The organism is Nonomuraea maheshkhaliensis (assembly GCF_039529435.1).
GTDB lineage: Bacteria > Actinomycetota > Actinomycetes > Streptosporangiales > Streptosporangiaceae > Nonomuraea > Nonomuraea maheshkhaliensis.
In genome coordinates this window covers 1-53,905 of the sequence record NZ_BAAAMU010000015.1, presented here as the reverse complement: position 1 = coordinate 53,905, position 53,905 = coordinate 1, and the positions used below count along the sequence as shown (strand labels likewise).

Sequence of the window (53,905 nt, the reverse complement as noted above, 5' to 3'; positions counted from 1 at the left end):
CGTGGTGCTCATGCACTTCGGCACCAACGACGTATGGAGCAACATCGCCCCGGCGACGATCCTCAGCGCGTTCACCACGATGGTGAACCAGATGCGGGCGAGCAACCCGAACATGAGGATCCTCGTCGCCAAGATCATCCCCATGAACCCCTCCAGCTGCGCCGACTGCGCCCAGCGGACCGTGACCCTCAACAACGCCATCCCCGCCTGGGCCGCCGCCACGACCACCCCGCAGTCGCCGATCACGGTCGTGGACCAGTGGACGGGCTTCAACACCGCCACCGACACCTACGACGGGGTGCACCCGAACGCGGCGGGCGACCAGAAGATGTCCGACAAGTGGTACCCGCCCCTGGTGGACGCCCTCGGCAGCACTGTGACACCACCGCCCCCTTCTGGGGGATGCGCCGCCGCGTACCAGCGCACCGGCCAGTGGCAGGGCGGCTTCCAGGCCGAGGTCACCGTCACGAACACCGGCACCTCGCCGATCAGCACCTGGACGGTGGCGTGGACGTTCGCCGACGGCCAGCGGATCACCCAGCTGTGGGGCGGGACGCTGAGCGCGAACGGCTCCGCGGTGACGGTACGGAACGCCGGCTGGAACGGGCAGATCGCGCCGGGGGCGTCGATCACGTTCGGCTTCCTCGCCTCCTGGACCAGCACCAACACCGCCCCCACGCCCACCTGCGCAGCTTGACCAGGACCGGCACCGACACCGACACCGCACCCAGCCCGATCACGGCCCTCGGCGCGACCGCCTGACGCCGACCGCCGATCAGCTACCAGGGGCCGTAATATCGGCCACCCGCGGCGCCGCCGGCCGAACGTAGTCCTCGGTCACCAGCGCCACAGAACGATCAAGCCGCCCCGCTCTGCTTCTTGCCCCCTTGACCATCACGATCAGGCACTTGGCGGCCTGCGCGACGTCGTGCCCACGCAGGGCGCTGACCAGCTCGGTCCGGCCCTCGGGTGCGGGCTCGATCACCCGGTACCGCGCCCAGCCGCCTGTCCATCCCGCCTGGCGGGGAAGGCACTGGCGTGGGCCTCAAGCGGAGGGAGCCGGGACCGGAGCCCCTTCACTGGCCTGCACCAACACGAACCCCTGCCCCCTGAACGCCAACTGCATGGCCTCCCCACTCCCCCGCCCGATCAACGCTCCCACCTTCATCGTCCGGTTGATCCCGACTTCCAGCCCCGTGCTCCAGCACACGGCCGACTGCCCATCCGCGAACGTCGGCATCCGCGCGGCGTCGAGCAACACCGGCGTGCCATGCGTCGTCACCGCCACCCACCCGGTCCCGGTAACCGTCGTGTTGAACAACCCACCGGCCGCCACGCCGGCCCCCTGGACCCGCTTGATGTCCCAGCTGAGCTGCGGCTGGAACGCCAGCAGGTTACGCCCGTTGACCGTGAGCCCCTCGTTCTCAAGAAAGAACAGATGAATGTCATCGGCGTTGTCCGCCAGATAGAGCTGCCCCTCGCCCCGTACCCGCATCAACGAGGCGCCCTCCCCCGTCATGGCCTTCTTGAACAACTTCCCGAGCCCGCCCGACCCCTCGTAGTCGAAGTCCATCTGCCCCTGAAAAGCCACCATGGACCCCTGCTTGGCAAGCACCTCGTGAGGGAGCTGGACTCGCAACATCTTGTGGTTCTCAAGGGCGAAGCCCGGAGGGAGCTGCTGGGAGTCGAGGTTGTTGAAGATGGAACTACGCACGTGGTCCAGCCTTTCGCGGGGAGGAGGTCCTGCGGCCAGCGTACGAACAATCCACCAAGAACGCGGCACCCAAGCCCGCACCCCTCGCCGACAGCCGAAATCACCCGATCAGTTAGCGGGCCCCAGAAGGCAGGGATCAGCTACGCCCCCGACCCCTCACGGCCAGATCACGCACGACCTCGATCAACTCAGCCGGATCGAACGGCTTGGTCAGGTAGGCGTCCACCCCGATCCCCAGTCCCCGGGTCCGGTCATCATCCTGAGCCCTGGCCGTGATGAGCACGACCTTGATGTGACTGGTGGCCTCCTCGGTACGCAACCGATGCGCCGTCGTCCACCCGTCCAGGAACGGCATCATCACATCGAGCGTGATGACATCCGGCATCACGTCGAGCACCCGATCCAGACAATCCTGCCCATCCGTGGCGGTGGACACCTCGAACCCCTCCAGGTTCAGGTTGACCGCGATGAGCTGCCGGATGACCTCATCGTCATCCACGACCAGTACTTTCCCAAGAACCTCGCCCACGGGCGCAAAGCTAACCTGTAGTGGCCCCGTCACGCCGGGTTTCGCGGGAAGTGTTCAAGGACCTTTATCTGGTGCCGAGCAGTGCCGGGATACTGATAGCCTTTCACTCGACGCGCCCCCTTAGCTCAGGGGATAGAGCACCGGCCTCCGGAGCCGGGTGCGTAGGTTCGAATCCTACAGGGGGCACCATTTCGACGGCCAGGTCAGACATCGTCTGACCTGGCCTTTTGCTTGTTTCCATGATCATTCCGGCGTGACACCTTGCGGCACCGCTCGGCACGTTGAGACGGAATCTGCGTACCATACGCGTTCCCTTGATCATCTACTGTTGAGCATCCGGCCGCCCGCGGCACCGTTGAAGATCGCCCATTCGTTCCAGGCGTGGTTGGCCTCGCTGGTCGCGAACGTCGCTCTGAAGGTGATCGTCGAGTTGGTGGTGCCGCCTGTGCCGTCCGTGTGCTGCGGGAAGCCCGCGTCCATGGCCTTGCGCAGCTTGTTGGTCGCGGCCTGGAGGTCGGTCTGCGTCTTGGCTTCAGCGGTGGTGGAGTCTCCGACGCCGAGGTGCGCGTTGGCCTCGTTGTAGTAGGTGAGCGGCTGACTGGCCGCCGCGGTGCCGTTGCCGATCAGCATCTGCCAGATCGCGGAGGCTCCGCCGTGCATGAGGGCGTTGCCCTCGCGCTCGATCACGTCGTAGGGCAGGGCGTCGGGGCCGATGTCGTCGCCCCAGTACTTCTCCAGCCGCCACGCGACCTTCCACTTGAGCGGGTCTTGGGTGAGCAGACTCTCAGCAGACATAGAAACTCCCTGGTCAGGGTCGGGTCATCACAGGTCCAGCAGTGCGGCTCCGGCCCCGCGCTGCCCCTCAACAGTGGGGGCCGGGGCCGCACTTGGTGCTCGACGCGCGTACGGGGAAGCCGCGCGGAGCGACGCACCTCCGGGCCAGGCCGCCGCAACAGGGCCCAGGGCGCGCGTTGAGAAATTCAGGGTTCTGACCTGCAAGCCAGCGACAGCAAGGACATGGACTCGCAAACTTCTTACATGGGGCAATCCTGGGCATTGATCATCGCCCCAATCGGTGCGGTGATTGCCGCACTCGTGGGGGTGCTCGTTGGCGGAATGGTGACCCGCCGAGCTCACCGGCAGGAGAGGTCACAACAGGAGCAGTCGGATGCATGCGATCAGTTCGACAGCGCATCGGCCAAGATCGTGGTGGAATTGGCGGCCCTAAGCGGCCATCACTCAGCGCCAGGTTCGCAAGGAGTGGAGCCTGCCATCGATTGGAGCGCGTGGCAGGCTGCACTCGCCAAGGTGAACAAGGGCGTCGCTAAGACGATCGTGGCCCAGGCCCATACGGTCGACGAGCAGATTTGGCGCGCCCACTGTGAGATCCAGGCCGGACTTACGTCGTGGGATGACTGGTTCGTCTTGCGAGAGAGGATCGAACTTCGGCGGCTGGAGTTCATCAACGCAGTCCGGCAGACCGTAGGTTTGGAGGCTTTGGACAGCCTGAGCGGTCGGCCTCCCATGCACGATCCAATCTGGAACCTTGGACGCAACGAAGCTGCCGACACAGGACCCCAACAGCTCTCGCCAGCCCCTAGAGAAGAGGCACCGGCTCAAGAAGCCTCAACCAAGCCGCCTGCGTTGTGTGAAGGGCATAACGAAGAGCGTCAACCGAGTGGTCGTCAACCTTGACCGGCACGTCATCGCCGCGCTCTGCCTTGCGCTCGTCCCACGCGTAGCCGGCCATCTCGTCGAGCAAGCTGCGGCAGCTCGCGTGCACGCGCAGGTGGTCAGCGGAGATGAGGTTCGACACGGTCCGGATGCCGTCCAAGACCGCGTTGTCGGCCTGCATGGGCCGGTAGTGGTCCCGGTAGAGCTGCTGGATGAACGAGGCCGCGCTTGAGTCAACCACGAGCCACTCAGGCCTGACGCCGCGCGTCCCCGGCCCGTAGGTGTCCGGGATGCGGTCCAGCCAGTCGGTCAGCCGCGTGCTGTACTCCGAGTCCGTCAACTGCCGCCGCTCGGCGTGGGAGTCGTAGCGCATCTCGGATGCGACGTAGATCCGGCGCTGCCCTTCACGATCGGGCACGCTGACGCCCAGCAGCACCGCGGCGAACGGATTCGTTGTGCCATAGTCCACGCCGACCGACAGCCACTTCTCCATCAGCGGCAGCGAGGTCACAACGTGCTTGTCCTCGTCGAACTGGTCGTAGATCGCGCCCTCAGCCATGACCCACAAGCCCTGGATGAAGCGTTTGTACCAGAGCCCGGAGTACTCGCTCTTGAGGGCCTTAACGTAGGCCGGGTCAAGACTGTGATTGTCGTCCAAGGTGAAGTGCCACGACCTCAAATCGAGCTCGTGGGCCCGGTCGAGGAAGTCCTTCTTCAACCAGTGCGACGGCGCGTCCGGGTTCGTGCTCCCGAACAACTTGGCGCCCGTTACCGACAAGCGGCTGAGCAGCATGTCCCAGAACGCCCGATCGATCAGCGTGATCTCATCAACGTACGCGCCCACCGCCGTCATCCCACGCAGACGGTTCTCCGCTCGGGCGTCATTGGAGGTGACGATCTCGACAGTGCGGCCCAGAATTTTCGCGGTGGGCGCACCTCTGGTGTAGGTGATTCTCTTGGCGATCGGGCCGGTGATCGCGGGGTCCATGAGCGGCTCGAAGACGTTTCTGCCGACCGTGTCGCTCGTCTTGCCAACCACGACCAGAGAGCCGCCCCTTGGCGCGTTCGCCACAAAGATCACCCAGCGGATCAGAGAAGCGATGGTCTTCCCACTTCGGATTGCGCCCTGCCAGATATTCAGACGTGCCGTTGACTCAGCGATGCTCTTCTCTTGCTTCGGCGACAGCTTGACCGCCAGGCGCAGGCTCACGCTTCGCCCCCGGCGTCGTCGTACTCGATCGCGCCCTGGATAACCTCGGCTTCGAGGATCACGTCAGTCTCCGGGTCAGGCACGTTGTGGCGCTGCTGGAGCTGGAGCAGCATGTTGCCGAGCAGGCTGGCCATGTCGTTGTCGGCCGCACCGTTCCTGTTGATGAGGTCCAAGCCCAGGAGACTGGCTCGCTTGTTCACGATCTTCAGGGCTGCCTCGACGGCGTTGACCTCGCCCTTGAGCACTCTCGGCCAGACGGACGCCATCATGCGGTCCAGCCGGTTGATCTCCAAGGTCAGCAGTTCCTCGGCCGCCATCGCCTCCTGCTTGGCCGCCTTCTTCAGCGCCGTCGTGATGTCCTTGGAGACGAGCTGCGGCGAGGAGTAGCCGAGCCGCTGCGCGATCACCGCGTTGCTGACCCCAGCGATACGCATCTGCAACGCCTGGTAGCGCCGCTCGTGCCGCGCAAGCTTCACCTGGGCGTCTTCAGCCATCAGGGCGCAGCCCTCCTTGCTCGCGTTATGCCGTCTAATCGTCGTAGGGGGGTGACCTGCACAGATAGCGCATTGAGGTCGGCCGGATGACGAATTCGCTCAACATGATCGACACTTGCCCATACTCTGTCCGGTATGAGTCAGGACACGGCCGAGCCGATCCCCTCGAAGCCAAGCGGCAACTCTCTCCGCGAGTTGTTTCCGGGGTACTTCCCTCCTGATAAGGACGCCATAGGGAACGTGATGACCAGCGGCTTGGTCGTTTTCGATACCAACCCGCTACTGGATGCCTACAAGCTGACCGGGACAGCCCGAATCGAGTTCCTCGCCTCGATGCGTGCCCTCGACGATCGGCTATGGATCCCCCACCAGGTCGGCCTCGAGTTCCTCCGTAACCGTTCCTCCGTTATCGACTACAGCAGCGGCTTCCCTGCCCGGTTCCGGAAAGCGGCTGGCGACCTACACAAGGAGGTGCAACAGCTCAAAGATCATCGCGGCCTAAAGGATGAAGACGTAAAAAGAATAAAGCAGGATATCGACGCTGCTATAACAGCGATTCTTGATGCCCATACTGAACTTTATGCCTTCGGAGTGAATAAGAGCGTAGCGATCGACAAGGACCCGGTCTTTAAGGAGATAGAGCAAATAATCGCGCGGAAGGTTGGGCCGCCTCTGCCCAATATAGACATGGCCATGAAGATCGGCAAACAGCGACTCAAAGAAAAGATCCCGCCCGGCTACAGCGACGCCCCGGAGAAAGGAGAGGAAGGCGCCCTTGGCGACTACTTCGTGTGGGCACAGACACTCATCGAGGCCAAGCAGCGCGGACTTCCCGTGCTGCTCGTTACCAACGAGACCAAAGCTGACTGGATCCGTACAGAGGGCAGCTTCAAGCGGGGGCCGCGGCCCGAACTGGTGGATGAGATGCTCCGCGAAGCTGGGCAACCTTTCCAACTGATGAACGTCCGATCATTCTTGTTTCACGCTGGACAGCACTTGTCAGCGACGGTCAGTGAATCAACCATCAAACAGGCCGAGTCAGTACAGAGGCATGAACGTCAAGCAGACTTTAGCGGCCTTGAAGATGCACTCACCGAAGCAGTCAAGGGAGCATTGGAAGACGATCAGCTGTACGAAGGAAACTCTTCTCTCGATCGGAGCGTGATCCGCAATTGGCTTATCGAGAGTTTGTTTGCGACGCAAACAAAACGGGACTCATACAAGCACGCTCTGCGAATAATAGACGTACTCAAAACCGGAGGAGAGGTCGAGCTACTGACGAGAGATGGGCATCGTTGGCACCTTCACTTCGATGGCACCAAAGTGCTTGCACAACGACCTCCCGAAAAGGCGGAACCCGAATAATGATGCTTATGGTGATTCAGGTCGAGCAACCAGGTCACCGTGACCTCTTGATGCGCGACAAGCTCCACCACCGGTGCCTCACGGTCTCGGGGTTGCCGCGAGACAGAGCCCCAGATTCAGGCTGGCAGTGCCACCGTCATTAGTCTGCTTAGCTTCTCAACGCCGCCATCACCACCTCCGCGAGCGGGACATCACCGTCTCGGCTGCGGATGTCCGCGACCAGACCGGTCACTTCGTCGTGCTGTGCGGCGGTCAGCGGCATGATCAGCTCGACCATTGCGCCGGCCTTCGGGCGCGGCGGCGGCGCGGCCGAGCTGGCCGACCCGTCGTGCGCGTCTCGGTTGTGCTCGTCCGTAGGTTCGTCGTCCTCGATGTCGGACGGGTTGTCCTCGTCGTCGGGGTCGTTCCCGAGAGACGCGGGTGCGGAAGGCGCCGGTGTCTGCGCTGGCCTGCTGGTGGCGAGTTCGTCGTGCACGATCTCGATGTCGCCGAGGTCGTCGAGCAGGTCGGAGAGGTCTTCGTCCCTCCAACCGGTGCCGTCCAGGTCCGGAAGCGACTGCAGCAGCTCGGCGAGCTTGGCGTCGTCGTACTGGCCGTACTCGGCGAGCCGGTTGTCCGCGAGCATGATCCGCTGTGCGGTCTCGTCGTCTACGTCGATGATGACCGTGGGCACGTGCTTGAGTCCGGCCTTGGCCGCTCCGCGCCAGCGGTGCTCTCCCGCGACGATCCGCATCCTAGACTTCTGCGCGACGACGGACCCGTAGAAGCCGTGCTTCTTGATCGACGCGACGATCACATTCACGTCGCCCTGGTGTGAGTTGTCGGGGTGTGGTTCCAGGTCGCCGATCGCGACCATCCGGTACTCCTGCTTTGCAACATGCGCCATCCGACTGTCTACACTCCTGTTGGTCAGTGATGTATTGCTGGGCGCACCCTATTCTCCTTAAACGGAGGCGCTTACTGTAGGGTCATGGCAGATTTCGCATCTTCAGAGGGCCATGAGGGACCGTTAGCCGAGTTCGCCGCCCTGCGGCAGGAGATAGAAGGACGGGAAACGCAGCGCCAAAACCTGTTCAATCTTCACATCACGGCATCGGGAGCAGTGTTCGGTTTCGTGCTCTCAGGCAGCAGAAACCCCCTTCTCCTGCTAATCATCCCTATCACTACCTATTTATTTTACGCTCGGTTCATCATGCACTCTCACGCCATCTTCAAGATCGGCAGATACATTCGAGACGATCTCACACATCGGGTGCCCGGCGGTCTTCGATGGGAAAGCTGGCACGTCAAGCAACCAATCCCTCTCCGAATTCCACGCTTCGCATACCCCAGCCTGATCGCTTTTCCTGGACCTTCGTTCGCAGCACTAATCTGGACCGCTGCTACAGTCTTTATGGGATGGCAGCAAGCTACTATGCTTGCCCGAATCTCCGCCATTCTCGCTTGGCTAGTTGGTTTAGCCGCAGCAGGCTTCACCGTCGCCTTAGTCAACTCAACGGCTCGACAATGGTACGAAGAAAACGTCTCATAGCGCTTTCCAACTGATCAGCAACACTGGGACTCGCGCTGCCTACTCAACAGGCGTCGCCATATATCGGCGCGCGAAGACTGACTTCGAGACGGACCAGAACTCGCCTGCCCTGTCGTGCAGGACGTAGTCGCCGAGGCCGGCGCGCTGCATGCCCTCGGGCGTCTGGATGTCCACATACTCACCGGCGCGGCCACGGATCGCAGTCTGCCCGACCATGCCCCGCAGGTTCGAGTACCTGTTGATCCATGCCACGATGTCCTCGACCTGGCCGCCGACAACCTCCACGGCCTCGACCAGCTCGGGCGCGTGCTGGTACTCCTTGATTTCCATGGTCAGCGTCTCCCTTTTCGGCGCGCGATCTGGCGGCGCCGGTAGTCGGTGCGGATACCGCGCATGTGCGCGCGCATGATGACGATCAGCGGGAGTAGCGCGCGGTGGATGCCTGGACAGCCGCACCGATCTCCCGCATCCGCTCGGTGACCGCGCGGCCGTCGACGGTGAACTGCGGCACGTCGAACGGCGACCGCCGAGCCACCTCGTTGACGTCATAGAGCCGCTTGCGGCTCTGCCCGTCAAGGTTGAACTGGTAGACGTGGGCCTTGACCGCAAGATCATCCGTCAGGATCAGCTCGACCTGGTACGTGTCCCGGGTGTCAATGCTGTGCTCCCGGATCCAGACCAGGAGGCGCTCACGGCCGGGGTCGATGTTGCCCGGCGTCATCGTGTGCATGATGTGCTCGGTCACGATCATCCGCTCTTCCGGTCCTGGTAGCCGTACCGCGTCCGCTCCTGGGCGATGCGCTCGGCGACCGCCTCGCACCCGCGGATGTCCCACATGCCGCCGGACTCCGTGGCCTCGGACACCTCGACGCTCGCGGAGTACGTCCCCCAGCCCTCCTCGGTCGGGATGCCCTCCTTAGCGAAGCCTCGCTACGATTAGAAGAGACCGGCGAAGGCGGCACCTGTGTCCGATGCACTACTGAACATCGTGATTGGGCTTGTTACCAGCGTCATTAGTGGTGGGTCTGTATGGCTGTGGCAGCACGGCCACAATGCGCGTGCTCTGCGTCGCAAGGCGGCTTTCTTCGGGCTTCAGCAGGGAAAACAATGTCTGATCTTTACTGGCAACAAATACGACTCGCCTGGAAGCGCTGACTACCAGGAGGTGCATGCACTGATCGACGTAGCGACCCTCGCACACGAGATCGGCGCGAAGATCACCCTAGAATCCTGCGATCTCTTTCGTGGCAGCAACGGAGATCGAACGGAGTTCTGCATCGGTGGCCCATTGGGCCCAAATCCACGTACAGCAGGCCACCTTGCGGCACATCTACCGGGAGTCGAAATCAAACCCTGGGATCGGGACCGAGCTGACACGCTCACCATCGTTGTGGGAGGCCAAGCGTTTCCGTGGAATCGCAGACAGGAAGAGTATGCACTCATTGCCAAGTTCACTCCACCGGAAGCGAGTCGTCCCGTCTTCGTGATCTTCGGCCAGACTGCCACAGGCACCCGCGCCGCTATCCACTTTATTAAGCGTGAGCATCACAACCTCTCGCAGACCCTTACATCCGACGATCGGTTCTGCATCATTGTACGAGTGAAGGGCATATTGACCTACGGCCACCAAGCGACCGAATTGGCAAGTAACGTATCAGAGGCCGCGTTTGCCTCTCCTCCACAAACCTCAACAGCACCAGAGGGAAGGCAGCCCCGTGCTTAGCGCGCTTCGACTGAGCCCTTACCGATTGATCCACACCGACTCGACGGCATGCCTCCGCTCGTCGCTGGAGCTGGCGCGTACGCGGTAGTCGATGCGTCGCCAGTCAGAGAGCAGTTCGTCGTACAACTGCGACCGGTAGCCGGACAGCACGATCGCAGACTTGCAGGCGACGAGCACTTCCAGGAGGCGGCGGTGCTCGGGCTCGCGATCCATCTCCTTCACGTAGTGGCCGCTGCCGAACACGTTCCTCGTGCTGCGCAGGTATGGCGGGTCCACGTACATGGCGGTCTGCGGCGAGTCCATGCGCTCGATCAGCTCGAACGCGTCCACCTGCTCGATGAACGCCTCACGCAGCCGGACCGCATGCCAGCGCAGCGCCGCAGCGGCCCGCTTGGAGCCGGCCGGGTTGTTGACCCTCGTTCTCGAAGTCGGCCGCCGCCAAGAGGCGCCCGCCTCGCCGCTGCGGGACTGGGTGCACTGGATCCACCAGCGGCGGGCCCGTTCCAGATCGGACGCCGCGGTGTCGCCCAGCTTGGCGGCCTGGTGCTCCGCGCGAGCGTACGGCGTGAACTCGATCGCACGGATCAGAGCACGGGGCCGGTCGCGCAGCGCCTTCATGAAGCATACAAGGTCGCCGTTGATGTCGTTTATCGTCTCGATGGGGACGGGGTTCTTGGCGAAGAAGACGGCGGCCGAGCCCGCGAAGGGTTCGACGTACACCTCGTGCTGGGGGAGCAGGCTGGCCAGGAAGGGGCCGAGCCTGCCCTTGGCGCCGTAGTACTGGAACGGAGGGCGCAGTGCCACGAGAACCCCTCAGGATGACGGCGGCGAAGTAGACGCGGGAGTGTGCCGTATACATACGCACCTCGGGTATATCGCGCATGTTGCGGCAACTTCCAACGGCTTACACAGGGCCTCTAACGCATATCAGGACCATCACCGATATCTTGTGACTTAAGACCCCTATCCTCCTTGCAGTCCCAGATCTGCAATGAAACCAACCATCGGACTACTAGAGGAACGAATCATGGGGTTCTTCAGAAACCTTGCTCAGCAGTACACAGACTTGATGCTAGGTGCAATATGGGCTAGCACTTTTGCCGTAATGTCCGTCGTCCTCGTTGTTACTGTCAGCCTCTCTTACGCTAGCACCGGAAAGGACTCAGGGCACGTCATCGCGATCTCGATGCTCATCTCAGCAGCGGCGTTCGTGGTGGGAGGGCTGGCAGGCTTCCTGTTCGCCCTCCCGCGAAGCCTCACTGCCATATCGGAAAGGTCATCTGCGGGCCCTAGCACCCAGCAGCAGACTTTGACAGTTCGCGCCAACACTAATCTAGAGGACGTATCGGACTGGCTTACAAAAATCATCGTTGGCCTCACTCTTACCCAATTGGGGGAAATCCCCGATGGAGCAAGCACCCTGTTTCACACCCTCGGCGCCGCTTTAGGCGATGATGAAGAGAATGCCGTTTTTGCTGGCCTGCTGACGGTCTTCTGCTTCACAGTCGGTTTCATAGAAGGGTGGCTGAGTACGCGAACGTATATCGCCCGATGGATGGCAGCAGCAGACAGACCCCTACGCAGCACGTTGCGGCTAGGGCGCACCAACCAGAACCGGGATTGAGCCAACCCGAGAGGGTGTCGCACAACCGCAACATAGCGCCGCACTTCGGTGATCTTATGTCGTCTGTATCGCTCGTACATACGCGACCTGCGGAAACACGTCATAAGGTACGTACTGCTCACGGTTCGAGCATTGCTTTGAGCTGCGGAAACAAGCTCAGACCCCCGCTAAGAGGTCGGTCCACGGACTGATCTCCCTCGTCCATGCAGGCGAGATAAGCGCTCAGCGTGGACTACAGCCTGTCTATCTCCTGCGTCACTCCATGCCGAAATGCATCTTCAGACGCGGAACGACGGACGTGCTCCGACGGAGCTGGCAAACTCCCCGCATGATTGCGCACGAGGAACTGCTCACGAACGCCATCACCTGCGCAGTGCTCGCGGCCGACCCCGATCCTGCCTGACTACCCGTGACCGATGGCTACATGCCCGCACTCGTCGAGTTCGACGCCGCCCTTGCAGACGGCGACATTGGTCAAGTGCAGCGGGCCGCGCGCGCCTATCACGACACCTTCGACGTGAGCAGCGGCGTCGTCGCGGAGGGCGCAGCCGGCCGCGCGCTCCTTGACGCCGTGACCACGCCTGGCCGCACCCTGGAGACCATGAACGGGTGCTGACGAGGCCACCGAGTGAGAACCGGTGACCTATTTCAGGTCACCGGCCGCCGTCACTCCAACGCCGACGCCACCAACTGGGAAGGATCTCTTTCCAGTTGGCGTCCCGAGTGTATGTAACCCATGGTGGTGTCCATCGATTCGTGATCCAGTGCTTCCTTGATCTCGAATGGGTCCGCGCCCAGTTCCGCAGCCAGCGACGCCCACGTGTGCCGCAGCACATGCGCGGTGACCTTCGCGCGAATGCCGGCCTGGCGACCGATGCGCGTTGCCAGGGCCGACGCCGACGACCGGTAGAAGCGGCCTCCGGTGTCGGTCACGAAGATTCGCCCGGTGAGCTGCGACACCTCAACGCCTTCGCGGCGCGCCCGATCCTCCAGATACCGGTCGAGCGCGTATCCGGACTCCACAGGCAGGCGGCGCTTCTTCGGCTTGGTGCCCTTGCCGACGATCCGCAGCGTCCGTAATCCTCGCTCATACCCGAGCGCGCTCAAGTCGGCGGAGATCGCTTCTTCGATTCGAATCCCTGTGTGCAGCAGGACGCGGATGAACGCCGAGGTACGCAGCCGGGCCGGCCCGTGGTCAGCGTCGGCCGCGGCCACCAGGGCGCGGGCCTCGTCTCGCGTGAGCGCGGTCGTCTCGGAGTGCCCTCGTGACACCTTCGGCCTACGTGTCCGCTTGAACCGGTTGGCCTCGATGATTTCCTCGTCGGCGATGTACTCGTACCAGGACGACACCGCCGAGATGCGGCGCTGCATGGTCTTCGGCGGGATCGGCTTTCCAGCCTGGAGTTCGAGCCACCGCTTGTAGACGTCGCCGTGGGACTTACGCGCCTGTAGCGGGTCGAGACCGGTCTCGCCGCAGAAGCCGAACCACCGCTCGATCTCCAGTCGGTAGGCGTCGCGGGTGTTTTTCGAGTCAAACGAGAGCAGCCACGCCATAGTCGCGTCCTGGGCGAAGCCCAGCAAAGCCGGGGGGAAGGAGATCCCGCCCGACCCTATCGGCATCGGTTCCCGGATCAGCTCGGCAGTCATGCCTCTACGCTATCAGGATGATCTATGGACATAACATGAATTATGACCACTTCTTAGCGATCACCAAGCTCTGAAGACCCAAGGTCGCATTTCTGTCTCACCGCCGCGCTGTTACCTCGCGCTACGGTCCAATAGACAGATGAGCAGAGTGCGTGCATGGCTTGTGTCGCACGGGGGAATGTCCGTGCCGCTCATGCTTATCGTCTTCGCATCAGTGGTCATCGGCTGGTCCGGCGACTGGCCGGTCCCGAGAACCATCCTCTTCGCCCTTATGCTCACGTTTCTTGTGGGCCCGATCGCATGGAGGATCCACACGGGCACGCAACAGATCACGCATGCCGCCGAAGATCCGGGCGAGGCCCTTCGACACCGTCTCATACAGGTCAACACAGCATTCGCCGAAGCCGCCAGGCTTATGGACGATCTACGACGCGATCTTGAAGCTCAGCAGGCGGCCCGTGAAGCCCTCATCAGCCAGACCGAGGAGCAGCAGCGCCTCCTGGCGATCGATCAGGAGCAGGCAGAGAAGATCCGGCTGATCCTAGTTGGCGAGACAAAGGCGACCATCCGCGCGGAGCGACGTCAGCAGTGGATGTTCTTCGGCCTGGGCGTAGCGGTATCTATCCCGATCGGCGTGATGATCAACATTCTCGTGCCCTGATCCACTCGCACCGTATCTTGCTTGCACGTCGCCCGTCCAAGCTTCGGCCCCTATGGTGAATCAGCACCCGATGTGAAACTGAAGGTATGGGGACCTACAACTGGGTAGAGCAGGCGTCATGGGTAGCCGGAATCATCAGCCTTCCACTCTCGGTGATCTTCCTGGTCCAGGCGTTACGAATGTCTCGGCAACGCCTTGAAGAATCGCAGGAAGATCCTAGCGAGGCGCTGGAAGACCGAATTAGGCGCGCCACCGAGTCCTTCGCAGAGACAGGTCGGCTGCTGGCGGAATTACAGAATACATTCTCCGTACAACAGGCCGCGCTCAAGAAGGTTACTGAGGAGGCCGAAGAACAGGCCCTTCTGCGTGACATGGATCCCGAGACAGCCGAGAAGATGCGTCGCATCATCGTAGGTGAGACAAAAGCAACGCTCCGTGCGGAGCGCCGTACGCAGCGACTGTACTTCGCAGGAGGCGTACTTCTATCTATCCCAATAGGCGCCCTGATCAACTGGCTTGTGCCCTGATCACCAGGTCATACGGGCAAGCCGACCTTCCGAATCGGGGGGTGCACCCCCTCGCCGCGTTCGCAAGGTGCAGCGTGTCCCCATGGTGACATGCCCGTGGACAACAAGAGGGCGTTCGTTGCTGTGGTGCAGACTGGGAGGTGAGGCAGCGGCGGCGTAGGCTCCGGCCCTCCTCATTCAGGAGTTCCAGCTAACCGAACACGGCGCAACCGGATCAACTCGACGAGTCTCGTCCGAGCTAGGAGAGAGCGACCCGCAGTACGGAGCCAGGACATGCGGGACTCGGGGTGGAGTCCGGTCGGGGCTCGCCATGTTGGAATTCCTGCCTATGCTTCCCTCACTGATCCGGGACCTGCGCGTCCTTGTGGACGAAGCGTTTTTGCTGGCGATCCAGGTCACCGGCGCGTGGGCGATTCTCAAATCACTCTGGAGGCGCCGCCTCAGTCGAAGAAAGGGCCAAGTCAGCCGACTTCGGCGCCGGCGAGGACGGCATGCAACGAGATCCAGGCGTCGGCGACGGCTACGCAGTTGAGGGACCTGCACCGCGTAATATCGAGGTCATTGGAGGCGTCGTCGGGGAGGCTAGCCGCCTTTGCTGCGGCCAGGTCGGGAGTCACGCGTCCGCTCCGACCGTGGCGGGCGCCTGCGGGGCGCGGGTGTCGCCGCCGCGGTGGTGCAGCTTGGCGCCGGCCTCTTCGAGGAGGCGGTGCACGAACCCGTAGCTGCGGCCGATGTTGAGGGCGATGAGGCGGATCGACTCGCCGCCGGCGTACTGCTTGGCGAGCGCGTCGGCGAGCTGGGCGCGCTCGGCGCCGACGATGCGCCTGTTCTTCGGGAGTTTCACGAGGGCCTTCCTGGTTCAGGCGGCGCGGCCGAGCTGGGCGCGTAGCTCGTCGCGGGCTTCGGGAGTCGGGGGGACAGGGTCACCACGCCAGATGCAGCCCTCGATCGTGGCGACGTCGTCGTAGTCGTAGACGGCCTCGCGCCCAGCTCGGCCGAGAACGCGCGCTTGGTAGCGGCGGGCCCACTGGCGGATAGTGCTGGGCTCGCGATCGAGCCGGTCTGCAGCTTGGCGAGCGGTCGCTGGGTGCACGTCTCACCTCCGCAAGCGTCGCATTTGAGGACGTACGAGGCGATTCCGGACACGCGAGCACGTCAGATCGACGCGCTGTGGTTAATGCTGACAGGCGATCTCGCACGAACGAAAGGCAGAGGATAGGCGGAAAGGTGATCTTGTTAGGTGCGCCCTCAGCGCGTCATCATCGTTTCCGCAGGTCACGGACTTATGCCGTGCGACAGGCGCAGATCACCTGCCGACACGAAGTGTTACACAACCGCCAGCCCGCCGCAACGTGACCCGGACACCAGCAGCGAAGAGGGAAGAAACCACCCACATCGCAGCGCGGGGAGCGCCCCACAACCCACCTATCGATCATGGACTCGGACGACAAGGCCAGCGCCTGAGGACACCAGCAATTGCATTCCGAATTCCGCAGAAGAATGACAACAATCGCCACAGATAATCGCTAGGATGACTTTAACTCGCCACCTAAATGACTTCTCAGCGACGCGGCCGCCGGGGGCGGAGCGCGAAGCTCGGCCCCTCCCCAAGGGGAGCCGACCATGAGGAGATGGACATGTTGGGTGGTGACGCCCCGGAGGACTCGAACGGTTGGGTCACGCTGCTCCTGCTGCTGCAGGCGCTGCTGATCTCGCTGGACTTGTTCCTCAGAGTCCAGGGACTCTAGCGAGATGCTAGAGCCCCTGGTGTAAGGCGAACGGCCCCGCTGCACGGTTTGCCCACCTACGGCGGGGTCGCTTCGTCTGCACCCATGCTACTACCAAAATAACTACCCTGTACTATGCCCCGCGAAGAAGCGGATTGCGGCCCCCATAAGTTCTCTCGCTGCATATCGCAAAAGCGGAACGACTACGAGGTCACCGCAAAGATAAACACGGTGGCACTCTTCTACAAAATAGGCATCGTCGATACGACTCCCCACATAACGCTAACGATGCCGCTCGCCATAGAGCACTATCCGCGTAGCACTAAGCGAGTCACTCACAGCGACGGAAGCACTGCTCAACACGTCGGCAGCGAACGACATCCGCAATCCATAACCCTGCACCCCGTCACCGATCCGCCTCCTCGGCGACCAGGCCCCGCTCCTCGACCTCGCTGACGTGGTTTCCGCACGCCCCGCTGGGCGGAGTCACCCCGATCCTCTTCGGTTAGCGCCTCAGCGCGCCGCGAACGACGTGACGCTCTGCGCCGGCAGTCCGCCTACCGGTCCAGCGGACGGTCCACCCCCCAGCAACCAGCGCAGAAGCCACTCCGACCAGCCCATCTTGACCAGTCGCACGAGAGGCACGTCCCCGCCTGGAGCGATTGCCCGTGGTCCTTCGATCCGGCGGGACACTACGCGCGAGCGGACATCTCGCACCTCCAGATCGATCGCCGCCTACCCACTTCCGCGACATTCCACGACTGATTTGACACGCATCTAATCAGCGAGGCATGCTGCCTACTACTTCGACAAGCATCTAAACAGGAGGCGATCATGGGTGACGGATGCTGCGGCACCACCACGCCCTTGGCAGCGGAGCAGTTCACCACCGACCTGGAGACCGACACGCTCCCGGTGGTGGTCATCGGTGCGGGCCCGACCGGCCTGGCCGCCGCCGCTCACCTGGCTGAGCGGGACCTCGACTTCCTCGTCCTGGAGGCCGGCGGGCAGGCGGGCGCGTCCATCGCCAAGTGGGGGCACGTACGGGTGTTCAGCCCTTGGCGCTACAACATCGACGCCGCAGCCCGCCGCCTGCTGGACGGCGCGGGCTGGCAGGCCCCGGACGACGACTGGCTGCCGACCGGCGCCGAGATCATCGAGGACTACCTCGCTCCGCTGGCCAAGGTCCTCGGAGACCGCGTACGCGTCAACGCCCGAGTCTCGGCCATCACCCGCCTGGGCTTCGACCGGGTACGGACCAACGGCCGCCAGGACGTTCCGTTCCTGATCCGCCTGGAGGACGGCGAGGAGCTGTACGCGCGGGCGATCATCGACGCCTCCGGCACCTACACCACTCCCAACGTGCTCGGCGCGAGCGGCCTGCCGGCACACGGCGAGGCCGGCGTGGCGGCCCTGATCGACCACGCGCTGCCCGACGTGCTGGGCGCCGACCGAGCCGCTTACGAGGGCAAGCACACCCTGGTCGTCGGCGCAGGACACTCGGCCGCCACCACGCTCCTGGCTCTGGCCCAGCTCGATGACACCCCGATCACCTGGGCGATCCGCGCGGGCAACGCCAGCCGCACCTTCGGCGGCGGCGACGCCGACGCGCTCCCCGCGCGCGGTGCGCTGGGCACCCGCCTGCACGCCCTGGTGGAGTCCGGCCGGATCACCTTGCTGACCGGCTTCTACACCCATCGCGTCCGCGCCGCTGACCAGGGCGTCGAGGTGGTCAGCCGCGACCCGTCCGGCACCGAGCAGACGATCATCGTGGACCGCATCGTGTCGGCCACCGGCTACCGCCCGGACCACTCCATCGCCTCCGAGCTGCGCCTCGACCTGGACCCGGTCCTCGGCTCCACCCGCGCGCTCGCCCCGCTGATCGACCCGAACCAGCACTCCTGCGGCACCGTCCCGCCGCACGGCGTGGACGAGTTGTCCCACCCGGAACCCGGCTACTTCGCGATCGGCGTCAAGAGCTACGGCCGCGCGCCCACCTTCCTCATGGCCACCGGCCACGAGCAGGCCCGTTCGGTCGCCGCCGCTCTCGCCGGCGACTGGGAGGCCGCCCGCGACGTGCGGCTCGATCTGCCCGAGACCGGCGTCTGCTCCTCCAACCTCGCCGAGGCCCAGGAACAGCGCGTGGGCCTGGCCACCGGCATCAGCGGCGGCCTGCTGGCCACCCCGCTCCCCCTGGTGACCGCCTCGACCGGCGGCGGCTGCTGCGGCTGAACAAGGAGAAGTAAGGGAGAGAGCAATGTCCGACGGCTACCCCACCGCGGCACAGAAAGAGGCACTGAGCCTGATCTGCGGCCACGAGCCGATGCCCACTGCCATGCTCGGGGAGCGGCTGCTCTCCGCCCGCGAACCGAGCACCAATCCCGGCTACGCCCGCGCCATCACCCACATGGCAGGAACCCTGGCCTGGCGGCTGCAAGCGCAAGGCTTCATCGCCGCCGACGGCGCGGACGCCTGGCGCACCACCTCTGTCGGACGCGCCCTGATCGCCTGCACGGACGCAGGCTCGTGAGCTCCACCTCGATCAGCGACTCGGCCGCCGCCTCCACCGGCGAGAGCGGCGGCCGAAGCCGCTTCCACCAGGGCCGGCGCATCGTCGCCGCCCTGGGCATCACCCAGACCATCGGCTACGGCGTGCTCTACTACGCCTTCTCCGTCTTCCTCACCCCGATGACTCGCGACCTGCGCGCCGGCGGCACACGAGTCGCTGCCGCGCTCACCCTCGCCGTCCTGACCACCGCCCTGTGCGCCCCGCCGGCCGGCCGGTGGCTGGACGCCCACGGCGGGCGCACTGCTCCTGCCGGTCGTCGGAGCGGGCGTGCCGGGCGCGATCGGCTGCGTGCTGCTCTTCGGGATCGGCTTCGGGGTGGGCACGATCACCCTGCCCCACCTGCTCGCCGAGCAGTACGGCACCGCCGCCTACGCCAGCCTGTCCGGCCGGATCGCCCTGTTCTCGGTCGCCGACAAGGCAGCCGCACCGCTCGCCGCCGTCGCCCTGGCCCAGGCAGTCGGCTACGGCTGGGTCATGGGTGCGGTGGCCTGCGCCTGCGCGATCGCGGCGTTCGCCCTGCTCGCCTATCACCGCCTACAATTTCGATAAAGTTCGAATCAGAGGGGGGAGCCGGATGACCGCCACCACGACCCGGTGCTGCGCACCGATCGCCCGGGAGCCGCTGTCGGAGACCGACGCGGCCGACCTCGCGGTCATGCTCAAGGCGGTCGCCGACCCGGTCCGGCTGCGTTTGCTGTCGATGATCGGCTCACACGCGGGTGGCGAGGCATGCGTGTGCGACCTCACCGACGCCTTCGACCTGACCGCCCCGACCATCTCCCATCACCTCAAGGTACTGCGCACCGCCGGCCTGATCGACGGCGAGCGGCGCGGCACCTGGGTCTACTATCGGATCATCCCCGAGGCGGTGAACAAGCTCGGCGCCCTCTTCGCCCCGCTGACCGAGCCTTCACCCGGCAGGCCGGGAGACCTCGAGCTCCTGCCCGTATGACCCGAGCTCCGCGCCCGGTCGATGTCCTGGTCATCGGCGGCGGTCAAGCGGGTCTGGCCGCCGGCTACCACCTGCGCCGCGCTGGCGCCGATTTCGTCATCCTGGACGCTCAGGAGGAACCCGGCGGGGCGTGGAGGCATGCGTGGCCGTCGCTCCGGCTGTTCTCCCCCGCCCAGTACAGCTCGCTGCCTGGCCGCATGATGCCCGCTCCGCCGGGCGGCGGCTCCCCCGGCGCCACCGACACCGTCGCCTACCTCGCCGACTACGAACAGCGCTACCAGCTCCCGATCATCCGGCCCGCGACCGTGCATGCGGTACGGAGAGGCGAGCAGCGGCTCCTGGTCGACACCGACGCCGGCACGTGGCAGGCCCGCCACGTGATCAGCGCCACCGGCACTTGGTGGCGGCCTTACGTGCCCTACTACCCCGGCATCGGCGGCTTCCAGGGGGAGCAGTCGCACACCGCCGGCTACCGTGGCCCGGAGCCGTTCCGCGGCCGGCGCGTCGTGATCGTGGGCGGCGCCAACTCCGGCGCCCAGATTCTGGCCGACGTCTCGACCGTCGCCGACACGACCTGGGTCACCCTGCGCCCGCCTCGCCTGCTGCCCGACGAGGTCGACGGCCGGGCCCTGTTCACCCTGGCCACCCGCCGGGCCCAGGGTGCGGACGGGATGGGCCCGCTGGGCGACATCGTGGCCGTCCCACCGGTCCGGGAGGCGCGCGACCGCGGCGCGCTCAAGGCCCAGCCGATGTTCAGCCGCATCACCCCCACGGGCGTCACCTGGCGGGACGGCACCGGTCTCGACTGCGACGTCATCATCTGGTGCACCGGCTTCCGCCCGGCCCTGGGCCATCTGGCGCCGCTCCGGCTGCGCGGTCCCGACGGGCTCATCCCGGTGGACGGCACCCGCGCCGTGGGCGAGCCTCGACTGCACCTGCTCGGCTACGGCGACTGGACCGGCCCCGCCTCCGCCACGCTGATCGGCGCGAGCCGCACAGCCAGGGACACCGTCACCGAGATCCTGAAACCGAACACCTGAGAACGGAACCTGACAGGGAGCCTTATTGACGGATCATTGAGGCAGAAAGCAGCATGACGGGCGTCACTGTCATTGCCCCTTTCCCTGCGGTGGAGATCAGGATCGCCAGCAGTCTGTCATCGCTCGTATCTCCATGATCCCCATCCCGTCTTGGCTGCGATCCTGTTGATCCCGGCGGTGGAGATGGCGCGTGACTCTTCTCCTCGCGCATGATCCGCAGCGCCGCGGCCGTGCTTCCTCTTCCACGAACCCGGCTGCACGCTCACTGCCCGGCGGTCTGCGGAATCAACTCGTCCAGCAGATCACGCACCATCAAATCGATCATCATGCACAGGTCGTGCACCTCATCCAGGGATTTGCCCCGGGTGTCGATGAAGTCCCAGTTCAGATATCGCTTCCCCGGATGGATGGGACACGCATCACCGCAGCCCATGGAGACGATCACATCGGCGGCCAGGACGACCTCGTCAGTGAGCGGCTTGGGAAAATCGGTCAAGGTGGTGATCCCCATGAGGGTGAGCGCCTCGATCACGGTCGGCTCGATCTCGGGGGCGGGATGGGTGCCCGCCGTACGTACGTGAACCTGGCCCGCCGCATGATGCCTCATCAGAGCCGCGGCCATCTGCGAACGGCCGGCGTTGTGTGTGCAGACGAACAGCACCTCGCTCACCGGCTTGCCCATCTCGCCACGGCTCTGGGCCAAGGCGGTGAGGCGCTCCTCGGCCAAGCGCTCAGTGAGGGTGAACAGATGTTGCTGGACACGGGCACCCCGCGCGAGCGAAGCGTACGACTCCGCTACATACCGCTCGACCGTTTCGATCGAGAAGATTCCCGGGAAACGGGGCAACAGGTGCTGGGCGATCCTGCCCAGCAAGGCATCCGACCTGCTCAGCTCCATCGGCACACTCCCAGCGCAGAGCGACACACCTCGAACCGCCTCATCGGAGGTCAACCCCCTCGATGTCGAGCCGAAGGCGCGCTCTAAATATAGACGTATATCTATGCAATGTAATCCGAGCAGACAGCGCTACGCGGGTCACGGTCAGGCAGCAGCCGACACATCGAACTATCAGCCCAGCAGGATGCGCCAGCCGGCGTTCGGCCTCATCTCGGATGGACCGCATCATGACCGGACGTCCGCGACACACGTCGCACCGGCCTTCGCCGATCATGGCGGGCTTGACCGCGCCCGCGACGGTCGCGCATCGTGCTCTGGCGGTGCAAGACAATCCCCTGCACTCCGATTCGTCTACTACAGCGCCGCCGACGAGCACGTGCGCCGCCTGCTCACCCAGAGCCTCTACCACGCCGACCACATCGATCGTGACGACGATCCACGCTTCTCCCCCGCGCCACCCTCGACGAGCCCGCTGTCAGGTAGGCAGGAATCGACTTGCTCGGCGGGCCGCGATCATGGCGGGATGCAGGCCTCAGGCCACGTCCACGCAGACCAAGGTGGGGCAACTCCAGACATTGATGTGGTCGTACCGGATGCTTGGCAATCAAGAACCGGACTGCGAGCGTCGTCCACCTCCGACATCCCAGCCTCCGTCCGCTGGCCCATCGGACCCTCACGACGACGCCCGATTCAGGCGGCAGATCGACGGCGCTAAAGGCGACCTCCCTTCAGCAGCGCGACTTCTAGCCGGTCAGCACCGCTTGCACGGACTTGGTCACTACGTTGGTGGCGTCATGTGCGGGCAGGCGTCCCGCGCGCACCTCGTTCGCTGCTCCGTGCAGGATGTAGTGGACGAGGCTGACCAGCCAGGTGGCGGTCAGGTCGGTGCGGAAGGCCCCTTGTTCCTGGCCACGACCAATGAGCTCGGCCATCCGCCGGGCGGGTTCGGCGTGGAGTTCTCGCACCCGTCCCGCGGGAAGGACCGCCTCCGCCGCGCTCAGCAGGACCGCGGACTCGGCCACGAGCTCCCAGCTCGACGCCAGCAGTCGCGTCATGGCGTCGCGGGCTTCTCCGGTCAGGTCGAGGGACGAGAGGGTTTCCTCGCCGGCTCGCAGCGCGTCCATGAGGGCCGCTTCGACCAGGTCGGCCCGGGTGCGGAAGTGGCCGTACAGCGTCATCCGTCCGACGCCGGCAGCCTGGGCGATGTCGTCGATGGTCGCGTTCGGATCCGAACTCATCAGGGTGCGCGCCGCGGACACGATGCTGGCGATGTTGCGCTCGGCGTCGGCACGACGTCTGGAGCGCGCGGAAGGTGAAGCCATGCGAACAGTCTAACTCGTATGTTCATATACAGGTTATAGTGGCGACTAGTTCTCGTATATGAGAGTACGAGTTGTCTCTCCGGAGTATCCGATGACCCATGAAGCAGTACGACAGACTTCACCCCCCGGGCCGCATCCGGCGCGCTGGCGCATCCTCGGCTTCCTCGGGGTGGCCCAGCTCATGCTGATCCTTGACGTCACCGTGGTGGCCATCGCGCTGCCCCACATCGAGACGGATCTCGGGCTCGGCCGTGAGGCGCTGACCTGGACGGTCAGCGCCTACACCCTCACCTTCGGCGGGCTGATGCTGCTCGGCGGACGCATCACCGACCTGGTGGGAGCCAAGCGGGTCGTGCTCGCCGGGCTGCTGCTGTTCTCCATCGCCTCGCTGGTCACCGGCCTGGCCGGGTCCGCCGGTGTACTCCTGGGTGGTCGCGTTACCCAGGGTGTCGGGGCGGCGCTGCTGTCTCCCTCGGCCTTGTCGCTGGTGGTGTCCCTGTTCGACGGGCAGGAGCGGAACAAGGCCCTGGGTGTCTGGTCCGCGCTCGGCGGCGGTGGCGCCGCTCTCGGCGTTCTTCTGGGCGGCCTGCTTACCGCCGGTCCCGGGTGGCCGTGGGTCTTTTATGTCAACGTACCCATCGGGCTGGTCATTGCCGTGGTGCTCGCCGTTCTGCTGCCGGCCCAGCCTTCCGCGTCCGCCGCCCGACCTCGGCTCGACGTCCTCGGCGCGATGTTGGTGACGGCCTCCTCCGCGTCGTTGATCTACGCTCTCATCGCCGCCGGCGAGCGTGGCTGGCTCACCGCGCTCACCGGGTGGCTCGTACTGGCTGCCGCCGTGGGCTACGTGCTGTTCGTGCTGTGGCAGCGGCGGGCCCGCTCGCCGCTGATGGATGTCCGGCTGCTGGCCCGGCGGCCCGTGGCGACCGGCTCCTTCCTCATCGTGATGGCGACGGCGCTGATGATCGCGATGTTCTTCCTGGGCACCTTCTACTTCCAGCACGCCTTGGGGTACGGCCCGTTGCAGGCAGGGCTGTTGTTCCTGCCGGTGGCGCTGGCGACGATGCTCGGGGCCAACCTGACCGGACGCATGCTCGGCCGATGGGGCGGGCGCGGACTGGCCGTCGCGGGCCTGACCGTCGCGGCGCTCGGCATGGCCGTGCCGGCCGTGTCGATGAACACCGTCACCGTCGTGGCCGGCGTGGCCGTCGCCGCGGCGGGCGCCGGCGCGATGTTCGTCATCGCCTCGGCGACCGCGCTCGGCCAGGTGGCACCCTACGAGGCCGGGATCGCCTCCGGCATCGTGAGCACCTTCCACGAGTTCGGCGCCTCCATCGGAGCCGCCGTCGTATCGAGCGTCGCGGCAGCGAGCCTGGCCGGGACCACCTTGACCGGCTTCACCCACGGGTTCACCGTGGCGGCGGTCGCGGCGGCGGTCGGCGCCGTCGCCGCCGCGCTGATGACCCCAGGCCGCTCAAGCGGGCAGGCCCAGGACATCTCCTAACCCCGCCCTGAGCAAGTCACGGTGCGGGGAATGAGCCCGGCCAAGTTGTGACCTGACCTCGGCCCCCTGCGGCGGCACGACTTGTCCTGCGGCGCTAGGCCGCAGGACAAGTCGTCGGTCCCTCCCGCGCGCGTGTGGACCGTAGGCGGGAGGCTTGGGCGTAGGACAGAGGCCCGAGCCGTTACAGGCGGGCCAGGATCTCCTTCATCTCCTCGACCTCGCGTTGCTGGCTGGTGGCGATCTGCTGGGCCAGTGCCTTGGCCGCGGGATCGGCGCCGTCACGGATCTCCTGCCGGGCCATGCTGATCGCACCCTCGTGGTGCGCGATCATCCCGGTGAGAAACCGCCGGTCGAAGTCCTTGCCGGAAGCAGCCTCGAGCGCCGCCATCTCCTGCGAGCTCAGCAGGCCGGGCATGTCTCCGTGCTCCATCCCGTCGTGGCCGGCGGTGGGTGTCGTGGTGGGTGCGCCCCAGGTGCGCAGCCATCCGGTCATGGCGGTGATCTCGGGCTCCTGGGCGGCCCGGATGGTTGCGGCGAGCTTCTTGACGTGGGCATCGCCCGCCCGGGTGGCGGCCAGCTCGGCCATGTCGACGGCCTGACGGTGGTGCGGGATCATCATCTGCGCGAACATCACGTCAGCGTCATTGAATGCGACCGGTGTGCGCGAGCCGCTCGGCGCGCTGGTCGCGGCGGTATGGCTGGAGGCCATGTCGGGGTGCCGGCCGGTGGCCGTCTCGGTGGTGGAGCCGCAGCCGGCCAGGATCCCGGCGGCGAGCGCGGTGATGGCGGCCAGCGCGGCGCGGCGCATCACGAGGGAAGACATCATGGGTGGGGCCTTTCGGTGTCAGGAAACAGGTGCGCGACAGAACACGGGACGAACGGGGCGTGCGGCCGAAACCGGCTTCGCCTGCCGCCCGGCGGTGTTCTAGATGCGCATCACCGACACCTGGGCCAGCGTCAGACCGGCCGGCGGTGCCCTGGCGGCCAGCCGGGACGAGCGTGGCCAGCAGCCAGGTCTCGGCCGGTCGAGGTGTATCGCCGGCAGCAGGACCGGCAGCAGTGCGGCGCCGGTACTGCCGAGCACGGCCAGGCACACGTTCCAGCCCTCGTGCTGACCGCCCCCGCCGGCCACCCTCTCCACGGCGCTCGCGTGCCGACAGCCCTGGGCCGGACACGAGCCGGCAGCGAAGCCTGCCAAGGATGCGACATCCGTGCTGCCCATCGGGTCATAGCCGGCCATTTGCGCCGGGAGGGCCGGGAGGGCCGGGGCGTGAGGATGCGCGGCGATCGCGAGGGGAGCGTGCGCGCCGTGGAGATGGCCGAAGCTGTGCATCGCCACCACGCCGAACAGGGTGCAGGCCAGCAGCATCAGCCGGGCTACCTGCCCGGCCGGCGTTTCCCGCCCGCTTCCCATACCCCCCTACCGTAGCCGATCCCGTCCCCGCCCCTTCACGGCACCAGGCAGCTCCCGCCACAGCCGGTCGCACGTTCCGCCGCCGCAGTTCCTCCGGTCTTTGAGCTTCGCCGCGCAGGCGCCGTGCTGGGGCGATGCAACCCCCGCCATCAGCAACACTTGCCATATACCCCTATGGGGTATATTTTCGGCGTCAGCGACCTTCGCCCCATATCGTCAAGGAGTGTCCGATGGCCGAGCAGAATCCCCCCACGCCGAGCGACCACGCCGGGCATGAGACCCGCGAGCACACCGCACACGCCGGTCAAGCCGGCCATCCGGACCAGGGAACGCGTCAGGGGCACACGAGCAAGGCGTCATGGTCGACAGCCGTCTCCGCCACGTTGCACTGCCTGACCGGGTGCGCCATCGGCGAGGTGCTGGGTCTGGTGATCGCGACCTGGCTCGGCTGGAGCACCACTCCCTCCATCGTTCTGGCCGTGGTGCTGGCCTTCTTCTTCGGCTACCTGCTCACCTTGCTGCCGCTGCGCCGGGCCGGCGTGAACTGGCGCACCGCGATCAAGCTGGCGCTGGCCGCCGACACCGTGTCGATCCTCGTCATGGAGATCGTGGACAACGGCGTGATGCTCGCCATTCCCGGCGCCATGGACGCCACGCTGACCTCCGGCCTGTTCTGGGGCGCTCTGGCCTTCGCACTGCTGGTGGCCTTCCTGGTCACCACCCCAATCAACAAGTGGATCATCGGCCGGGGCAAAGGTCACGCGGTGGTCCACGCCTATCACCACTGAATCCCCATTCCCGGCGGCGCTCGACGGCCTCCACCGGGGGTCGGCCCTCGCGGTCCCCACATGCGCCCGATCGTGCGGATGACGATGGCCTTTGACGAGCCGCGCACCTGGAAGCCGAGATCGCGATAGGCGCTGATCTGGGCCAACCAGCTCGGCGGCGAGGGCCCACTTTTCCTCGACGTGATCACGCGTCGCCGCCCTCGGCGCGGCCTGGCAGGCGGTGCATGCTGGAGCCGGCTGGGCCGTTGGGCCATGCTGCGCCACCGCGCCCAGGGCGAGCCGCTTGCCCACATCCTCCCCATTTGGCAGCAGGTGCTGCCGGAGGATCAGGCCGCGCCGGTCCTCCGCCGTGAGCAGATCCGCCTATTCGGCATCAGATAGGAAATTTGTGGTGACCCTCGCGCGCCCTTCGTACTGCCACGTACGGCCGACGACCAGCGGCTCAAGAACGCGAGGCCGGCTGTTCGAAGAGAGCGGATGAGGCGAGGGCAGAGCAGGAGCCTCGCCTGGCAGACCATCTCCACAGCCAGACGAGCGTGGGCGCTCACGCCGCAAGACCTTCCCGCCCGACCTGGCGACCTACGGCCCGGCTCCAGCGTTGAGCGATTGGCGTCCGGTCATAGACATATGTCAATATGGATGAGGACTTCGACAATCATCTATATCAGGGGGCACGCGTGGAGCCGCTGCAGATCCTGGATTGCAGCCCACCGCTGGTACGCGAGCAACTGGACGCCGACAAGGCCGCCGACCTCGCTCGCGTGTTCAAAGCTCTGGGGGACCCGGTACGGCTGCGCATCCTGTCGATCGTGGCGAGCCACGCGGGCGGCGAAGCCTGCGTCTGTGACATCACCGACGCCTTCGACCTGACCCAGCCGACGATCAGCCATCATCTCAAGGTGCTCAGGGACGTCGGGCTGCTCACCCATGAGCGCCGCGGTTCCTGGGTCTACTACCAACTCGTCCCGGAGAACCTGGCCCAACTGTCGGCCTTGCTGGACATCCCCGCCACGGTCTGACGCCCACCACTTCCAGGGAAGAACGCGATGTCTTCGAATGCTGCCCGCACTCAGGCGCCCGCGCAGGGCATGACGACGGCCGTGGTCGGCCGCCTATCGGTTCTGGACCGGTTCCTGCCGGTGTGGATCGGCGCCGCGATGGCGGCCGGCCTGCTGCTGGGCCGGTTCGTTCCAGGCCTGAACACCGCGTTGGAGGCGGTGAAGATCGGCGAAATCTCGCTGCCCATCGCGCTCGGCCTGCTGCTGATGATGTACCCGGTGCTGGCCAAGGTCCGCTACGACCGGCTCGACACCGTCACCGGCGACCGCCGGATGCTGATCTCATCGCTCCTGCTGAACTGGATCGCCGGCCCCGCTCTGATGTTCGCGCTGGCCTGGATCTTCCTTCCCGACCTCCCCGAGTACCGCACCGGCCTGATCATCGTGGGGCTCGCCCGCTGCATCGCCATGGTGCTCATCTGGAACGACCTGGCCTGTGGCGACCGCGAATCGGCGGCCGTGCTCGTAGCGATCAACTCTGTCTTCCAGGTGGTCGCGTTCGGCGCGCTGGGCTGGTTCTACCTGAAGGTTCTGCCCGGCTGGCTCGGCCTTTCACAGGCCGCTCTCGACGTGTCGATGTGGGACATCGCCCAGTATGTGCTCATCTTCCTGGGCATCCCGCTGCTGGCGGGATACATCTCGCGCACCTGGGGCGAGCGCGCCAAGGGAAGGGTCTGGTACGAGCAGCGCTTCCTGCCGCGCATCGGCCCGATCGCCCTGTACGGGCTGCTGTTCACCATCGTCATCCTCTTCGCGCTCCAGGGCCACACGATCAGCGAGCGGCCCCTGGACGTGGCCCGCATCGCGATCCCCTTGCTGGCCTACTTCTTCGTGATGTGGGGCGGCTCTTTCCTGGCCGGACGCGCGATCGGTATGTCCTATGAGCGAACCACCACGCTGGCCTTCACCGCCGCCGGCAACAACTTCGAGCTCGCCATAGCCGTGGCCGTCGGCGTCTTCGGCGTCACCTCCGGCCAGGCCCTGGCAGGAGTCGTCGGCCCGCTCATCGAGGTTCCCGTCCTGGTCGCCCTGGTCTACGTCAGCCTGGCCGGCCGCCGCCTGTTCACCACCACTTCCAAGGAGCAGATCTCGTGACTGACAAGCCCAGCGTGCTGTTCGTGTGCGTACACAACGCCGGACGCTCCCAGATGGCCGCCGGATGGCTCACCCACCTGGCCGGTGACCGCGTCGAGGTGCGCTCCGCCGGATCGGCCCCCGCCGACCAGGTCAACCCGGTCGCCGTCGAGGCGATGCGCGAGGTGGGCATCGACATCACCGCCGAGCAGCCCAAGATCCTCACCGTCGATGCCGTCGAGGCCTCCGACGTGGTGATCACGATGGGTTGCGGGGACGCCTGCCCGATCTTCCCCGGCAAGCGGTACGAGGACTGGAAGCTCGACGACCCCGCCGGGCGGGGCATCGAGTCGGTCCGCGTGATCCGCGACCAGATCCGTACCCGCATCGACAAGCTCATCGGCGAGCTGACTGGCTGACGAAGCCAGGACGAGCAGCGCCATACGGAGCTCATGGGACGTTCTGCCGCATGCGGCCCGCCATCGGTTGACGCAGGCATGACCCGGATCTCATCGGGCCACTGATGATGAGGACCAGGTCGGCGGTCAAAGCCGCTTCGGGCACGCGGATGTGGCGGGCAGGGGGCGTGGTCAGCCCGGCAGACGTTCGAGGTCATAGCACCACAACTCGAACCGGGCGTCGGCACGTCGCACCTTGATGCCGAGAGCCTCGGCTGAGGCGCGCCGGGCGGTGAGCAGTCGCCAGCCGGCGCGAGTGAAACGGTGCCGGACTTCCTCCACCGTGAGGCCGGCGTACATGGGGGCGGCCTTCGGAGGGCGGCTGAATCCGTACAGCAGCAGCCTCGCATGGGTGGCCAGGTAGACGGTGTCGGTGCCGGTCCCGCAACCGAGGTCCAGAGCCATCCCGGGCAGCAACGGTCCGGGTCGGTTGACGAGCGTGATCAGGTCGGCGGGCGGGGCGGGCCGCTGCCACACTGTCAGCCCCAGGCGGTAGGCGAGGCGATAGACCAGGCGGTACCAGCGAAGGCGAGACCGCGGCAGTGGACGGGTGATCACGATGCGCTCCGGCCGGTGGAGAGCCGGCGCCGGATGGAGTGCGCTATCACCGGGAGGCCGACCAGGCTCGGAGCGATCCACCACGCCCAGGCAGGCAACCGGTCCCATCCCGGCAGGTGCCGACCGTTGTCGACGTAGAAGCCGGTCAGCAGCACGATGTAGGAGCCGCCCATGCCTGCGATGTGCAGATAAGGTTGCCGACGCCGCCGGTTCAGGTGACCGGTCAGAGCCAGTGCGGCGGCGAGCACGCCGATGGCGAAGAGATGCGCGTTGTGGCTCCAGCGAATCGCCGACATGACCGCCATCGAGGCGAACATCACGCCCAGGCACCACAAGTAGAGCCGGCCGAAGCAGCGGTGCCGGGCCGCTCCTTTGCGGGACAACGCCGCACCGGCTCCGCAGAAGACCGAGGCCAGGCCGGCCGCGACGTGGACGGCCAGCACGGCGAGGAAGAACGGACCGGCGTTCGGCACGGGTATGCCGGCGATCTCCATCTCGTCCACCACACACCTCCATACGTAGCATTGCTACGCATAACGACGCTACTCGGATGGTTGTCTCGGCGGAAGCCCCGATATAGCGTTACTACCTATGCGGGCAGAAGCGCTCAAGGGACACCTGGACGGCCTGCTGCTCGCGACGCTGGAGAACGGGCCGCGGCACGGGTACGCCGTCAAGGAAGCCCTGTGCGAGGCCACCGACGGCCGGATCGACCTGCCCACGGGCACCGTCTATCCGGCGCTGCACCGCCTGGAGCGGGCCGGGCTGATCACGGGGATCTGGTCGGTGGTCGGAGGGCGGCGCCGCCGCACCTACCAGCTCACTCAAGCCGGGCATTCCGCCCTGAGCCGGGAGCGGACCGGGTGGCAGGAGTTCGCCACCGCGGTCACCGCGGGCCTGGGAACGCGGCCATGGCCGGCCACGAGCTGATCGACGCCCAGCTCGCCGCCCTGGCCCGGCACCTTCCGGCCGAGGCGGTGGAGGAACTGTCCGACGGGCTTCACGAAGCCTACGACGCGTACCTCACCGAACTCGGCGATCCTGATGCCGCAGCCCGCGCGGCGATCAGCGAATTCGGCGATGCGGAGACGGTCACCGCGGCCTTCGTGCGCGGCTCGCCCTGGCGGCGGCCGGCTGTGGCGCTGCTGGCCACCGGTCCGTTCATGGCCCTGCTGTGGGGACCTGCTCTGGTGTCCGCACAGGTGTGGACCTGGCCGATCGCGCCGTCCTTGCGGATCGCCTACGGTCTCGCGCTCGCCGCGACCGCGCTCACCCTGCTCGCCGTCGTCAGGGAGAGGCGGGCCTACCGCCGCATCAGGACCATGACGCTGTCGGCCGCCGCCGCCCTGATCCTGCTGGACACGGGCATGCTCGCGACCGTCGCCGCTCACCTGCCGCCGGTTCCGCCCTGGCCGCTCGCGTTGGCGGTGCCCGCCAGCCTGCTCCGGATCGTCCTCTCCCTTCGTGCCTTGCCGCCGCTCATGCGGTGCCGGTGACGAACCGATCCTCATCCGACAGCGCGTTCACCCCGGCCGCGGCGCTGTCGAGGGCGGCAGCCGCTGCGGGCAGACGCCCGGGCGGCCTCGCAGCCGGGCAGGCCGGCGTCGCGGAGCGCCTTGAGATGGTGGCTGATCGTCGGCTCGGCCACGTCGAAGGCCTCGGCGAGCGCGTGCACTCGGGCGCTGCTGCGTCCGGGGGCACCGGGCAGCCGGGCGGTCAGCAGCAGCACATCCGGTCGCTCGGCGCCGATGCGCAGCAGCGCCTCGGCGCCGTTGTCGCAGAGCGTCACCGCCACCCCGTGCGTGAACAGCTCGCTCCGAAGCGTCCGGTGATGTAGCCCTCGGTTCGCTTGTCGGCGGGGTTGCTGAAGATACTTGCGGTGTTGTCGAACTCGACGAGGCGCCCGTGCCGTACGCCCTTGTCGTCGGCCTCGGCGGTGAAGAAGGCGGTGCGCTCGGAGACGCGGGCGGCCTGCTGCATGTTCAGGGCCGCGGTTGCACGAACAACCCGGGGACGAGCCGCACTTCGTGGCCAGGCAGCTGCCGGGGTAGCGGGTAGTGCCACCCCGGCGGCGGGCTCACTTGGCGGCGAAGGCCAGCAGTGCCTCGTTGACCTCATCGGCGTGCGTCCACAGCAGGCCGTGCGGGGCACCCTCGACTTCGACGTAGTGCGCCTCCGGGAACGCCTCGTGGAAACGACGCCCGGTGGCGTCGATCGGGAGGATGTTGTCCCTGGTGCCGTGCAGGATGAGTGACGGCTTTCCGGCCGCGCGCACCGCCGCGACGTCCTGGCGGAAGTCCTCGATCCACGCCGCCACCACCGCGTACGCGGCGACCGGGGCGGAGGTCGTGGCGGTGTTCCAGTTGGCTGCGACGACCTCCTGGCTGATCCTCGTGCCGAGATTCTCATCCAGGTTGTAGAAGTCCTTGTAGAACTGCGTGAACCAGGCGTATCGGTCGGCGCGGGCAGTGGCGACGATGCCGTCGAACACCGACTGCGGTACTCCGGCGGGGTTGTCGTCCGCCTTCACCAGGTACGGCTCCAGCGACGCCAGGAAGGCCAGCTTGGCGACGCGCTCGTGGCCGTGGTTCTTGACGTAGCGGGCGAGTTCGCCGGTGCCCATGGAGAACCCGACGAGAATGACCTCGCGCAGGTCGAGCGTCTCCAGCAGCGTGTTCAGGTCGGCTGCGAAGGTGTCGTAGTCGTACCCGCTCCCGGCCTTGCTCGACTGGCCGAAGCCGCGGCGGTCGTAGGTGATCACCCGGTAGCCGGCGGCGAGCAGCTCGCGCGTCTGACGCTCCCAGCTGTGCCCGCTCAGGGGGTAGCCGTGGATGAGGACGACCGGCTGACCGGATCCCTGGTCCTCGTAGTACAGCTCGACATCGGTGCTGTTCTCGGTGCCTACCTTGATGTGGCCCATGAGAAATCTCCCTCCCATCCGCTAGAGAACGGTCGTTCTCCGCGATGTCCACTACAGTAGAGAACGCTGGTTCTCTGCGCAACTGGAGCTCTCGTGATCGATGAGGAAACAGCACGCGACCAGGTCGTCTCCACCGCCGACCGGTTGTTCTACGCCCACGGCGTCCAGGCCGTCGGCATGGACGCCGTCCGCACCGAGGCGGGTGTCTCGCTAAAGCGCATCTACGCCCTGTTTCCCTCCAAGGACGACCTCGTCCTGGCAGTGCTCCGCCACCGGACCGAGCAGTGGGACACCGGCGTGGCCCGCGCCCTCGCCGCCGCCCGCACGCCGCGCGACCGGATGCTGGCCGTCTTCGACTTTCTGGCGGAATGGTTCCGCGAGGACGACTTCCGGGGCTGCGCCTTCATCAACTTCTTCGGCGAGCTGGCCGGTGGCAGCAGCCGGGTCGCCGAGGCGGTCCGGGAGCAGAAGACCTCTTTCCAGCGCCATGTCGCCGACATGGTCCGCGAGGCGGGTGGTCCCGGCTACCTCGCCCCGCAGCTGGTCCTGCTCGCCGAAGGCGCCCAGACCACGGCCGCCATCACCGGGGACCCCGCCACGGCTGCAAACGCCCGCGCCGCCGCCGAGACCCTCATCGGGGCCGCCTTCAGTCCTGCCAGCGGATTCTGACCAGCCTTCCCTGCCCAGCGCGAACGAAGAAAAGGACATCCACTCGCGCAACGCCCACTTAGGAAATGAATTCATTCCATACAGGTACGGGAATCCCGTCCTCACGGGCTCGCTGATCTTCATCGAGCGGGTAGAACTCACGGGTGACGTAATCAGCGACGTCTGCGCCGTAACAGATGATGTCCGCCCACCATACAGAGTTGCAGTTGCGGACTACGGCGCAGTAAATCGACGTCGGCAGGGGCTTTCTTTCGTCCTCGTAGCAGGAAGGAATCAGCACCGCGCGGACTTCGGCCAGCATGGCGGGCAGTGCCGGATAGTCAGTCTCGTCGACAGTCAGGCTGGTGATGTGCCCCTGAGGGTTCTGCCAGACGATCTCAACGAGGCCGTCGTCGGGGAGGCCGGCAAGGGCTGCTTCCACGTCTGTCGATAGGTCGGGCCAAATCAGCAGCCTGGCCCGCGGGGCGAGTCGGCTCCGTATCGGGGCAACCCCATCAAGGGTGATGCGGTGCCGGCGTGAGGCATTGGAGAGACAGCCCTCCTCAAGCGACACCGCGCCTCGCCTGCCGATGAGAGCATCCAGCTTGGCCCAGAATGGGTCATGAACGGGCGTCGCCGTAGAGAATCGTCTTCATCGAGTTACGGGTCATATGGTGACTGGTCGATCGGTTTATCCGCGATCCTCTTCGGAGCCGGGTGCGTAGGTTCGAATCCTACAGGGGCACTCGATCTTGGTCAGTAGTCCCGGCTGCTGACCAGCACAAACATCACAGGAACGGACGGGCCTCCAGTCTCACGGAGCCCGCCCGGCACCATGAGCTCGGGCGCTGACACCAGCGAAGCGATACGACTACCTCCACACCGCCGGTGCCGGCATCTGCCCGCGCACCGGCCGGGTCGAAATCCCGGCAATCCCCGTCGCGTCGCCTGCTCTCAGCTCCCATCCGCCGTCTAACCTGCGGAAACAGCAGCACAGGAACGGGAGGAACATCATGGGCCTTGTCATCGTCAACCGCGCCGGCTGGAACGCACGCCCACCGAGAGATCCGGACGAAGTGGAGCACGTCGCGCTGTCCGCGCGCACCGAGTTCGTCGTGCACCACACCGAGACCCCGACCACGCGCTCGCCGCGATCCATCCAGGACGGGCACATGGACGAACGGGGATGGAACGACATCGGCTACAACTTCCTGGTTCGCGACGACGGCACCGTGTACGAGGGCCGCGGCTGGCTCGTACGCGGAGCCCACGCCAAGGACCACAACATCACCGGGCTCGGCTGCGCCTACATCGGCATGAACGCGCCGACCGAAGCGGCCAAAGAGTCGATCCGCGCCCTGTACGACGAGGCCTGCGCCAAGACCGGCCACACGCTCAGCCAGCTCGGCCACAGCCAGGTCGGCGACACCGACTGTCCCGGCACGAAGCTCCTGGCCTGGGTGGAATCCGGCATGCTGGTCGCCCGCGACCAGGTGTGACCCCGGCGAGAGACGTTCGAAAACGGCCTGGTGGCCGCCGTAGCAGGGCGGGGCCGGGTGCCCGACGAGCAGCGGCGGCCCCCGCGGTAGGCGTCCGGCTGCCGGCGAAGGCCGCGAGCGGATTGGCCGCACAGCATGAATCCGCCGAAGCGGCGCGTCTTCTCGTTCGTGCCGAGGCAATGCTCGGGCCCAGCCTCGACGTACTGGGACAGCGCGTGTCGCGAGCGATGCTGGTTGTACCGGTGAGAAGGAGGCTGACCCGGCAATCCGCCCGACGATCCCAGAACAGGAGAGGCTCAAATGCCACGGTAGGCATGAATACTCACGAGCGCATCGGCTTTGACGCCCTGCCTTTCAATAGCCTTTTCACCTCAGGTCCACATAACTCATCCTCTCATTCTTCTTCGTTTGATATCAGATATCGCCGGTTTAGTGATTACCGAGAGTTTTATTTCATCGATGGTGCAGACCCCAGGGGTCAGGCGAATCGTCCGTCGTGTCCGGCCTGACTGCATGATCCTTTTCTTGTGGCCGCTCCGGCCGGGACGTCGAGCGCCTCGGTCAGTGTCCGGTAGGCGATCTTCAACCCCACCACTTACCACGCCCGGGCCCAGGAAGGGGGCGGCGTCGGGGCAGGGGTCAGGTCGCGCAGATCGTGGGACCACGTCTCCGCCCACGTACCCGACCGCCGCTCAACGATCTTGACGGAGCCTTCACGAGTGGCCATGAGCAACCGCCCCTCGCTGTCCCAATCGGCCCAGGCCGCCTCGGGCAGGGGCGTAAGGTTGCCGTCGTCCTCTTCGCGCAGGTAGCTGACCTGTACGCCCTCGATCCCGTGCCCCTGGAAATCGGTCCCGGTGTGGGCCAGCACCAGTGCGCGCTCGCCGCCGGGCTGGACACGTCCGATAAGTACGGCTTCGCGTAACGCGGGCGGCAGCCGCTCCGTCCGGCCTTCGAGGGGACGCCAGCCGCGTTTGTACTCGTTCTGGAGATCTCGATAGGTCCAGTCGAGGGTGAGGTCCTCGACCGTCGCACTGTAGGGATAGCGGCCGTGAAAGGGCTGTTCGTCGATGGAAGCGGAGATCTTCAGGCTGTTGTCCGCCGCGAACTCGCATCCGCCGGTCCAGGTGCCGCTGGCGTGCCAGGCCACGAGCGCGGTCAGCCACGGCGTCTTCGAGACGGCGAAGTAGGTGTCCCATGGGTGCTGCCCGTGCCCGAGCGCGAAGTACCCGAGCAGCTTCCCGTCGGGCGACAGGTCGCATCGGCGCGGGTAGAGCGTGCCCCGAAGCCACGCGCCGGAGCTCACCTCACGGGCCCGCAGGTCCCATTCGAGCAGGTGCCACCAGCCGGAGGGGCCGCGGCGCATGATCAGCGCCGCTGGTGCCGCGGTGGCGACGAGTACGTAGAGGCGACAGGGCGGAGCGGAGATGGTCATCGGCCGGCTCCCTTGAGATCATGACCGGTGTTCGTGGCCCGGCGTGACCGGCCCGGGCTACGAATCCGGCCCCGACCAGCTCGTGGTCGTCGACGACCACGACGTGCGGGGGCGTTGTCATGGGCTCACCCGTTCGGTTGCCGCCGGCAGTGTGGCGTGGACGCGGAAGCCGCCGTCCCGGCGTGGGCCGGCCTTCGGCTTCCCGTCGAAGAGTGCCACGCGTTCACCCGTTCCGACCAGACCGAATCCGTCGCCGGTGGTGGGCGTGCCCGGTCAGTCGAGGACCACGACCATCTTGCCGCCGGCCTGGTTGGCCTCCATCACCCGATGTGCCTCGGGGACCTCTTCGAAGCGGAATACGCGCGACGGCTCGACCCTGAGCCGGCCCGCCGCCACCTGCTCGGCGATCTGCTGCAGGGGAACGTCGGACAGCGGGAAGCCGGGAGTGCCGAAGACGAAACTGGCGAAGAAGGTGAGGTAGACGCCGCTCGCCATCTGGGCCAGCGGATTGAAGTCGGCGATGGGATCCAGCCCGCCCAGCCAACCGGCCAGGCAAGCACGACCGCCGCGCCGTAGCATCGCCAAGGAGTCCAGGATGGTGCTGTTGCCCACCAAGTCGAGTACCGCGTCGAGCTGCTTGGCCTCGCCGATTCGCCGGGACAGCTCGGGCTCCTCCCGTTCGGCGCGCCGCGCACCGAGTTCCTCCAGCATGGGGAAGCGTTCCGGGTTGCGACTGGTGGCGATGACGTGGGCACCAGCGTTGACAGCCAGCTTGACAGCGGCCTGACCGAAAGAGGAGGTCGCCCCGCGAACGAGCAACGACTGCCCGTCAGCGATCTCCAGATTGCGGAACAGACAGGTCCAAGCCGTCGCATAAGTCTCCGGGATGGCCGCGAGCACCTCCCATGGCAGGTCGGACTCGATCAGCGCCACATTCGAGGCCGGCGCCCGGGTGTACTCGGCGTAACTGCCGTTGATGGTACGTCCGAGACCGCCCATCAACGCCGCGACCTTGGCGCCCGCCGGGAACTCGCCGCCGGGGCAGGCCTTGACCAGTCCGACGCACTCGATGCCACTCACCTTCGCGGCCTCGGCCCACTCGCCCCGGCGCATGTGCATCTCGGCATGATTGACACCGAACCCCTTGATCTCGATGACGACCTGACCGGCGACGGGCTCAGGATCGGGCAGCTCGGTGTAGACCAGGCAGTCAGGACCGCCGAACCTCTCGATGACGATGGCGCGCATCACGACTCTCCCCACGTCGTACGGCATCCGCACCCCACCGCGGCACCGCCACAGTGGCGTGGGCACCGGGAAAGGCGATTCTCGTTCCCGGGGACCTCGAAAGGGTGCTGCCCTCTCACGCCACACCCACGCTCTGACCAGTGAGTTCAGCCTCGGAGGAAGAAATCAGTTCGTGGAACCAGAGCGGCTCTCGCGCTCGACAAGGTGCGGTTCGGTGGCGGATACGGGAGTCTCCGTGATCGAGGCGCCCCGATTCTCAAGGGGAGTCCATGTTCAGGTCGCGAGCCTCCGATGGGACGCCGTCTCGCGACCGTGCCCGGTTGCTGCGGCGGTCGGTGGCACGGGTCGTGGTGGTCGTGGCACTGGTCGTCCCGTACGCGGCGGCCGGGCCGGCCTCGCATACCGCGCCCAACTCCATCTGCCGCATGGGGCCGGCGGCCTGGGGTGACAACGCGCAGGGGCAGTTCGGCCCCGGCGGCACCCAGACGGCGCACACCGCGGCTCGCATGCCCGCGACCACCGTGTTCAGCCAGGTTTCGGCCGGGGGCTCCCACACCATCGCTCTTGCCAAGGACGGCACCGTCTGGGCCTGGGGTGCCAGCTACTACGGCGCTTTTGGGCAACGGCACCACCGCCCCGAGCCTCGTACCGGCCCAGGTGCCGGGGCTGTCGGGTGTCGTCGATGTCGCCGCCTCCAGGCACGCCGGGATGGCGTTGCGCGGCGAGGGCTGGGTGGTGGTCTGGGGGCACGACTTCAACCAGTTGTCCGGCGAGGGCCCGATCAGTGCCACGTCGCTGGAGTTGTTCAGGATTCCCGGGCTGCGGGAGATCGGCGCCGGGCTGGACAACGGCGCGGGGCTGCAGGACAACGGGCGGGTGCGGGCGTGGGGTGGCAACTCGTCGGGAAGCGTGGGCACCGGATCGCTCGCCCAAGCCAACCCCGATCCTGCGCCGGTCATCGGAGTGGTCAACGCCTCCTACGTCGGTTCGGGGCCGACTGCTGATCACGCGGTGGTGGTGCAGCCGGTGCTCACCGACTTCTCTCTGACGCTGGATCCTGGTGCCGGATCGGTCGCTTCGGGCGGATCGTTGAGGCCGTGCTCTCCCTCACCCCGTTGAACGGCTTCAGCGCCACCGCCGCCCTGAGCGTCACCGGCCTGCCGCCCGCACGGATCACCATCAAGCCCTCCGCCACACAAGTGCGCGCGGACAAGGCCGTCACCGTCACCGTGCGCGCCGCGTCCACTCTGCCGCCGGGCGTCCACGCCTTCGCGATCAGCGGGGCGGTGGGCTCGACCGTCAGGTCCGTGCCCTTCTCCCTCACCGTCACGCTCCCGCCCTGACCAAAGCGCTCGGTTACCCGATCCGGGCGCGCAGCACCAGGTCGTGCAGCGCCGCCTCGGTGGTGGCTCGCTCGGGCAGGGCCGAAGCCTCCCGGGCCTCCTCCAGGGTCTCGGTCATGCGTTTCACGCCCGCCTCGATGTCCCCCTTCGAGGCGAGGTCGCCTGGCAGGGCGCCGTGCTCGGCGGCCTGCTTGGCGGCGACGAGTTCGGGCAGGTACGCGGGGCCGTACGGGTACAACCGCGTCAGATCGGCCTGGAGTTCTCCCGTGCGCATGAGGTGCGTGCCCGTGGCCAGCACCCGGAAGGTGTAGAGCAGCGGCTTCAGCTCCCCCGTCTTCTCGAACAACCGCCACTGCGTACGGGAGAACCCCAGGTAATGGTGGGCGTGGTGCCGCGTCAGGCAGCCGGGCGCCAGCGCGGCCAACTCCTCGTGCGTCGGTGCGGACGTCACCACCAGCGGCGACAGCAGTTGCTCCAGTACGTAGCCGTTGCGGCCGAGCAGCAGCCGGCAGAACTTGGCGACGTCGTGCGTGACCAGGTCCACTTCCGTGCCGTCGCGCGTCCACATCCGCGACAGCGTCTCGGGCCCGTGGCGCAGCCCCGCGACCTCCTCGACCGGCAGCACGTGCACCCCGCGCAGGTCCACGTCCGAGTCCACCGAGGGGAACCCGTACAGGTGCGCGCCACTCACCGTCGCGAACATCACGGGGTACGGCTGCTCGGCCGGAATCTCCGCCAGCCACCCAGGCAGATCCACCATTTCTCCCTTCGTCCGCCGATCAGGAGATTCTCCACCTTTCTGATCAGACCGCGCGGACGGTCGCCCTTGCTGCCGCGTTCACGTGCCGATCAACCGAGCCGGCGCAGAGTTCCTCCATTCACTTGGAGGAGAACATGGCGGCGGCGGACATCGAGCCGGCACAGGAGCAGTTCCAGCGGATCGCGTTCTCTTGAAGGTCAGGGGGATGTCAGTCATGAGACGCCGCCGTGCGAAACACGTACCGTCCTTCGTCGAAGTCCAGCGTCCACGCGTACGCCTTGAGGAAGGCGTGTGTCAGCACGCCGTCGACGCGCACGCCGCCGAAGGAGCGCCACGGCGTCGCCCGGGAGCTCGCGACGGCCACGAGCGGGGCCTGGTGGGTGAGCGGGCCGAGTGACACCGGCTCGGGGCTGTCGAAGTGCGGGCGGGTGGTCAGGAGGCGCGGGACGCCCCAGGCGCGGTAGCGGCGGGACGTGGCCAGCAGGCCGGCCTGACGTGGGGGATCCACGGCGTCGTCCACGTGGACCAGGCCCGAGTCGATGAAGAAGGTGAGGTCGTCGCGCGGGCCGAAGCCGCCGCGCGCGAACATGTAGTGATCCGCCCAGAGGTGGAAGGCGAGCTCCGCCGCCACGGGGCTGTCCGCGAGGAGGCGGGAGTGTTCGGCGGCGGCGTCGGGGTGGCGTCTCGGGGAGAGGATGAGGCGGTGGCGGGGTTGGTCGAAGGTGGACAGGAACTGTTCCAGCACGTTGGTGCCGATGATCACCAGATCCTGGGGGCCGACGAGGGTGGAGAGCACCTGGACCGGCACATTCGTCAGCGACGCGGAGCCCAGGCGCAGCTCGGCGATGGTGCCGTGACGGAGCTCGGTGCGATGTGCTCCGTGGGAGTCGGTGCCGCTCATGGTGGTCACCACGCCTGTCTCCGCGGCGCGGCGTGGTCCCATGACGACGAAGGGGGCGCCGGTGTCGAGATGCGCCCGTACGTCCACGCCGTCGACGGTCGCCGCCACGGCCGGGAGGTAGGGCGCGAGCTCGTGGTCGGCGAACGGAAGCGTGGTGGCGCCGTCGAGTCGTACCCCCAGCGGGCGTCGCAGTCTCGAATCGAGCAGGCGCAGTGTCTGCTCGACGGCCCGTGGCCGGGTGTCATGGCGCCGGCGTACGTGCTCGACCGCCCGGTCGGGGCGGCCCAGGTGCAACCAGGCCGCGACGACCGGCTCGTCCAGCGCTCTCGGCGCGCGACCGGCCGCGGCGAGGGCGTCGTAGCAGGACAACGCCTTCTCGTACGACTGCCGCACGGAGTGGCAGAGGAAGAGCAGGTGGTCCCGGGAAGGACCGGAAAGGGTCTCGGCGTGACGTGCGCAGCCCGCCACGTCGCCCCTCGACCAGGCTCGCCAGGCCGGCCGTGAACGGGCGTCGAGCAAGCCGCCCAGCGCGCTTCTCATTCGGCTGACTCCTGGGGTGACTCGGTGGCGCCGAGATCCATGGCGACGGCGACGATCGTCAACAGCGGCACCACGGCGTGGGGCGCGATCGCGTACTCGCCGCGCCGGGGCTGGATGAGCAGGCCCGCGCTCTGCAGGTCCTTGAGGTGGTGGTACAGGTGGCCGGTGGACGTCTCGCCGAGCGTCTCCTGAAGCTCCCCGCGGGTCCGCGGTTCCTTGAGGAGGGCGGCGAGCAGGGCCAGGCGCGGCCCGCTGGCGAGGCGTTCGAACAGGGTCGCGGCCCGGGCCCAGTTCGCGCCGGCCACCTCGCCGGCCGCGTGCTCCATCGCCCACATGTAGTGGCGGTCCTCGAAGGTCACCGCACCGCCGTACATGACCGTGTCCGGGCGGGTCTCCCCTTCGGCCCTGGACCTGATCAGATCGACGAGGTCGAGCGGCGGTGCTTGGGTGGCGGCGGGGCGTGGTGGCGCGTCCGCGGGCGGCTCTTCCAGGCGGGCGACCCGGCGTTCGAGCTCCGCGACCCGGTCTTCGATCGGTCCCATGGGCATCCCTCGTTCCGAATATTCCGTATTTCCGGAATAACGGAACTATAGCGCCGCCGCCTGGATCAGGAGGTCAGGGCGGACAGGAAGGTGCGGGCGTCGGCGGGGGTGGCGCGGGTGAGTTCGCCGCCCATGCCGACCGCGACCGCCCCCGCCGCGATCCAGCCGGGCGCCGTACGCATGGTGACCCCGCCCGTCGGGACGAGGGGCGCGTGGGGCAGCGCCTGGAGGACGTCCCGCAGCGCCCCGGGCGAGCTCTGCGAAGCGGGGAAGAGTTTGACCAGGTCGGCGCCCTCTTCCAGGGCTGCCACGATCTCCGTGGGGGTGGACGCGCCCGCCACGACGGGCACGCCGTGGCGGTGCGCGGTCCTGATCACCTCGCGGCTCAGCGAGGGGCACACCAGGAAGCGGGCCCCGGCCTGGATCGCGGACAGCGCCTGGGAGGCGTCGAGGACCGTCCCCGCCCCCACGAGCACGTCTGACGGGACAGAGGCGCGCAGGGCGGTGACGGCGGGCAGTGCGTCCGGGGTGGTCAGCGAGATCTCGACGGCCGTCACGCCCGCCGCCGTGAGACGGGTGCCCGCCTCGACGGCGGCGGCCGGCGACGGCGCGCGGACGATGCCGATCACCCGCCGTTCCACGAGGCGGGCGGTCAGCGCCCAGCGGTGCTCAGCCACGGGACAGGACCTCGATCTCGTACACGCGGGCCACGTCGAGCGCGTTGCCCGAGGGATCGGAGATCGCCAGGCGCACCTGGCCGGCCGTCACCGAGGCCGGGACGCGGACGGTGCCCGCCGTGTTCCCGGTGATCGTGGCGACCCGCTGCCACCCGGACGCCGTGTGGGCCTCGACGGCGAAGTCGCGCAGCACGTCCGTAGCGGGGACGGGCGCCTTGCTGTAGCCGGAGCGGACCCGGATCTCGCTGATCGGGTACGCGCGGGTGAGGCTCACGGTGATCGTGGGCGCGGTGTCGCCCTCGGCGGAGATCCACCGGCTGTCGTCCGAGCACAGGCCGTCCACGGCCTTGCCGCCCTCGGTCCCCGCGCGCAGCACCGACGACACGGTCACGGAGGCGTTCAGCGCGACGTTCACTCCGTTGGCCTGCAGCCGGTCGGCGATCTCCGAGAACGGCCCGCCCGCGCCCGGCGCGCCGTCGCGCGGCACGGTGGCCCGCCACAGGGCGCCGATGACGGGGGCGGTGACGTAGAGGAGGTCGGTGCCGTTGGCGGAGCTCTGGGCGCGCAGCCGCTGGAGCCCCTGGCGGACGTCGCCGAGCGGGCTGAACGCCCACGGTCCGGTGCCGGACCGCTCGGCGCGCACGACCTGGCTGCGGACGCCGCCGCAGCCGCCCGCCTCGGCGACGAAGTAGATCCGGGTGACGACGCCGGCACGGGTGACACCGATCGTGGCCGAGTTGTCCACGGCGTGCTCGGCCCGCGCGAGTACGGTCTCGCGCCGCCACGCGGCGCCGTCCCAGCTCGCGTAGCGCACGTCGAAGCCGGTGAACGTGCTGCCCGAGCCCGCCGTCAGGTACCGGTAGGCGATGCCGGCGAGCCGGTCGCCCGACACGGCGAGCTTGGCGGTCTGGACGGCCCTGCTGGTCGAGGTGATCGTCTCGTCACCCTCGTACGGCTGGTAGACGACGCTGTTCCCGGCCCCCGGCGCGAGCGGCACGGTCAGGGCGGCCCCGGTGACGTCGCGCCAGGAGCCGTCGGCGGGGTCGAACACGGCGTACGAGCCGAGGTGCCGGTGCGTCGTCGAGGGCCACGGGCCCCACTCCCAGAGCACGTGCACCCGCCCGGCGGCGTCCACCTGCAGATCGTCGGGGTAGAAGGAGTGGTTGGTGCCGGAGGCGATGACGGCGACGCGGCTCCAGGCGTGCGTGGCGGTGTCGAAGCGGTACAGACGTCCGTCGCGCACGGCCGCCGCGTCCCGGTGCGCCCGGACCATCACGTACGCGTCGCCGTCCTTGCCGCGCGCGGTGACCGGGTACGTGAAGCCGAGCCCGGCGTCGGGCAGGGTGGCGGACGCCTCGCTCAGGGAGGTGACGTCGCCGGGCCTGGTGCCGCGGTAGTAGCGCCAGCCGTCCCCGTGCATGGAGACGAAGGCGTGGATGACGCCCTCGCCGTCGAGGACGATCGACGGCTGGTTGTGGCCGACGTCGTCCGCGTACGTGACGCAGGCGCCGGAGGCGGCGGGCAGGCAGCCGTCGCGCCAGGTGCCGTTCGCGGCGCGGGCGGCGATGTGCACCTCGTGGCTGCCCGCGGTGGCGGCGGGGGCGTTGTAGGCGAAGTAGTCGGTGCCGCCGAACGAGTCGAGCGGGCGCCACCAGCCGGACTGGTTGGAGGAGTCCACGGTGACGGGCGCCTGCTCGATGGAGGGCGCGGCGATCGTGGTGGGGGCCACGACGGCCGAGGCGGTGGCGGGCAGGGGGACGAGGGTGGCCGCGAGCAGCGCGGCGGCGGTGAGGATGACTGGACGGAGCACCGTTCCTCGTTTCATGGGAGGGGGGTGGAACGTGGTCTTCGCGTCATGGGGAGGGGCGCTACTTCTGCGTCCACAGGCTCTGAGTCAGGGACGGGGTACAGGACGGAGGCCCACTCTGCGCTTGGGTCGTTGCTCGAACCGGAACCCATCCTGCTCCTATTGCGATCGGCTTGCACTATGTGGGATGGTCACGCACATGGTGCAAATCCGTCAAGTGCGGAGTGTTTCGTGAGCGGGCGGGTCGACGTGGTGGGCTTCGGTGAGGCCATGGTGCTGCTGGAGGCGGACGATCTCGCGGGTGCGGAGCGCTTCGACGCCTCCGTCGCGGGCGCCGAGCTGAACGTGTGCACGGTGGTCGCCCGGCTCGGCCTGCGGGCGGCGTTCGCCTCGCGGGTCGGGGCGGACCCGTTCGGGACGCGGGTGCTGCGTGACGCGGCGGAGCGGGGCGTGGACACCGGGCTGGTGAGCACCGACCCCGGCCGTCCCACCGGCGTGTTCTTCAAGGAGATCAGGCCGGACGGCGGGCGGCGCGTCCACTACTACCGGGCCGGCTCGGCCGCCTCCGCCATGGACGTCGCCGACGCGGACGAGATCCTGGCCCGGCGACCCCGCGCCGTCGTCGTGTCCGGCCCGGCTGGTCACCGCCCTGTGCGAGCGGGCGGGGGACGCCTTGATCGTCCTCGACCCGAACCTGCGACCCGCCCTTCCGGTGCCCGCGCTCGCGCCGCTCCTGCCCAGGGTCGGGCTGCTGGTGCTCGGGCAGGACGAATCGCGGGTGCTGTTCGGCGAGAGCGACCCGGCGCGGGTGTTCGCCGCGGCCAGGGCCGCGGGGGTGGGCGAGGTGGTGCTCAAGGGCGGAGCCGAAGGCGCCTGGTACGCGGGGGACGCGGGGGAAACGGGGCCCGTGCACGTGCCGAGCACCGCACGCGAGGTGCGCGACCCCGTCGGCGCGGGCGACGCGTTCCTCGGCGGCTACCTGGCGGCCAGGCTGTCGGGCGCCGGGCCGGGCGCGGCCACCCGCCTCGGCGCCAAGCTGGCCGGCCGCGTCGTCGAGACCCCCGGCGACACGTCAGGACTCCCGGACCAGGACACCGCCCGCACCCTGCTCCGTCACACCCTCACGAGGGAGGAGGCGGTCAGGTGACGCTGCTCGCGGGTTTCCGCTGGACGCGTCGGTCGGGGACCGGGGAGCGGCCGGCGGCGTGGTCGGCGAAGGCGTCGGCGGCCGTGGCGGGGTCGCCGGCGCGCAGCAGCGCGACCAGGCGGCCGTGCTCGTCGGCCATCGCCCGCCAGTCGCCCTCGAACAGCGGGTCGGCGATGGCGCGCAGCGCGCGCAGGTTGGGCTCCAGCACCTCCCACATGCGGGTCAGGAACGGGTTGCCGGCGATCTGCACGACCCGGGTGTGGAAGGCGATGTCGACGTCGCGGAACCGGCCGACGTCGTTGGCCCGCCCGGCCTCGTGCAGCTCGGCGACCAGCGCGTCCAGCTCATCGAGCTGCTCGGCGGTGACGCACGCGGCGGCCAGGGTGGCGCCCAGCCGTTCGAGCGGCTCGCGGACCTGGCGGGCGTAGTCGGCGTCGCGGGTGGAGATCTCGACGACGAAGTGGCCGCGACGCGGCACGTGCATGAGCAGGCCCTCGCGGGCGAGCTGCTTGACGGCCTCGCGAACCGGCGCTTGACTCACTCCGAGACGGCGGGCGATCTCCGACTCGACCACGCGGTCGTTGGGCGCGAGGTCGCCTTCGACGATGGCCTGGCGGAGGAGTTCGTACACCCGATCGGAGATCAGAATGGGGCGAACGGAGTCCTTGCTCGTGGCCAGCCGCGAGGCGAAGCCGCTCACTTGCGGTGTCGATGCCATGTGTTCCCCATCATCGCTGTCGCGTCCCCCTATTCATGATAAATGATCATCGCTTAGCAGGTATCGATGGTGACCAGCGGCCGGCCAGCCAGGCCAGTTTGACCACCTCGTGGTCGGGGCCGCCGCCCTCGTGGTCGTTGAACGGGTAGACGCTGATCCGCTTGTCGCCGACCGGCTGCTCGGCGCGCGTCCCGTAGTGGTTGAAGGCCGCGTACACGGTGGACGGCGGGCAGATGCGGTCCATGAGGCCGACGGAGAACAGCGCGGGGGCCGTGGCCCGCCGGGCGAGCACGGCGGCGTCGAAGTAGGACAACGTGCGCATCACGGTCTCGGCGTGCGCGCGGTGGAGCTTCACGTACCGGGTGATCTCCACGTACGGGGGCTGGTCGGTGAAGGTGGCGGCGCGCGGGAAGCAGCACAGGAACGGCACGTCGGGCAGGACCGCCCGCAGGCCGGGCGCGAGGCCGGCCACGGCGAGGGCGATGCCGCCGCCCTGGCTGGTGCCGGTCACCGCGACCCTGGCCGGGTCCACCGCCGGGTGGGCGCGTACGGCCGCCACGGCGCGCACCGCGTCGGTGTAGAGGCGCCGGTAGTAGTAGCGCTCGGGATCGAGCACGCCGCGGGTGAGGAACCCGGGCGCGGCGACGTCGCCGGTCGCGACGTCGGGATCGGGGGTGTCGGCCCCCTGGCCGCGGCTGTCCATGACGAGGTGCGCGTAGCCGGCGCAGGCCCAGAGCCGTTTCTCGTGCGGTACGCCGCGCCCGCTGCCGTAGCCCAGGTACTCGACCACGGCGGGCAGCGGCCCGGTCCTGGTGACGGGCAGGTGCAGCCAGCCCCGGACGGGATGGCCGCCGTAACCGGCGAAGGTGACGTCGAAGGTGTCGATCGTCGCCAGGCCGTTCGCCACCGGCTCGGCGGTCATCGCCAGGTCGAAGGCGTCGCTCTCGGCCAGGGTCTTCGCCCAGAACGCGTCGAGGTCGGGCGGCTCCGGCAGGGCCGGACGGTACTGCTCAAGCTGGTCCAGGGGCAGATCGAACTGCGCCATCGCCCACCAATCATCGCTTATCGATCGTCAACCGGTGCATAGAAGCAGGGCCCCCGACCGTTGTCAACTGACGCGTCAGGCCGCACGCGCCGCTCAGCGGAAGTCGATCACGCCGGCTCCCCGTGTTGACAGGCGGTTTCGGGCTCAAAGATGATTCCTGTCATCGGCTATCGATGAACGATTGGTGTTCTCATGCGCATCTCACACCCGCCGGCGCTGCGGGCGAGCCGTACCGTGACCGATCCGCCCGCGTGGGCCAGGCTGCAGCGCGAGTTGTTCGCCGCGCAGGAGGAGGCGTGGCGGATCTTCGCCGGCCGCTACACCGAGGGCGACGGCCGGCTCGTCTTCCGCGACCGGGTCGGCCAGGGGCTCGACGGCCGCGACGGCGTGGACGACTTCTACGAGGCGTTCTTCAACTGGCCGACCCTCTACCTGCTCGGCGGCAGCGACGACGTGCTGGCGGCGGCGCGCCGGCACTGGCGGGGCGTCACCGCCCAGCTCGCCGAGATGGGCATGCTGGTGGACGGCTTCGAGCGCGGCTACGACTGGTTCCACCAGGGCGAGGGCCTGCTGCTGTTCTACGGTCTCTGCCTGGCCGATCCCGAGGACGGCGAGCTGAGAGAGCTGGCGGCCCGCTTCGCCGGCCTCTACCTGCCCGGCGGCCCCAACTACGACCCCGAGCACCGGGTGATCCGCGCGCCGCACAACGGAGCAGGCGGGCCGCGCTGGGGCTTCGTGGACGACGACGTCTACTTCCCGTGGAGCCTGGCGCTGCGCCCGTACGGGCTGCCGCTCGACTGGATCGACGAGGCCGCCCCCTTCGACGACCTGGCCGCCGACCCGGCGCGGGCCCGCGCGTACGGCAAGGTCATGTGGGAACGCATGGGACGCGGCGACACGATCGTCAACCTGGCCGCGACCAGCCTCGTCGCCAACGCCTACCTCCTCGGCGGCGAGCCGCGCCACGCCGACTGGGTGCGCGCGTACGTGGACGCCTGGCGGGAGCGGCTGGACGGCCGCGAGGTCGTCCCCGACAACGCCGGCCTGCACGGTGTCGTCGGCGAGCACCTGGACGGCCGCTGGTACGGCGGCCACTACGGCTGGTCCTGGCCGCACGGCCTGCCGCCGGTCGGCACGGCGTCGATCGTCGGCGCGGCCAACGCGGTGCTGCTGACCGGCGACCGCTCCTACCTGGAGCTGGCCCGCAACCCGCTGGACGCGGTGCTGCGCGAGGCGGCGCCCAGGCGGCCCGCCGAGGTGAGCACGATCACCAAGCGCTGGCGGCCCCATCTGCGCGGGCTGGCGGACGAGCCGACGCTGCTCGCCCCGATGCGCCGCGACGACTCCGGCTGGTTCGACCACAACGTGTTCCCGACCCAGCTCCCGGTGGCGCTGTGGCACTTCAGCAGGGACGCCGCCGACGGCGAGCGGATCGACCGGCTGCGGGAGGCGTCGAGCTGGGACTGGACGGCCGTGCACACCCAGCGCACCAAGGAGGAGTCGGGCCACGAGGAGCCCTGGTACGAATACCTCGCCGGCCGCAACCCCGGCTACCCCGAGCGGATGCTGCGCAGCGCCGCCGACACCTGCGCCGAGCGGGTCGCCGCGATCGAGAACGACCCGGTTGACCCGGCTGTCGGGCCCGACGCGTTCGGCATCCACGACTGGCAGGACCGCAACCCGGTCGTCACGGAGGCGCTGCTGCAGCTCACCACCGGCTCGCCGCAGGTGCTCTACAACGGCGGCCTGGCCCAGATGCACGTGCGTTACTTCGACGCCGCGCGCCGACGCCCCGGGCTGCCGCCGGACGTGGCGGCGCTGGTGTCGGCCATCGACCCGGAGCGCACGGTGATCGAGCTGGTCAACCTGGGCGGCGCGGAGTGCTCGCTGGTGGTGCAGGGCGGCGCGTTCGCCGAGCACCGCATCGACACGGCCGGCGCCGACGACGAGCCGGTCCGGCCGGTCGGGGGGCCGCATGTCGGCGTCCGGCTGCCGGCCAGGACGCGGGTACGGCTGACGCTGGCCATGACGTTGCACGCCGCCCGGCCGGTCGCCGCGACGCCGCCGTGGGAGGTGGCCGGATGAGCGTCGCGCTGCCCCGGCTGGGGCTCGGCACCGCGCCCATCGGCAACCTCTTCGCGCAGGTGAGCGAGCGGGACGCGGCCGCCACGGTGGCCGCCGCCGTGGCCGAGCGCATGACGTACTTCGACACCGCCCCGCGCTACGGCCACGGGGTGGCCGAGGACCGGCTCGGCCGCGCCCTCGCGAACGGCGCCTCGAACGGCGGCTTGGACGGCGTTGTGGTCTCGACGAAGGCAGGGTGGCTGCTGCGGCCCGGGGAGCGGGTGGTCACCGACTGGAGCGAGCGCGGCCTGCGCGAGTCGCTGGAGTCGAGTCTGCTCCGGCTCCGCCGCCCGGCGGTGGACGTGCTGTTCCTGCACGATCCGGACGACTTCCATGAGGAGATCCGGCGCACCGGCTACCCGGCCGCGCGCCGGATCCGCGAGGAGGGGCTGGCGGGGGCGATCGGGTTCGGGATGAACCACTGCGAGCCGCTGGCGGCGTACGTGGCCGAGTTCGAGCCGGACGTGGTCCTCATCGCCGGGCGGTTCTCGCTGCTCGACCACGACGCGCTGACGACCCTGCTGCCGCTGTGCGCGAAGACCGGGACCACGGTGGTGGTGGGCGGGGTGTTCAACACCGGGCTGCTGGCCGACCCGCGGCCCGGCGCGATGTTCCACTACCGCGAGACGCCCCCTGAGGTGCTGGCGCGGGCGCGGCGGTGCCGGGAGGTCTGCGCGGAGTTCGGGGTGCCGCTCGCCGCGGCGGCGGTGCGGTTCCCGTACCTGCATCCGGCCGTGGGGTCGGTGGTGGTGGGGTGCCGGTCGGCGGAGGAGGTGCGCGCCAACGCGGCGGCGGCGCGCACCGAGATCCCGCCGGAGCTGTGGCACCGCCTCGCCGCGGAGGGCTTCGTCCCGCCCGAGCTCCTGGAGGCGTGACTGAAGCCCGCCGTGACTGGGCCCGGGCCCGCTATGAGCGGGCCCGGGCGGGCCCGGGACGGTCAGCCGGCGTCCCGGGACGCCAGGTACTCCTCCAGCCCGGCCCCGGTCAGCGGGTAGTAGTCGGACAGCCGGCCGCCCTCGTCCAGCCGCCGCCGGGCGAACTCCTCGCGGTCCTGGTGCAGCAGCGAGTCCTCGGCCAGCGTGACGGCGCTGCGCTGCGGCACCACGACCGCGCCGTCCTCGTCGGCCACGATGAGGTCGCCAGGCGTCACCAGCGCGCCGCCCACGCCGACCGGCACGTTGAACGCCGAAGGGAACAGCTCCGTCTGCGAGGCGTAGTGCGGCGTCACCCCCGTGCACCAGATCGGCACGCCGAGGGCGCGCACGCGCGCGGCGTCGCGCACCCGCCCGTCGACCACGATGCCCGCCCCTCCGCGCAGCTTGAAGTAGCGGACCAGCATGTCGCCCAGGCAGCCGGTGAAGTGGCTGGCCTGGGCCGACACGACGAGCACGTCACCGGGCCTGATGGTCTCCAGCACCGCCCACAGCGCGGTCTTGCGCTCGGCGTCCTCCTGTTCGCCGCCGGAGAAGACGTCCTCACGCTGCGGGAGGAACTGCAGCGTGACCGCACCTCCGGAGACGCGGACGTCCGGCTCGCGGTGCAGCGGCACGGGCCCGTCGATGAAGGTGCGGGTGATGCCCATCTGGTGCAGTTTGGCGCAGGCGGTGGCGGCGCTCACGCCGTCGAGCGCCGCCACCATTCGCGCGGTCGGCCGGACGAAGGGCGAGGACTGCGCCGGCCCCAGCATCGTCTCGTAGGTCTCCTGCTCAACGCCGTGCCCGTACGGGTTCATCGCTGCGCTCCCCCAACATCGACAATTATCGCCTATCGATGGTAGATGTAACTGCCGATCAGCGAGGGCTGTCAACCGTGGGAGGAGACGCCGATGTCAGGCGGATCGGCAGAGTGGTTCCGGGCGGCGCGCTTCGGATTGTTCGTTCACTTCGGCTTGTACAGCCTGGCCGCGCGGCACGAATGGGTGCGCAGCCGCGAGGCCATGCCGGACGCCGACTACGACCGCTACCTGGAGCGATTCGACCCCGACCGGTTCGACGCGGCCTCCCTGGCCAGGGCGGCGCGCGAGGCCGGGATGCGGTACGCGGTGCTGACGGCCAAGCACCACGACGGCTTCTGCCTGTTCGGCTCGGCGCACACCGACTACACCTCCGTCCAGGCGGTCGGCCGCGACCTGGTCGCCGAGTTCGCCGCGGCGATGCGGGCGGAGGGGCTGCGGGTGGGGCTCTACTACTCGCTGCTGGACTGGCGTCATCCCGACTTCACCATCGACCGCCACCACCCGCTGCGCGACAGCGTCACGCCCGAGGAGGCGGCCGGGCGCGACATGGCGCGTTACCGGGCGTACCTGCACGAACAGGTACGGGAGCTGCTCACCGGCTACGACCCCGACCTGCTCTTCTTCGACTTCACCTATCCGGAGAAGGGGCCCGCGGAGTGGGGTTCGGCGGAGCTGATGGCGATGGTGCGCGAGCTGCGCCCGGGGATCGTGGTCAACGACCGGCTCGGCATCCCGGGCGACTACGTCACGCCCGAGCAGTACCAGCCCGACGCGCCGCTGACCCGCGACGGCGCCGAGGTCATGTGGGAGGCGTGCCACACGCTGAACGGCTCGTGGGGCTACGACCGCGACAACCACGACTACAAGAGCCCTGACCTGCTGGTACGCATGCTCGTGCAGTCGGTCGCCTGCGGCGGCAACCTGCTGCTCAACGTCGGCCCCACCGGGCGGGGCGAGCTGGACCCCCGGGCCGCCGGGACGCTGCGCGCGATCGGCGCGTGGACGTCCCCGCACGCGCGGGCCGTGCACGGCGCCGGGCCCAGCGCGTACGAGCCGCCGCCCAACGCGCTCTACACCCAGCGCGGCGACCGCCTCTACCTGCACCTGCTCGCCTGGCCGCTCAAGCACGTGCACCTGCCGGGGCTGGCCGGCCGCGTCCGGTACGCGCAACTGCTGCACGACGGCTCCGAGGTGCGCATGCGGGAGCTGGACGGCGGCGACCACGAGCACAACAACCTCGCTCCCCCTGGCCGGGAGCCGGGCACGCTCACCCTCACCCTGCCGGTGGTCCGGCCGGACGTGCTCCTGCCGGTCGTCGAGCTCGTTCTGCGCGCCGAAGAAGCCTGACGCCACACGAGAGGCCGCACGAAATGGCTCTTGAACAAGTGAGGCAGGCGAAATAACATCCCCTATCGATAGACGATTAATGATGGAAGAAGGAACATGAACAGGCGACTGCTGGCGGCCGCGGTGACGGCCCTCGCGTTAACGGCGACGTCGGCGTGCGGCGGAAACAGCGGCGGCGGTGACGGCGGCACGGGCGGCAAGACCACGCTGCGGATGATCGTCAACATCACGCCCAACCTGACCGAGCAGTTCTGGAACGGGCTGTTCGACCGCTACGAGGCCAAGCACCCGGACGTGACCGTGAACCTGGAGCTCACCGGCACCATCGAGGCCGAGGCCAAGCTGCGCCAGGACCTCGCCGCCGGCGACCCGCCCGACATCGCGCAGCACGTGGTGCCCACCCCGGAGACCGCCGAGCTCTTCGTGGACCTGTCGGCCGAGCCGTGGGCGGCGAGGACGCCGCTGTTCGACGACTACGCGATCGGCGGCAAGCACTACGTGGTCGGCGTCGGCGAGCAGATCCAGTCGCTGGTCTTCTACAACAAGAAGGCGTTCGCCGACGCGGGCCTCGACGCCACGAAGATCCGCACCATCGCGCAGTTCGAGGAGGCGATGGGCAAGCTCAAGAAGGCCGGGCTGGTCCCGCTGCAGACCGCCGGCCAGTGGGTGACCGGGGCGCAGTTCAGCATGCTGGCCGACGCGGGCGTGCTCACCGCCGACCCCGACTGGACGGTCAAGCGCAAGAAGGGCGAGACGACCTTCGCGGCCAGTGGCTACAAGCGCTACTACGAGCTCTACCGGTCCTGGCTCGACCAGGGGTTCATCGACAAGAGCCAGCTCGGGCTGCAGTACCCCGACGGCCAGGCCGCCTTCCTCAAGGGCGACTCGGCGATGTACGTCATGGGCTCGTACTTCGTGCCCGCGGCCGACGAGGCGGGCAAGAGCGACGGCATCGGCGTCTTCCCCGTGCCGTCCGACGGCGCGTACCCGCCCGGCCAGTTCGGCAACATGGCACAGCCGTACACGGTGGTCGCGCAGTCCAAGCACCGTGAGGCGGCGGTCGACCTGGTCGAGTGGCTGGTGACCGACGAGGAGGCGATCAAGGTGCAGCTCGCCGCCGACGGCAACCTGCGCAAGGGGTTCGCCTACGACGTCTCCAGCCTCGGGGACGGCGTGCAGAAGGTCCTCGACGAGACGCCGGTGGTCCTGGTCAAGCAGGGCGAGCGGCAGCCCGTCCAGGGCTACGCCGACGAGCTGAACAAGCAGATCCAGTCCCTGTTCACCGGCGCCTCGGCCGCCGACGTCGCCACGAAGCTGGACCAGTGGTGGGACTCGCAGAGGTGAGTGCGGACTCCGTGCGGGTGGCCGCGCGGAGCACCGCCCCTGACAGCGGCACGCCGGGCGGCACGCC

61 protein-coding genes, 1 tRNA gene and 2 pseudogenes (1 of these 64 cut by a window edge) are annotated in these 53,905 nt (G+C 67.9%); 31 read left to right on the top strand and 33 right to left on the bottom strand.

The window, feature by feature from the left end; all coding sequences use genetic code 11:
* Nucleotides 1-697, top strand: partial view of a cellulose binding domain-containing protein gene (locus ABFX54_RS12940; RefSeq protein WP_346104487.1) — the 3' portion only. 326 nt of this gene lie to the left of the window's left edge; 697 of the gene's 1,023 nt are visible here — the last part of the coding sequence; the start codon falls outside the window, past its left edge; it ends in the stop codon at nt 695-697.
* Between the two features lie 348 nt (nt 698-1,045).
* Here the strand turns inward: ABFX54_RS12940 and ABFX54_RS12935 are convergent, their stop codons facing one another.
* Both ABFX54_RS12935 and ABFX54_RS12930 read right to left on the bottom strand, forming a co-directional pair.
* Nucleotides 1,046-1,714 carry an AIM24 family protein gene (locus ABFX54_RS12935; protein ID WP_346104485.1) on the bottom strand — a complete coding sequence of 223 codons (669 nt, stop codon included), beginning with the start codon at nt 1,712-1,714 and terminating at the stop codon, nt 1,046-1,048.
* Nucleotides 1,715-1,850: 136 nt separating this feature from the next.
* Nucleotides 1,851-2,243: a response regulator transcription factor gene (locus ABFX54_RS12930; protein WP_346104483.1), complete on the bottom strand. Its 393-nt coding sequence runs from the start codon at nt 2,241-2,243 to the stop codon at nt 1,851-1,853.
* 114 nt (nt 2,244-2,357) lie between these two features.
* Here ABFX54_RS12930 and ABFX54_RS12925 point away from each other — a divergent pair.
* A tRNA-Arg gene (locus ABFX54_RS12925) sits at nt 2,358-2,432 on the top strand.
* 129 nt (nt 2,433-2,561) lie between these two features.
* Here the strand turns inward: ABFX54_RS12925 and ABFX54_RS12920 are convergent.
* Nucleotides 2,562-3,038: a hypothetical protein gene (locus ABFX54_RS12920; protein ID WP_346104482.1), complete on the bottom strand. Its 477-nt coding sequence runs from the start codon at nt 3,036-3,038 to the stop codon at nt 2,562-2,564.
* A gap of 243 nt (nt 3,039-3,281) precedes the next feature.
* Here ABFX54_RS12920 and ABFX54_RS12915 point away from each other — a divergent pair, with 243 nt between their 5' ends.
* Complete coding sequence (locus ABFX54_RS12915) at nt 3,282-3,938, top strand: hypothetical protein (protein ID WP_346104480.1); 657 nt, start codon at nt 3,282-3,284, stop codon at nt 3,936-3,938.
* On the opposite strand, the gene ABFX54_RS12910 is transcribed toward ABFX54_RS12915, so the two are convergent.
* Together ABFX54_RS12910 and ABFX54_RS12905 are read right to left on the bottom strand one after the other, a co-directional pair.
* On the bottom strand, nt 3,841-5,127 hold the full coding sequence (locus ABFX54_RS12910; protein ID WP_346104478.1) for a PBSX family phage terminase large subunit: 1,287 nt from the start codon (nt 5,125-5,127) through the stop codon (nt 3,841-3,843). The genes ABFX54_RS12915 and ABFX54_RS12910 overlap by 98 nt on opposite strands.
* Nucleotides 5,124-5,621 (bottom strand): hypothetical protein, encoded by a 498-nt coding sequence (locus ABFX54_RS12905; RefSeq protein ID WP_346104476.1) that lies wholly within the window; start codon nt 5,619-5,621, stop codon nt 5,124-5,126. The genes ABFX54_RS12910 and ABFX54_RS12905 overlap by 4 nt, the downstream gene beginning before the upstream one ends.
* A gap of 135 nt (nt 5,622-5,756) precedes the next feature.
* Between ABFX54_RS12905 and ABFX54_RS12900 the strand changes: the two genes are divergently transcribed.
* Nucleotides 5,757-6,986: a PIN-like domain-containing protein gene (locus tag ABFX54_RS12900; protein ID WP_346104475.1), complete on the top strand. Its 1,230-nt coding sequence runs from the start codon at nt 5,757-5,759 to the stop codon at nt 6,984-6,986.
* 148 nt (nt 6,987-7,134) lie between these two features.
* On the opposite strand, the gene ABFX54_RS12895 is transcribed toward ABFX54_RS12900, so the two are convergent.
* Complete coding sequence (locus tag ABFX54_RS12895) at nt 7,135-7,872, bottom strand: ParB/RepB/Spo0J family partition protein (protein WP_346104473.1); 738 nt, start codon at nt 7,870-7,872, stop codon at nt 7,135-7,137.
* A gap of 84 nt (nt 7,873-7,956) precedes the next feature.
* On the opposite strand from ABFX54_RS12895, the gene ABFX54_RS12890 reads away from it, so the two are divergent.
* Entirely contained in the window at nt 7,957-8,517 is a 561-nt protein-coding gene (locus tag ABFX54_RS12890; protein ID WP_346104471.1) for a hypothetical protein, read from the top strand.
* A 39-nt stretch (nt 8,518-8,556) separates the two neighbouring features.
* Here ABFX54_RS12890 and ABFX54_RS12885 read toward each other — a convergent pair whose 3' ends face one another.
* A complete protein-coding gene (locus ABFX54_RS12885) occupies nt 8,557-8,847 on the bottom strand; it encodes a hypothetical protein (protein ID WP_346104469.1) in 291 nt (96 codons plus the stop codon).
* A gap of 85 nt (nt 8,848-8,932) precedes the next feature.
* Nucleotides 8,933-9,262, bottom strand: a complete 330-nt coding sequence (locus ABFX54_RS12880) for a hypothetical protein (protein ID WP_346104467.1) — start codon at nt 9,260-9,262, stop codon at nt 8,933-8,935.
* Between the two features lie 219 nt (nt 9,263-9,481).
* On the opposite strand from ABFX54_RS12880, the gene ABFX54_RS12875 reads away from it, so the two are divergent.
* Nucleotides 9,482-10,240: a hypothetical protein gene (locus tag ABFX54_RS12875; RefSeq protein ID WP_346104465.1), complete on the top strand. Its 759-nt coding sequence runs from the start codon at nt 9,482-9,484 to the stop codon at nt 10,238-10,240.
* Between the two features lie 18 nt (nt 10,241-10,258).
* Here ABFX54_RS12875 and ABFX54_RS12870 read toward each other — a convergent pair whose 3' ends face one another.
* Entirely contained in the window at nt 10,259-11,044 is a 786-nt protein-coding gene (locus ABFX54_RS12870; RefSeq protein WP_346104463.1) for a DNA adenine methylase, read from the bottom strand.
* A 301-nt stretch (nt 11,045-11,345) separates the two neighbouring features.
* Here ABFX54_RS12870 and ABFX54_RS12865 point away from each other — a divergent pair, with 301 nt between their 5' ends.
* The gene (locus ABFX54_RS12865) at nt 11,346-11,864 is read left to right on the top strand and encodes a hypothetical protein (RefSeq protein ID WP_346104461.1); all 519 of its coding nucleotides are present in this window, start codon (nt 11,346-11,348) and stop codon (nt 11,862-11,864) included.
* Nucleotides 11,865-12,273: 409 nt separating this feature from the next.
* Complete coding sequence (locus tag ABFX54_RS12860; RefSeq protein ID WP_346104459.1) at nt 12,274-12,480, top strand: hypothetical protein; 207 nt, start codon at nt 12,274-12,276, stop codon at nt 12,478-12,480.
* Between the two features lie 50 nt (nt 12,481-12,530).
* On the opposite strand, the gene ABFX54_RS12855 is transcribed toward ABFX54_RS12860, so the two are convergent.
* The gene (locus ABFX54_RS12855) at nt 12,531-13,511 is read right to left on the bottom strand and encodes a tyrosine-type recombinase/integrase (RefSeq protein ID WP_346104457.1); all 981 of its coding nucleotides are present in this window, start codon (nt 13,509-13,511) and stop codon (nt 12,531-12,533) included.
* 184 nt (nt 13,512-13,695) lie between these two features.
* On the opposite strand from ABFX54_RS12855, the gene ABFX54_RS12850 reads away from it, so the two are divergent.
* Both ABFX54_RS12850 and ABFX54_RS12845 read left to right on the top strand, forming a co-directional pair.
* Complete coding sequence (locus tag ABFX54_RS12850; RefSeq protein WP_346104455.1) at nt 13,696-14,172, top strand: hypothetical protein; 477 nt, start codon at nt 13,696-13,698, stop codon at nt 14,170-14,172.
* Nucleotides 14,173-14,258: 86 nt separating this feature from the next.
* Nucleotides 14,259-14,699, top strand: coding sequence for a hypothetical protein (locus ABFX54_RS12845; protein WP_346104454.1), 441 nt, complete (start codon nt 14,259-14,261; stop codon nt 14,697-14,699).
* Nucleotides 14,700-15,312: 613 nt separating this feature from the next.
* Here the strand turns inward: ABFX54_RS12845 and ABFX54_RS12840 are convergent.
* The gene (locus ABFX54_RS12840) at nt 15,313-15,543 is read right to left on the bottom strand and encodes a helix-turn-helix domain-containing protein (RefSeq protein WP_346104452.1); all 231 of its coding nucleotides are present in this window, start codon (nt 15,541-15,543) and stop codon (nt 15,313-15,315) included.
* A gap of 15 nt (nt 15,544-15,558) precedes the next feature.
* Complete coding sequence (locus tag ABFX54_RS12835) at nt 15,559-15,792, bottom strand: hypothetical protein (RefSeq protein ID WP_346104450.1); 234 nt, start codon at nt 15,790-15,792, stop codon at nt 15,559-15,561.
* Between the two features lie 1,468 nt (nt 15,793-17,260).
* On the opposite strand from ABFX54_RS12835, the gene ABFX54_RS12830 reads away from it, so the two are divergent.
* From ABFX54_RS12830 to ABFX54_RS12810, 5 genes are all read left to right on the top strand, one after another.
* Complete coding sequence (locus tag ABFX54_RS12830) at nt 17,261-18,658, top strand: FAD-dependent oxidoreductase (RefSeq protein ID WP_346104448.1); 1,398 nt, start codon at nt 17,261-17,263, stop codon at nt 18,656-18,658.
* Nucleotides 18,659-18,683: 25 nt separating this feature from the next.
* Nucleotides 18,684-18,956 carry a hypothetical protein gene (locus ABFX54_RS12825; protein ID WP_346104446.1) on the top strand — a complete coding sequence of 91 codons (273 nt, stop codon included), beginning with the start codon at nt 18,684-18,686 and terminating at the stop codon, nt 18,954-18,956.
* Between the two features lie 306 nt (nt 18,957-19,262).
* A complete protein-coding gene (locus ABFX54_RS12820) occupies nt 19,263-19,544 on the top strand; it encodes a hypothetical protein (RefSeq protein ID WP_346104444.1) in 282 nt (93 codons plus the stop codon).
* Nucleotides 19,545-19,569: 25 nt separating this feature from the next.
* Nucleotides 19,570-19,947: a metalloregulator ArsR/SmtB family transcription factor gene (locus ABFX54_RS12815; RefSeq protein WP_346104443.1), complete on the top strand. Its 378-nt coding sequence runs from the start codon at nt 19,570-19,572 to the stop codon at nt 19,945-19,947.
* Nucleotides 19,944-20,987 carry an ArsO family NAD(P)H-dependent flavin-containing monooxygenase gene (locus ABFX54_RS12810; protein ID WP_346104441.1) on the top strand — a complete coding sequence of 348 codons (1,044 nt, stop codon included), beginning with the start codon at nt 19,944-19,946 and terminating at the stop codon, nt 20,985-20,987. Before ABFX54_RS12815 ends, ABFX54_RS12810 begins: the two co-directional genes overlap by 4 nt.
* A gap of 262 nt (nt 20,988-21,249) precedes the next feature.
* Here the strand turns inward: ABFX54_RS12810 and ABFX54_RS12805 are convergent, their stop codons facing one another.
* Nucleotides 21,250-21,885, bottom strand: coding sequence for an arsenate-mycothiol transferase ArsC (locus ABFX54_RS12805; protein WP_346104439.1), 636 nt, complete (start codon nt 21,883-21,885; stop codon nt 21,250-21,252).
* A gap of 743 nt (nt 21,886-22,628) precedes the next feature.
* Nucleotides 22,629-23,207, bottom strand: a complete 579-nt coding sequence (locus ABFX54_RS12800; RefSeq protein ID WP_346104437.1) for a TetR/AcrR family transcriptional regulator — start codon at nt 23,205-23,207, stop codon at nt 22,629-22,631.
* Between the two features lie 91 nt (nt 23,208-23,298).
* Here ABFX54_RS12800 and ABFX54_RS12795 point away from each other — a divergent pair, with 91 nt between their 5' ends.
* Nucleotides 23,299-24,708 carry an MFS transporter gene (locus ABFX54_RS12795; RefSeq protein WP_346104435.1) on the top strand — a complete coding sequence of 470 codons (1,410 nt, stop codon included), beginning with the start codon at nt 23,299-23,301 and terminating at the stop codon, nt 24,706-24,708.
* Between the two features lie 181 nt (nt 24,709-24,889).
* On the opposite strand, the gene ABFX54_RS12790 is transcribed toward ABFX54_RS12795, so the two are convergent.
* Both ABFX54_RS12790 and ABFX54_RS12785 read right to left on the bottom strand, forming a co-directional pair.
* Nucleotides 24,890-25,534 (bottom strand): DUF305 domain-containing protein, encoded by a 645-nt coding sequence (locus ABFX54_RS12790; protein WP_346104434.1) that lies wholly within the window; start codon nt 25,532-25,534, stop codon nt 24,890-24,892.
* Between the two features lie 99 nt (nt 25,535-25,633).
* Nucleotides 25,634-26,122 (bottom strand): hypothetical protein, encoded by a 489-nt coding sequence (locus ABFX54_RS12785; RefSeq protein WP_346104432.1) that lies wholly within the window; start codon nt 26,120-26,122, stop codon nt 25,634-25,636.
* Between the two features lie 230 nt (nt 26,123-26,352).
* Between ABFX54_RS12785 and ABFX54_RS12780 the strand changes: the two genes are divergently transcribed.
* The 4 genes from ABFX54_RS12780 to ABFX54_RS12765 all read left to right on the top strand — a co-directional run bounded on the left by ABFX54_RS12780 (nt 26,353) and on the right by ABFX54_RS12765 (nt 29,461).
* Nucleotides 26,353-26,910 carry a DUF4396 domain-containing protein gene (locus tag ABFX54_RS12780; RefSeq protein WP_346104430.1) on the top strand — a complete coding sequence of 186 codons (558 nt, stop codon included), beginning with the start codon at nt 26,353-26,355 and terminating at the stop codon, nt 26,908-26,910.
* Between the two features lie 635 nt (nt 26,911-27,545).
* The gene (locus ABFX54_RS12775; RefSeq protein ID WP_346104428.1) at nt 27,546-27,929 is read left to right on the top strand and encodes an ArsR/SmtB family transcription factor; all 384 of its coding nucleotides are present in this window, start codon (nt 27,546-27,548) and stop codon (nt 27,927-27,929) included.
* A gap of 27 nt (nt 27,930-27,956) precedes the next feature.
* Nucleotides 27,957-29,063, top strand: a complete 1,107-nt coding sequence (arsB, locus tag ABFX54_RS12770) for an ACR3 family arsenite efflux transporter (RefSeq protein WP_428834524.1) — start codon at nt 27,957-27,959, stop codon at nt 29,061-29,063.
* Entirely contained in the window at nt 29,060-29,461 is a 402-nt protein-coding gene (locus ABFX54_RS12765; protein ID WP_346104426.1) for an arsenate reductase ArsC, read from the top strand. Before arsB ends, ABFX54_RS12765 begins: the two co-directional genes overlap by 4 nt.
* 171 nt (nt 29,462-29,632) lie before the next feature.
* Here ABFX54_RS12765 and ABFX54_RS12760 read toward each other — a convergent pair whose 3' ends face one another.
* Nucleotides 29,633-30,058, bottom strand: a complete 426-nt coding sequence (locus ABFX54_RS12760; protein WP_346104424.1) for a class I SAM-dependent methyltransferase — start codon at nt 30,056-30,058, stop codon at nt 29,633-29,635.
* Nucleotides 30,055-30,561 carry a hypothetical protein gene (locus ABFX54_RS12755; RefSeq protein WP_346104422.1) on the bottom strand — a complete coding sequence of 169 codons (507 nt, stop codon included), beginning with the start codon at nt 30,559-30,561 and terminating at the stop codon, nt 30,055-30,057. The genes ABFX54_RS12760 and ABFX54_RS12755 overlap by 4 nt, the downstream gene beginning before the upstream one ends.
* A gap of 88 nt (nt 30,562-30,649) precedes the next feature.
* Between ABFX54_RS12755 and ABFX54_RS12750 the strand changes: the two genes are divergently transcribed.
* The gene (locus ABFX54_RS12750; RefSeq protein ID WP_346104420.1) at nt 30,650-30,988 is read left to right on the top strand and encodes a PadR family transcriptional regulator; all 339 of its coding nucleotides are present in this window, start codon (nt 30,650-30,652) and stop codon (nt 30,986-30,988) included.
* Nucleotides 30,970-31,554, top strand: a complete 585-nt coding sequence (locus tag ABFX54_RS12745) for a hypothetical protein (protein WP_346104418.1) — start codon at nt 30,970-30,972, stop codon at nt 31,552-31,554. The genes ABFX54_RS12750 and ABFX54_RS12745 overlap by 19 nt, the downstream gene beginning before the upstream one ends.
* Nucleotides 31,555-31,565: 11 nt before the next feature.
* Here the strand turns inward: ABFX54_RS12745 and ABFX54_RS12740 are convergent, their stop codons facing one another.
* From ABFX54_RS12740 to ABFX54_RS12730, 3 genes and pseudogenes are all read right to left on the bottom strand, one after another.
* The gene (locus ABFX54_RS12740; RefSeq protein ID WP_346104416.1) at nt 31,566-31,847 is read right to left on the bottom strand and encodes an ArsR family transcriptional regulator; all 282 of its coding nucleotides are present in this window, start codon (nt 31,845-31,847) and stop codon (nt 31,566-31,568) included.
* Nucleotides 31,844-32,041 (bottom strand): annotated as a pseudogene (locus ABFX54_RS12735) (hypothetical protein); the annotation flags it as partial. The gene ABFX54_RS12740 and the pseudogene ABFX54_RS12735, both read right to left, overlap by 4 nt.
* 94 nt (nt 32,042-32,135) lie before the next feature.
* Complete coding sequence (locus ABFX54_RS12730) at nt 32,136-32,978, bottom strand: alpha/beta fold hydrolase (RefSeq protein ID WP_346104414.1); 843 nt, start codon at nt 32,976-32,978, stop codon at nt 32,136-32,138.
* A gap of 93 nt (nt 32,979-33,071) precedes the next feature.
* Between ABFX54_RS12730 and ABFX54_RS12725 the strand changes: the two genes are divergently transcribed.
* The gene (locus tag ABFX54_RS12725; RefSeq protein ID WP_346104413.1) at nt 33,072-33,647 is read left to right on the top strand and encodes a TetR/AcrR family transcriptional regulator; all 576 of its coding nucleotides are present in this window, start codon (nt 33,072-33,074) and stop codon (nt 33,645-33,647) included.
* A gap of 58 nt (nt 33,648-33,705) precedes the next feature.
* Here the strand turns inward: ABFX54_RS12725 and ABFX54_RS12720 are convergent, their stop codons facing one another.
* Nucleotides 33,706-34,068 carry a hypothetical protein gene (locus ABFX54_RS12720; RefSeq protein ID WP_346104411.1) on the bottom strand — a complete coding sequence of 121 codons (363 nt, stop codon included), beginning with the start codon at nt 34,066-34,068 and terminating at the stop codon, nt 33,706-33,708.
* Between the two features lie 571 nt (nt 34,069-34,639).
* Between ABFX54_RS12720 and ABFX54_RS12715 the strand changes: the two genes are divergently transcribed.
* Nucleotides 34,640-35,125 carry an N-acetylmuramoyl-L-alanine amidase gene (locus tag ABFX54_RS12715; protein ID WP_346104409.1) on the top strand — a complete coding sequence of 162 codons (486 nt, stop codon included), beginning with the start codon at nt 34,640-34,642 and terminating at the stop codon, nt 35,123-35,125.
* Between the two features lie 595 nt (nt 35,126-35,720).
* Here the strand turns inward: ABFX54_RS12715 and ABFX54_RS12710 are convergent.
* The 3 genes from ABFX54_RS12710 to ABFX54_RS12700 form a co-directional block, all read right to left on the bottom strand.
* Nucleotides 35,721-36,560: a hypothetical protein gene (locus ABFX54_RS12710; RefSeq protein WP_346104407.1), complete on the bottom strand. Its 840-nt coding sequence runs from the start codon at nt 36,558-36,560 to the stop codon at nt 35,721-35,723.
* A 273-nt stretch (nt 36,561-36,833) separates the two neighbouring features.
* Nucleotides 36,834-37,808, bottom strand: coding sequence for a zinc-binding alcohol dehydrogenase family protein (locus ABFX54_RS12705; protein WP_346104405.1), 975 nt, complete (start codon nt 37,806-37,808; stop codon nt 36,834-36,836).
* 256 nt (nt 37,809-38,064) lie between these two features.
* Nucleotides 38,065-38,379 (bottom strand): hypothetical protein, encoded by a 315-nt coding sequence (locus ABFX54_RS12700; RefSeq protein WP_346104403.1) that lies wholly within the window; start codon nt 38,377-38,379, stop codon nt 38,065-38,067.
* On the opposite strand from ABFX54_RS12700, the gene ABFX54_RS12695 reads away from it, so the two are divergent.
* The gene (locus ABFX54_RS12695; protein WP_428834525.1) at nt 38,315-38,812 is read left to right on the top strand and encodes a hypothetical protein; all 498 of its coding nucleotides are present in this window, start codon (nt 38,315-38,317) and stop codon (nt 38,810-38,812) included. The genes ABFX54_RS12700 and ABFX54_RS12695 overlap by 65 nt on opposite strands.
* A gap of 93 nt (nt 38,813-38,905) precedes the next feature.
* Nucleotides 38,906-39,151: a hypothetical protein gene (locus ABFX54_RS12690; RefSeq protein WP_346104399.1), complete on the top strand. Its 246-nt coding sequence runs from the start codon at nt 38,906-38,908 to the stop codon at nt 39,149-39,151.
* 13 nt (nt 39,152-39,164) lie between these two features.
* On the opposite strand, the gene ABFX54_RS12685 is transcribed toward ABFX54_RS12690, so the two are convergent.
* From ABFX54_RS12685 to ABFX54_RS12665, 5 genes are all read right to left on the bottom strand, one after another.
* On the bottom strand, nt 39,165-39,911 hold the full coding sequence (locus ABFX54_RS12685; protein WP_346104397.1) for a nucleotidyltransferase domain-containing protein: 747 nt from the start codon (nt 39,909-39,911) through the stop codon (nt 39,165-39,167).
* A 208-nt stretch (nt 39,912-40,119) separates the two neighbouring features.
* A complete protein-coding gene (locus ABFX54_RS12680) occupies nt 40,120-41,352 on the bottom strand; it encodes a retropepsin-like aspartic protease (protein WP_346104395.1) in 1,233 nt (410 codons plus the stop codon).
* Entirely contained in the window at nt 41,349-41,894 is a 546-nt protein-coding gene (locus tag ABFX54_RS12675) for a helix-turn-helix domain-containing protein (RefSeq protein ID WP_346104393.1), read from the bottom strand. Before ABFX54_RS12675 ends, ABFX54_RS12680 begins: the two co-directional genes overlap by 4 nt.
* A gap of 65 nt (nt 41,895-41,959) precedes the next feature.
* Nucleotides 41,960-42,571, bottom strand: a complete 612-nt coding sequence (locus tag ABFX54_RS12670; RefSeq protein ID WP_346104391.1) for a bifunctional 4-hydroxy-2-oxoglutarate aldolase/2-dehydro-3-deoxy-phosphogluconate aldolase — start codon at nt 42,569-42,571, stop codon at nt 41,960-41,962.
* Entirely contained in the window at nt 42,564-44,381 is a 1,818-nt protein-coding gene (locus ABFX54_RS12665; RefSeq protein WP_346104389.1) for a BNR-4 repeat-containing protein, read from the bottom strand. Before ABFX54_RS12665 ends, ABFX54_RS12670 begins: the two co-directional genes overlap by 8 nt.
* Before the next feature lie 45 nt (nt 44,382-44,426).
* On the opposite strand from ABFX54_RS12665, the pseudogene ABFX54_RS12660 reads away from it, so the two are divergent.
* Nucleotides 44,427-45,525: pseudogene (locus tag ABFX54_RS12660) on the top strand (sugar kinase).
* Here the strand turns inward: ABFX54_RS12660 and ABFX54_RS12655 are convergent.
* Together ABFX54_RS12655 and ABFX54_RS12650 are read right to left on the bottom strand one after the other, a co-directional pair.
* A complete protein-coding gene (locus tag ABFX54_RS12655) occupies nt 45,518-46,243 on the bottom strand; it encodes a GntR family transcriptional regulator (protein WP_346104387.1) in 726 nt (241 codons plus the stop codon). The pseudogene ABFX54_RS12660 and the gene ABFX54_RS12655 sit on opposite strands and share 8 nt — an antisense overlap.
* A 46-nt stretch (nt 46,244-46,289) precedes the next feature.
* A complete protein-coding gene (locus tag ABFX54_RS12650; protein ID WP_346104385.1) occupies nt 46,290-47,288 on the bottom strand; it encodes an acetylxylan esterase in 999 nt (332 codons plus the stop codon).
* 192 nt (nt 47,289-47,480) lie between these two features.
* Between ABFX54_RS12650 and ABFX54_RS12645 the strand changes: the two genes are divergently transcribed.
* Entirely contained in the window at nt 47,481-49,373 is a 1,893-nt protein-coding gene (locus ABFX54_RS12645) for a DUF8034 domain-containing protein (protein ID WP_346104383.1), read from the top strand.
* On the top strand, nt 49,370-50,287 hold the full coding sequence (locus tag ABFX54_RS12640) for an aldo/keto reductase (protein ID WP_346104381.1): 918 nt from the start codon (nt 49,370-49,372) through the stop codon (nt 50,285-50,287). The genes ABFX54_RS12645 and ABFX54_RS12640 overlap by 4 nt, the downstream gene beginning before the upstream one ends.
* Nucleotides 50,288-50,349: 62 nt before the next feature.
* Here the strand turns inward: ABFX54_RS12640 and ABFX54_RS12635 are convergent, their stop codons facing one another.
* Nucleotides 50,350-51,144: an RraA family protein gene (locus ABFX54_RS12635; protein ID WP_346104379.1), complete on the bottom strand. Its 795-nt coding sequence runs from the start codon at nt 51,142-51,144 to the stop codon at nt 50,350-50,352.
* A gap of 93 nt (nt 51,145-51,237) precedes the next feature.
* On the opposite strand from ABFX54_RS12635, the gene ABFX54_RS12630 reads away from it, so the two are divergent.
* The gene (locus ABFX54_RS12630) at nt 51,238-52,494 is read left to right on the top strand and encodes an alpha-L-fucosidase (protein WP_346104377.1); all 1,257 of its coding nucleotides are present in this window, start codon (nt 51,238-51,240) and stop codon (nt 52,492-52,494) included.
* A 96-nt stretch (nt 52,495-52,590) separates the two neighbouring features.
* Entirely contained in the window at nt 52,591-53,838 is a 1,248-nt protein-coding gene (locus ABFX54_RS12625; protein WP_346104375.1) for an ABC transporter substrate-binding protein, read from the top strand.
* Nucleotides 53,839-53,905 lie beyond the last annotated feature (67 nt).

Excerpts from the sequence above, each read along its gene's own strand:
- ABFX54_RS12895 (WP_346104473.1), bottom strand. The coding sequence starts at position 7,872 with ATGGCGCATGTTGCAAAGCAGGAGTACCGGATGGTCGCGATCGGCGAC.
- ABFX54_RS12710 (WP_346104407.1), bottom strand. The coding sequence starts at position 36,560 with ATGACCATCTCCGCTCCGCCCTGTCGCCTCTACGTACTCGTCGCCACC.
- ABFX54_RS12705 (WP_346104405.1), bottom strand. The coding sequence starts at position 37,808 with ATGCGCGCCATCGTCATCGAGAGGTTCGGCGGTCCTGACTGCCTGGTC.
- ABFX54_RS12890 (WP_346104471.1), top strand. The coding sequence starts at position 7,957 with ATGGCAGATTTCGCATCTTCAGAGGGCCATGAGGGACCGTTAGCCGAG.
- ABFX54_RS12865 (WP_346104461.1), top strand. The coding sequence starts at position 11,346 with ATGTCCGTCGTCCTCGTTGTTACTGTCAGCCTCTCTTACGCTAGCACC.
- ABFX54_RS12905 (WP_346104476.1), bottom strand. The coding sequence starts at position 5,621 with ATGGCTGAAGACGCCCAGGTGAAGCTTGCGCGGCACGAGCGGCGCTAC.
- ABFX54_RS12810 (WP_346104441.1), top strand. The coding sequence starts at position 19,944 with ATGACCCGAGCTCCGCGCCCGGTCGATGTCCTGGTCATCGGCGGCGGT.
- ABFX54_RS12900 (WP_346104475.1), top strand. The coding sequence starts at position 5,757 with ATGAGTCAGGACACGGCCGAGCCGATCCCCTCGAAGCCAAGCGGCAAC.
- ABFX54_RS12650 (WP_346104385.1), bottom strand. The coding sequence starts at position 47,288 with ATGGCGCAGTTCGATCTGCCCCTGGACCAGCTTGAGCAGTACCGTCCG.
- ABFX54_RS12795 (WP_346104435.1), top strand. The coding sequence starts at position 23,299 with ATGACCCATGAAGCAGTACGACAGACTTCACCCCCCGGGCCGCATCCG.
- ABFX54_RS12800 (WP_346104437.1), bottom strand. The coding sequence starts at position 23,207 with ATGGCTTCACCTTCCGCGCGCTCCAGACGTCGTGCCGACGCCGAGCGC.
- ABFX54_RS12920 (WP_346104482.1), bottom strand. The coding sequence starts at position 3,038 with ATGTCTGCTGAGAGTCTGCTCACCCAAGACCCGCTCAAGTGGAAGGTC.
- ABFX54_RS12645 (WP_346104383.1), top strand. The coding sequence starts at position 47,481 with ATGCGCATCTCACACCCGCCGGCGCTGCGGGCGAGCCGTACCGTGACC.
- ABFX54_RS12805 (WP_346104439.1), bottom strand. The coding sequence starts at position 21,885 with ATGGAGCTGAGCAGGTCGGATGCCTTGCTGGGCAGGATCGCCCAGCAC.
- ABFX54_RS12695 (WP_428834525.1), top strand. The coding sequence starts at position 38,315 with ATGCCCGCGACCACCGTGTTCAGCCAGGTTTCGGCCGGGGGCTCCCAC.
- ABFX54_RS12915 (WP_346104480.1), top strand. The coding sequence starts at position 3,282 with ATGGGGCAATCCTGGGCATTGATCATCGCCCCAATCGGTGCGGTGATT.
- arsB (WP_428834524.1), top strand. The coding sequence starts at position 27,957 with ATGTCTTCGAATGCTGCCCGCACTCAGGCGCCCGCGCAGGGCATGACG.
- ABFX54_RS12730 (WP_346104414.1), bottom strand. The coding sequence starts at position 32,978 with ATGGGCCACATCAAGGTAGGCACCGAGAACAGCACCGATGTCGAGCTG.
- ABFX54_RS12715 (WP_346104409.1), top strand. The coding sequence starts at position 34,640 with ATGGGCCTTGTCATCGTCAACCGCGCCGGCTGGAACGCACGCCCACCG.
- ABFX54_RS12830 (WP_346104448.1), top strand. The coding sequence starts at position 17,261 with ATGGGTGACGGATGCTGCGGCACCACCACGCCCTTGGCAGCGGAGCAG.
- ABFX54_RS12790 (WP_346104434.1), bottom strand. The coding sequence starts at position 25,534 with ATGATGTCTTCCCTCGTGATGCGCCGCGCCGCGCTGGCCGCCATCACC.
- ABFX54_RS12675 (WP_346104393.1), bottom strand. The coding sequence starts at position 41,894 with ATGGGACCGATCGAAGACCGGGTCGCGGAGCTCGAACGCCGGGTCGCC.
- ABFX54_RS12855 (WP_346104457.1), bottom strand. The coding sequence starts at position 13,511 with ATGACTGCCGAGCTGATCCGGGAACCGATGCCGATAGGGTCGGGCGGG.
- ABFX54_RS12750 (WP_346104420.1), top strand. The coding sequence starts at position 30,650 with ATGCGGGCAGAAGCGCTCAAGGGACACCTGGACGGCCTGCTGCTCGCG.
- ABFX54_RS12885 (WP_346104469.1), bottom strand. The coding sequence starts at position 8,847 with ATGGAAATCAAGGAGTACCAGCACGCGCCCGAGCTGGTCGAGGCCGTG.
- ABFX54_RS12635 (WP_346104379.1), bottom strand. The coding sequence starts at position 51,144 with ATGAACCCGTACGGGCACGGCGTTGAGCAGGAGACCTACGAGACGATG.
- ABFX54_RS12680 (WP_346104395.1), bottom strand. The coding sequence starts at position 41,352 with ATGAGAAGCGCGCTGGGCGGCTTGCTCGACGCCCGTTCACGGCCGGCC.
- ABFX54_RS12625 (WP_346104375.1), top strand. The coding sequence starts at position 52,591 with ATGAACAGGCGACTGCTGGCGGCCGCGGTGACGGCCCTCGCGTTAACG.
- ABFX54_RS12745 (WP_346104418.1), top strand. The coding sequence starts at position 30,970 with ATGGCCGGCCACGAGCTGATCGACGCCCAGCTCGCCGCCCTGGCCCGG.
- ABFX54_RS12640 (WP_346104381.1), top strand. The coding sequence starts at position 49,370 with ATGAGCGTCGCGCTGCCCCGGCTGGGGCTCGGCACCGCGCCCATCGGC.
- ABFX54_RS12845 (WP_346104454.1), top strand. The coding sequence starts at position 14,259 with ATGGGGACCTACAACTGGGTAGAGCAGGCGTCATGGGTAGCCGGAATC.
- ABFX54_RS12630 (WP_346104377.1), top strand. The coding sequence starts at position 51,238 with ATGTCAGGCGGATCGGCAGAGTGGTTCCGGGCGGCGCGCTTCGGATTG.
- ABFX54_RS12825 (WP_346104446.1), top strand. The coding sequence starts at position 18,684 with ATGTCCGACGGCTACCCCACCGCGGCACAGAAAGAGGCACTGAGCCTG.
- ABFX54_RS12780 (WP_346104430.1), top strand. The coding sequence starts at position 26,353 with ATGGCCGAGCAGAATCCCCCCACGCCGAGCGACCACGCCGGGCATGAG.
- ABFX54_RS12785 (WP_346104432.1), bottom strand. The coding sequence starts at position 26,122 with ATGGGAAGCGGGCGGGAAACGCCGGCCGGGCAGGTAGCCCGGCTGATG.
- ABFX54_RS12775 (WP_346104428.1), top strand. The coding sequence starts at position 27,546 with ATGGATGAGGACTTCGACAATCATCTATATCAGGGGGCACGCGTGGAG.
- ABFX54_RS12815 (WP_346104443.1), top strand. The coding sequence starts at position 19,570 with ATGACCGCCACCACGACCCGGTGCTGCGCACCGATCGCCCGGGAGCCG.
- ABFX54_RS12685 (WP_346104397.1), bottom strand. The coding sequence starts at position 39,911 with ATGGTGGATCTGCCTGGGTGGCTGGCGGAGATTCCGGCCGAGCAGCCG.
- ABFX54_RS12655 (WP_346104387.1), bottom strand. The coding sequence starts at position 46,243 with ATGGCATCGACACCGCAAGTGAGCGGCTTCGCCTCGCGGCTGGCCACG.